Source organism: Pseudomonas sp. C6002, assembly GCF_013385805.1.
GTDB lineage: Bacteria > Pseudomonadota > Gammaproteobacteria > Pseudomonadales > Pseudomonadaceae > Aquipseudomonas.
In genome coordinates this window covers 54,141-109,594 of the sequence record NZ_JACAPH010000008.1, presented here as the reverse complement: position 1 = coordinate 109,594, position 55,454 = coordinate 54,141, and the positions used below count along the sequence as shown (strand labels likewise).

53 protein-coding genes and 2 pseudogenes (2 of these 55 cut by a window edge) are annotated in these 55,454 nt (G+C 61.1%); 33 read left to right on the top strand and 22 right to left on the bottom strand.

Features of this window, described 5'->3' with window-relative positions; translation table 11 throughout:
- Nucleotides 1-1,159: the 3' portion of an MFS transporter gene (locus HX817_RS03780; RefSeq protein ID WP_052024259.1), read on the top strand. 116 nt of this gene lie to the left of the window's left edge; only the last 1,159 of its 1,275 coding nucleotides appear in the window; its start codon lies off the left edge, out of view; its stop codon occupies nt 1,157-1,159.
- On the opposite strand, the gene HX817_RS03775 is transcribed toward HX817_RS03780, so the two are convergent.
- On the bottom strand, nt 1,156-1,740 hold the full coding sequence (locus tag HX817_RS03775) for an HD domain-containing protein (RefSeq protein WP_003212982.1): 585 nt from the start codon (nt 1,738-1,740) through the stop codon (nt 1,156-1,158). The two genes, HX817_RS03780 and HX817_RS03775, sit on opposite strands and share 4 nt — an antisense overlap.
- Nucleotides 1,741-1,773: 33 nt before the next feature.
- Nucleotides 1,774-2,085, bottom strand: a complete 312-nt coding sequence (locus HX817_RS03770; protein ID WP_003212984.1) for a DUF962 domain-containing protein — start codon at nt 2,083-2,085, stop codon at nt 1,774-1,776.
- Nucleotides 2,086-2,246: 161 nt separating this feature from the next.
- Between HX817_RS03770 and HX817_RS03765 the strand changes: the two genes are divergently transcribed.
- On the top strand, nt 2,247-3,302 hold the full coding sequence (locus HX817_RS03765) for an AraC family transcriptional regulator (protein ID WP_003212986.1): 1,056 nt from the start codon (nt 2,247-2,249) through the stop codon (nt 3,300-3,302).
- Here the strand turns inward: HX817_RS03765 and HX817_RS03760 are convergent.
- The 7 genes from HX817_RS03760 to HX817_RS03730 all read right to left on the bottom strand — a co-directional run bounded on the left by HX817_RS03760 (nt 3,259) and on the right by HX817_RS03730 (nt 10,937).
- The gene (locus tag HX817_RS03760) at nt 3,259-4,713 is read right to left on the bottom strand and encodes a TrkH family potassium uptake protein (protein ID WP_003212988.1); all 1,455 of its coding nucleotides are present in this window, start codon (nt 4,711-4,713) and stop codon (nt 3,259-3,261) included. The genes HX817_RS03765 and HX817_RS03760 overlap by 44 nt on opposite strands.
- Nucleotides 4,714-4,977: 264 nt before the next feature.
- Nucleotides 4,978-6,315 (bottom strand): imelysin family protein, encoded by a 1,338-nt coding sequence (locus tag HX817_RS03755; protein ID WP_003212990.1) that lies wholly within the window; start codon nt 6,313-6,315, stop codon nt 4,978-4,980.
- 162 nt (nt 6,316-6,477) lie between these two features.
- Entirely contained in the window at nt 6,478-8,529 is a 2,052-nt protein-coding gene (locus tag HX817_RS03750) for a bifunctional diguanylate cyclase/phosphodiesterase (RefSeq protein WP_003212994.1), read from the bottom strand.
- Between the two features lie 270 nt (nt 8,530-8,799).
- On the bottom strand, nt 8,800-8,997 hold the full coding sequence (locus HX817_RS03745) for a hypothetical protein (RefSeq protein WP_003212995.1): 198 nt from the start codon (nt 8,995-8,997) through the stop codon (nt 8,800-8,802).
- Nucleotides 8,998-9,155: 158 nt separating this feature from the next.
- Entirely contained in the window at nt 9,156-9,752 is a 597-nt protein-coding gene (locus HX817_RS03740) for a superoxide dismutase (RefSeq protein WP_003212997.1), read from the bottom strand.
- A 175-nt stretch (nt 9,753-9,927) separates the two neighbouring features.
- Nucleotides 9,928-10,530, bottom strand: coding sequence for a LysE/ArgO family amino acid transporter (locus HX817_RS03735; RefSeq protein ID WP_177039812.1), 603 nt, complete (start codon nt 10,528-10,530; stop codon nt 9,928-9,930).
- 5 nt (nt 10,531-10,535) lie between these two features.
- Nucleotides 10,536-10,937: an ACT domain-containing protein gene (locus HX817_RS03730; protein WP_003213000.1), complete on the bottom strand. Its 402-nt coding sequence runs from the start codon at nt 10,935-10,937 to the stop codon at nt 10,536-10,538.
- Between the two features lie 98 nt (nt 10,938-11,035).
- On the opposite strand from HX817_RS03730, the gene HX817_RS03725 reads away from it, so the two are divergent.
- From HX817_RS03725 to HX817_RS03680, 10 genes are all read left to right on the top strand, one after another.
- Nucleotides 11,036-11,929 carry a LysR family transcriptional regulator ArgP gene (locus tag HX817_RS03725; RefSeq protein ID WP_003213001.1) on the top strand — a complete coding sequence of 298 codons (894 nt, stop codon included), beginning with the start codon at nt 11,036-11,038 and terminating at the stop codon, nt 11,927-11,929.
- A gap of 52 nt (nt 11,930-11,981) precedes the next feature.
- Entirely contained in the window at nt 11,982-12,980 is a 999-nt protein-coding gene (locus HX817_RS03720) for an NAD(P)-dependent oxidoreductase (RefSeq protein WP_177039811.1), read from the top strand.
- 118 nt (nt 12,981-13,098) lie between these two features.
- The gene (locus tag HX817_RS03715; protein WP_003213005.1) at nt 13,099-13,926 is read left to right on the top strand and encodes a hypothetical protein; all 828 of its coding nucleotides are present in this window, start codon (nt 13,099-13,101) and stop codon (nt 13,924-13,926) included.
- Nucleotides 13,927-14,082: 156 nt separating this feature from the next.
- Entirely contained in the window at nt 14,083-15,342 is a 1,260-nt protein-coding gene (locus HX817_RS03710; RefSeq protein WP_177039810.1) for an AGE family epimerase/isomerase, read from the top strand.
- Nucleotides 15,343-15,448: 106 nt separating this feature from the next.
- The gene (locus HX817_RS03705; RefSeq protein ID WP_177039809.1) at nt 15,449-16,735 is read left to right on the top strand and encodes an ABC transporter substrate-binding protein; all 1,287 of its coding nucleotides are present in this window, start codon (nt 15,449-15,451) and stop codon (nt 16,733-16,735) included.
- Between the two features lie 88 nt (nt 16,736-16,823).
- The gene (locus HX817_RS03700; protein WP_003213011.1) at nt 16,824-17,732 is read left to right on the top strand and encodes a carbohydrate ABC transporter permease; all 909 of its coding nucleotides are present in this window, start codon (nt 16,824-16,826) and stop codon (nt 17,730-17,732) included.
- Nucleotides 17,725-18,570, top strand: a complete 846-nt coding sequence (locus HX817_RS03695; RefSeq protein ID WP_003213012.1) for a carbohydrate ABC transporter permease — start codon at nt 17,725-17,727, stop codon at nt 18,568-18,570. Before HX817_RS03700 ends, HX817_RS03695 begins: the two co-directional genes overlap by 8 nt.
- Before the next feature lie 2 nt (nt 18,571-18,572).
- Entirely contained in the window at nt 18,573-19,733 is a 1,161-nt protein-coding gene (locus HX817_RS03690) for an ABC transporter ATP-binding protein (protein WP_003213014.1), read from the top strand.
- Between the two features lie 105 nt (nt 19,734-19,838).
- Nucleotides 19,839-21,185 (top strand): carbohydrate porin, encoded by a 1,347-nt coding sequence (locus HX817_RS03685; RefSeq protein ID WP_003213016.1) that lies wholly within the window; start codon nt 19,839-19,841, stop codon nt 21,183-21,185.
- Between the two features lie 178 nt (nt 21,186-21,363).
- Nucleotides 21,364-22,209: a D-hexose-6-phosphate mutarotase gene (locus tag HX817_RS03680; protein ID WP_003213018.1), complete on the top strand. Its 846-nt coding sequence runs from the start codon at nt 21,364-21,366 to the stop codon at nt 22,207-22,209.
- Between the two features lie 142 nt (nt 22,210-22,351).
- Here the strand turns inward: HX817_RS03680 and HX817_RS03675 are convergent, their stop codons facing one another.
- On the bottom strand, nt 22,352-23,212 hold the full coding sequence (locus tag HX817_RS03675; protein ID WP_173406104.1) for a MurR/RpiR family transcriptional regulator: 861 nt from the start codon (nt 23,210-23,212) through the stop codon (nt 22,352-22,354).
- Between the two features lie 218 nt (nt 23,213-23,430).
- Here HX817_RS03675 and zwf point away from each other — a divergent pair, with 218 nt between their 5' ends.
- From zwf to HX817_RS03660, 3 genes are read left to right on the top strand one after another with little or no spacing between them, the layout of a single operon-like run.
- Nucleotides 23,431-24,897: a glucose-6-phosphate dehydrogenase gene (gene zwf, locus HX817_RS03670; protein ID WP_003213023.1), complete on the top strand. Its 1,467-nt coding sequence runs from the start codon at nt 23,431-23,433 to the stop codon at nt 24,895-24,897.
- Nucleotides 24,884-25,597: a 6-phosphogluconolactonase gene (pgl, locus tag HX817_RS03665; protein ID WP_087693179.1), complete on the top strand. Its 714-nt coding sequence runs from the start codon at nt 24,884-24,886 to the stop codon at nt 25,595-25,597. The genes zwf and pgl overlap by 14 nt, the downstream gene beginning before the upstream one ends.
- 17 nt (nt 25,598-25,614) lie before the next feature.
- Nucleotides 25,615-26,280, top strand: coding sequence for a bifunctional 4-hydroxy-2-oxoglutarate aldolase/2-dehydro-3-deoxy-phosphogluconate aldolase (locus HX817_RS03660; protein ID WP_003213027.1), 666 nt, complete (start codon nt 25,615-25,617; stop codon nt 26,278-26,280).
- Between the two features lie 99 nt (nt 26,281-26,379).
- On the opposite strand, the pseudogene HX817_RS31250 reads toward HX817_RS03660, so the two are convergent.
- The 3 genes and pseudogenes from HX817_RS31250 to HX817_RS03650 all read right to left on the bottom strand — a co-directional run.
- Nucleotides 26,380-26,487, bottom strand: a pseudogene (locus HX817_RS31250) (outer membrane lipoprotein carrier protein LolA); the annotation flags it as partial.
- On the bottom strand, nt 26,478-27,659 hold the full coding sequence (locus HX817_RS03655; protein ID WP_177039808.1) for an aminotransferase class V-fold PLP-dependent enzyme: 1,182 nt from the start codon (nt 27,657-27,659) through the stop codon (nt 26,478-26,480). The pseudogene HX817_RS31250 and the gene HX817_RS03655, both read right to left, overlap by 10 nt.
- A 12-nt stretch (nt 27,660-27,671) precedes the next feature.
- A complete protein-coding gene (locus HX817_RS03650; protein WP_003213031.1) occupies nt 27,672-27,908 on the bottom strand; it encodes a DUF3820 family protein in 237 nt (78 codons plus the stop codon).
- A gap of 206 nt (nt 27,909-28,114) precedes the next feature.
- On the opposite strand from HX817_RS03650, the gene HX817_RS03645 reads away from it, so the two are divergent.
- The gene (locus HX817_RS03645) at nt 28,115-28,582 is read left to right on the top strand and encodes a PA2169 family four-helix-bundle protein (RefSeq protein ID WP_003213033.1); all 468 of its coding nucleotides are present in this window, start codon (nt 28,115-28,117) and stop codon (nt 28,580-28,582) included.
- 55 nt (nt 28,583-28,637) lie between these two features.
- Here the strand turns inward: HX817_RS03645 and HX817_RS03640 are convergent, their stop codons facing one another.
- Nucleotides 28,638-29,108 carry a MaoC family dehydratase gene (locus tag HX817_RS03640; protein WP_003213034.1) on the bottom strand — a complete coding sequence of 157 codons (471 nt, stop codon included), beginning with the start codon at nt 29,106-29,108 and terminating at the stop codon, nt 28,638-28,640.
- A 58-nt stretch (nt 29,109-29,166) separates the two neighbouring features.
- Nucleotides 29,167-30,111, bottom strand: a complete 945-nt coding sequence (locus HX817_RS03635) for an alpha/beta hydrolase (RefSeq protein ID WP_003213037.1) — start codon at nt 30,109-30,111, stop codon at nt 29,167-29,169.
- 209 nt (nt 30,112-30,320) lie between these two features.
- Between HX817_RS03635 and fadD2 the strand changes: the two genes are divergently transcribed.
- Nucleotides 30,321-32,009, top strand: coding sequence for a long-chain-fatty-acid--CoA ligase FadD2 (fadD2, locus tag HX817_RS03630; protein WP_003213039.1), 1,689 nt, complete (start codon nt 30,321-30,323; stop codon nt 32,007-32,009).
- 394 nt (nt 32,010-32,403) lie between these two features.
- Nucleotides 32,404-34,095, top strand: coding sequence for a long-chain-fatty-acid--CoA ligase FadD1 (gene fadD1, locus HX817_RS03625; protein WP_003213041.1), 1,692 nt, complete (start codon nt 32,404-32,406; stop codon nt 34,093-34,095).
- 182 nt (nt 34,096-34,277) lie between these two features.
- Here fadD1 and HX817_RS03620 read toward each other — a convergent pair whose 3' ends face one another.
- Nucleotides 34,278-34,655, bottom strand: coding sequence for a hypothetical protein (locus HX817_RS03620; protein ID WP_003213043.1), 378 nt, complete (start codon nt 34,653-34,655; stop codon nt 34,278-34,280).
- Between the two features lie 199 nt (nt 34,656-34,854).
- Between HX817_RS03620 and HX817_RS03615 the strand changes: the two genes are divergently transcribed.
- From HX817_RS03615 to def, 3 genes are all read left to right on the top strand, one after another.
- On the top strand, nt 34,855-35,040 hold the full coding sequence (locus HX817_RS03615; RefSeq protein ID WP_003213044.1) for a CsbD family protein: 186 nt from the start codon (nt 34,855-34,857) through the stop codon (nt 35,038-35,040).
- Nucleotides 35,041-35,221: 181 nt separating this feature from the next.
- The gene (locus HX817_RS03610; RefSeq protein WP_177008473.1) at nt 35,222-36,166 is read left to right on the top strand and encodes a YihY/virulence factor BrkB family protein; all 945 of its coding nucleotides are present in this window, start codon (nt 35,222-35,224) and stop codon (nt 36,164-36,166) included.
- A 3-nt stretch (nt 36,167-36,169) separates the two neighbouring features.
- A complete protein-coding gene (gene def / locus HX817_RS03605) occupies nt 36,170-36,709 on the top strand; it encodes a peptide deformylase (RefSeq protein ID WP_003213049.1) in 540 nt (179 codons plus the stop codon).
- A gap of 136 nt (nt 36,710-36,845) precedes the next feature.
- Here the strand turns inward: def and HX817_RS03600 are convergent, their stop codons facing one another.
- Together HX817_RS03600 and HX817_RS03595 are read right to left on the bottom strand one after the other, a co-directional pair.
- The gene (locus tag HX817_RS03600; protein WP_177039807.1) at nt 36,846-37,664 is read right to left on the bottom strand and encodes a class I SAM-dependent methyltransferase; all 819 of its coding nucleotides are present in this window, start codon (nt 37,662-37,664) and stop codon (nt 36,846-36,848) included.
- 60 nt (nt 37,665-37,724) lie between these two features.
- Nucleotides 37,725-38,162 carry a GNAT family N-acetyltransferase gene (locus HX817_RS03595; RefSeq protein ID WP_087693187.1) on the bottom strand — a complete coding sequence of 146 codons (438 nt, stop codon included), beginning with the start codon at nt 38,160-38,162 and terminating at the stop codon, nt 37,725-37,727.
- A gap of 334 nt (nt 38,163-38,496) precedes the next feature.
- Here HX817_RS03595 and HX817_RS03590 point away from each other — a divergent pair, with 334 nt between their 5' ends.
- The 9 genes from HX817_RS03590 to HX817_RS03550 all read left to right on the top strand — a co-directional run bounded on the left by HX817_RS03590 (nt 38,497) and on the right by HX817_RS03550 (nt 49,432).
- On the top strand, nt 38,497-39,438 hold the full coding sequence (locus HX817_RS03590; protein ID WP_008431594.1) for a fatty acid desaturase: 942 nt from the start codon (nt 38,497-38,499) through the stop codon (nt 39,436-39,438).
- 9 nt (nt 39,439-39,447) lie between these two features.
- Complete coding sequence (locus HX817_RS03585) at nt 39,448-40,227, top strand: phosphate/phosphite/phosphonate ABC transporter substrate-binding protein (protein WP_008431597.1); 780 nt, start codon at nt 39,448-39,450, stop codon at nt 40,225-40,227.
- Between the two features lie 218 nt (nt 40,228-40,445).
- Nucleotides 40,446-40,955: a sigma-70 family RNA polymerase sigma factor gene (locus tag HX817_RS03580; RefSeq protein WP_003213062.1), complete on the top strand. Its 510-nt coding sequence runs from the start codon at nt 40,446-40,448 to the stop codon at nt 40,953-40,955.
- On the top strand, nt 40,952-41,887 hold the full coding sequence (locus tag HX817_RS03575; RefSeq protein WP_177039806.1) for a FecR domain-containing protein: 936 nt from the start codon (nt 40,952-40,954) through the stop codon (nt 41,885-41,887). Before HX817_RS03580 ends, HX817_RS03575 begins: the two co-directional genes overlap by 4 nt.
- Nucleotides 41,888-42,140: 253 nt before the next feature.
- Nucleotides 42,141-44,780, top strand: a complete 2,640-nt coding sequence (locus tag HX817_RS03570) for a TonB-dependent receptor (RefSeq protein WP_102369756.1) — start codon at nt 42,141-42,143, stop codon at nt 44,778-44,780.
- Between the two features lie 146 nt (nt 44,781-44,926).
- Nucleotides 44,927-45,940 (top strand): ABC transporter substrate-binding protein, encoded by a 1,014-nt coding sequence (locus HX817_RS03565; protein ID WP_177039805.1) that lies wholly within the window; start codon nt 44,927-44,929, stop codon nt 45,938-45,940.
- Nucleotides 45,940-46,866: an aliphatic sulfonate ABC transporter substrate-binding protein gene (locus HX817_RS03560; protein WP_008431606.1), complete on the top strand. Its 927-nt coding sequence runs from the start codon at nt 45,940-45,942 to the stop codon at nt 46,864-46,866. The genes HX817_RS03565 and HX817_RS03560 overlap by 1 nt, the downstream gene beginning before the upstream one ends.
- Nucleotides 46,867-47,036: 170 nt before the next feature.
- Nucleotides 47,037-48,041: an ornithine cyclodeaminase family protein gene (locus HX817_RS03555; protein ID WP_003213072.1), complete on the top strand. Its 1,005-nt coding sequence runs from the start codon at nt 47,037-47,039 to the stop codon at nt 48,039-48,041.
- Nucleotides 48,038-49,432, top strand: a complete 1,395-nt coding sequence (locus HX817_RS03550; RefSeq protein WP_177039804.1) for an aromatic amino acid lyase — start codon at nt 48,038-48,040, stop codon at nt 49,430-49,432. The genes HX817_RS03555 and HX817_RS03550 overlap by 4 nt, the downstream gene beginning before the upstream one ends.
- Nucleotides 49,433-49,538: 106 nt before the next feature.
- Here the strand turns inward: HX817_RS03550 and gstA are convergent, their stop codons facing one another.
- Nucleotides 49,539-50,141 (bottom strand): glutathione transferase GstA, encoded by a 603-nt coding sequence (gstA, locus tag HX817_RS03545; RefSeq protein ID WP_008431610.1) that lies wholly within the window; start codon nt 50,139-50,141, stop codon nt 49,539-49,541.
- Nucleotides 50,142-50,239: 98 nt separating this feature from the next.
- Between gstA and HX817_RS03540 the strand changes: the two genes are divergently transcribed.
- The 3 genes and pseudogenes from HX817_RS03540 to HX817_RS31550 all read left to right on the top strand — a co-directional run bounded on the left by HX817_RS03540 (nt 50,240) and on the right by HX817_RS31550 (nt 52,596).
- Nucleotides 50,240-51,109 carry a LysR family transcriptional regulator gene (locus HX817_RS03540; RefSeq protein ID WP_177039803.1) on the top strand — a complete coding sequence of 290 codons (870 nt, stop codon included), beginning with the start codon at nt 50,240-50,242 and terminating at the stop codon, nt 51,107-51,109.
- Nucleotides 51,110-51,276: 167 nt separating this feature from the next.
- Nucleotides 51,277-52,005, top strand: a pseudogene (locus HX817_RS31555) (PAS domain-containing protein); the annotation flags it as partial.
- Between the two features lie 18 nt (nt 52,006-52,023).
- The gene (locus HX817_RS31550; protein WP_371132976.1) at nt 52,024-52,596 is read left to right on the top strand and encodes a methyl-accepting chemotaxis protein; all 573 of its coding nucleotides are present in this window, start codon (nt 52,024-52,026) and stop codon (nt 52,594-52,596) included.
- Nucleotides 52,597-52,733: 137 nt separating this feature from the next.
- Here the strand turns inward: HX817_RS31550 and HX817_RS03530 are convergent, their stop codons facing one another.
- The 3 genes from HX817_RS03530 to HX817_RS03520 form a co-directional block, all read right to left on the bottom strand.
- Nucleotides 52,734-53,243 carry a hypothetical protein gene (locus HX817_RS03530; RefSeq protein ID WP_003213081.1) on the bottom strand — a complete coding sequence of 170 codons (510 nt, stop codon included), beginning with the start codon at nt 53,241-53,243 and terminating at the stop codon, nt 52,734-52,736.
- A gap of 136 nt (nt 53,244-53,379) precedes the next feature.
- Nucleotides 53,380-54,789 carry an MFS transporter gene (locus HX817_RS03525; protein ID WP_177039802.1) on the bottom strand — a complete coding sequence of 470 codons (1,410 nt, stop codon included), beginning with the start codon at nt 54,787-54,789 and terminating at the stop codon, nt 53,380-53,382.
- 11 nt (nt 54,790-54,800) lie between these two features.
- On the bottom strand, nt 54,801-55,454 hold the 3' portion of the coding sequence (locus HX817_RS03520; protein ID WP_177039801.1) for an NAD(P)-dependent oxidoreductase. It continues 84 nt past the right edge of the window; only the last 654 of its 738 coding nucleotides appear in the window; its start codon lies off the right edge, out of view; its stop codon occupies nt 54,801-54,803.

Genomic DNA, 55,454 nt, shown 5'->3' with positions numbered 1-55,454 from the left:
CATCGTTGTTGCCTGGCAGGTGTGCTACGCCTTGATGCAGCCGATCGCCGGTTATGTGATCGATGCGATCGGTACCAAGATGGGCTTTGCCATCTTCGCCATCTCCTGGTCGGTAGTCTGTGCCCTGGCGGCATTCGCCACCGGTTGGCAGAGCCTGGCAGTGGCCCGTGGCGCACTGGGGCTGACGGAGTCGGCGGGCTTCCCCGGCGGCGTCAAGGCGATTACCGAGTGGTTCCCGGCCAAGGAGCGCTCCGTCGCCATCGGCTGGTTCAACTTTGGTTCGTCGTTTGGTGCGTTGTTGGCGCCGCCACTGGTGGTCTGGGCGATTTTGCACAGCGGCTGGCAGTTGGCATTCCTGATCGTTGGCGGCATCGGCCTGGTGTGGAGCGGGCTGTGGCTGCTGCTGTACAAGCACCCGCGTGACCAGCGCCTGCTGGCCCAGGCCGAGCGTGAGTACATCGAGGCCGGCCAGGAAACCCACCTCAAGGAAGGCGTGCAGAAGAAAGCCAGCTGGAAGCGCATCCTCAAGAGCCGCAACTTTTTCGCCATCGCCTCGGCGCGCATGCTCTCGGAGCCGGCCTGGCAGACGTTCAATGCCTGGATTCCGCTGTACCTGATGACCGAGCGGCACATGAACATCAAGGAAATGGCGCTGTTTGCCTGGCTGCCGTTCCTGGCCGCCGACATTGGCTGTGTGCTGGGTGGCTACCTGAGCCCGTTGTTCCACCGCTACTTCAAGGTCTCGCTGTTCACCTCGCGCAAGCTGGTGATGCTGTTCGGTTGCCTGTGCATGATCGGCCCGGCGTGCATCGGCCTGGTGGACAGTGCCTACACCGCGATTGCCCTGCTGTGTGTCGGCGGTTTCGCCCACCAGACCTTGTCGGGTGCACTGTTTTCCATCGCCTCGGACTCATTCGGCAAGAATGACGTGGCCACCGCCACCGGTGGCGGGCAGATGTGCGGGTTTATCGGGGCTGCGGCATTTACTGCGGTGTTCGGCGTGCTGGTGACCAAGGTCGGCTACAGCCCGCTGTTTGTGGTGCTGGCGATTTTCGACATCATTGCGGCCATCGTGATCCTGATGGTGGCCCGGGAGATCGTCAAAGATCCGGAGCCAGCCACCCAAACCGGTCACGGCGGCACATTGCTGCCGGTTTAACCCTGGCGTTCCATCGCCGCCTTGTAGAGCGAGTTCTTCGGCTGGGCAAACACCCGCGCCAGCATCGGCTCGAAGAAGCTCAGCGGCAGGGTGTCGTAGGCCGGGTCGAACGCCGCCGCGTCGTACTGCGCGCAGAACTCGATGGTTTGCCGGTACTGCGGGTGGTCGCCAAATTGCTCGCGCAGGTGGCGGTCCATCCCCAGGTGGTGGAAGAAGTAGTAGCCCTGGAAGATCCCGTGCTTCTCCACCATCCACAGATTCTCGGCGCTTACGAACGGCTTGAGAATCGCGGCGGCGATGTCCGGGTGATTGTAGGAACCGAGGGTGTCGCCGATGTCGTGGAGCAGGGCGCACACCACGTACTCTTCATCCCGGCCATCGTGCCAGGCGCGGCTGGCGGTTTGCAGCGAGTGGGTCAGGCGGTCCACCGGGAAGCCGCCGAAGTCGCCCTCCAGCAGCCGTAGATGCGCCAGGATCCGGCTTGGCAATTGCCGGGCGTAAGCACTGAAATCCTTGGCGATGATCGCCCAGTCTTCCTGGGTACCATCCTGCATATGGGTGAAACGGGCCTGCTGGTTCATCAAAGCCTCTCTTATTGTTCTTCAAGCGTGGGGCTAGAACGGCACCTTGCCCAGAATCATGTCGCGGTACATCACGAAATCCCCCAACAGGCTGTACAGCGGATGCTGGAAGGTCGCCGGGCGATTCTTTTCAAAGAAGAAATGGCCGATCCAGGCAAAGCTGTAGCCGGCTACCGGCAGCGCCAGCAGCAGCCACCACGCACCTTTGCCGATCGCCAACGCGAGTATGAAGATAACGAGGCTGGTGCCGATAAAGTGCAGGCGACGGCACGTACTGTTGCCGTGTTCGCTCAGGTAATACGGGTAGAAATCGGCGAAGCTGTTGAATTGCCTGGCATTTTCCACAGTGGTCGGCCCTCTGGTTATTGTTCTGCCCGACAGATGTTCGGCGGGGAGCTTATTTGAGTCTAGAGTCATCAGTGGTAACAGCCAGTGACAATAGATGCCACTTTAGTATCCTTCGGATTCCTGGCTGTCGTTTCAGCCTTCCTTGTTAAGAAAACGCCATGAGCGAACGAACGACTTCTGCAAGCTGGGCGATGGGGATAGTCAAGGCGCTGGAAATGGACGGCCTGGATTGCCGTGCCTTGTTCAAGCAGCTTGGCCTGGATTACGCCGCGCTGAATGACCCGGATGCACGCTTCCCCCAGGACTCCATGACCCGGCTCTGGCAGCGCGCGGTCGAGCTGTCGGGCAACCCGGCGATTGGCTTGAACATGGGCAAGGTGGTGCGCCCGGCATCGTTTCATGTGGCCGGCTACGCCTTGATGTCCAGCAATACCCTGGCCGAAGGTTTTATGCGGCTGGTGCGTTACCAGCGAATCATTGCTGAAAGTGCCGACCTGAGTTTCCGCCTGTTGCCCGAAGGTTATGCGCTGATTCTGACGGTGCACGGCGACCACCTGCCGCCTACCCGGCAAAGTGCCGAAGCGTCCCTGGCCAGTGCCCTGGCGTTATGCGGCTGGCTGACCGGGCGCACGTTGCAACCGCGCAAGGTGCTGGTGCAGGGCGATCAGCCAGCGGACCTGGCGCCCTACAAACAAGCCTTCCATGCACCGCTGGTGTTCAACGCGCCCTATGACGCGCTGATCTTCGAACGGGCCGATATGGAAGCGCCGTTGCCCACGGCGAACGAGGCGATGGCGTTGTTGCACGATCGTTTTGCCGGGGAGTACCTGGCGCGGTTTTCCGAGAGCCGGGTGACCCACAAGGCGCGGCAGGTGCTATGCCGATTGCTGCCCCAGGGCGAGCCCAAGCGTGAAGTGGTTGCGCAGACGTTGCACCTGTCCCAGCGCACCTTGCAGCGCCGCTTGCAGGAGGAGGGCACGAGTTTCCAGACCTTGCTCGACGACACCCGCCGCGAACTGGCCGAGCAATACCTGGCGCAGCCGAGCATGACCCTGCTGGAAATTGCCTACCTGTTGGGGTTTGCCGACCCGAGCAACTTCTTTCGTGCGTTCCGCCGCTGGTTCGATGCCACGCCCGGCGAGTACCGGGCGCGGTTGCATGAGCTGCCTGTCAGTGACGCCAAAACGCCGGAATGCACAGCACAAACACCGTAATGATCTCCAGCCGGCCCAGCAGCATGCCGAATGACAGGATCCACTTGGCAGCGTCCGGGAGGGTGGAGAAGTTACCGGCCGGGCCGATGGTTTCCCCCAGGCCCGGGCCCACGCCGGACACGGTACTGGCGGCGCCGGTCAACGCGGTCATCCAGTCCAGGCCCAGCAACGACAGGGCCAGGGCGATGGCGCAGATGGTGATGGCGAAGAAAAACGAGAAGGTCAGGATCGACCGCACGATTTCTTCATCGAGGCGATGGCCGTTGTACTTCTGCTTGATCACCGCTCGCGGGTGAATCAACTGGTTCAAGTTGGCCTTGAGCAGGATGTAGGCGACCTGGAAACGGAAGATCTTGATCCCGCCAGCCGTGGAGCCGGAGCAACCGCCCACAAAGCCCAGGTAGAAGAACAGCATCAGCGAGAAATTGCCCCAGATGCTGTAGTCCCCGAGTGCGAAACCGGTGGTGGTCACCACAGAGGTGACGTTCACCGCCACGTGGCGCAGCGCGTCCAGCCAAGGCAGGTCGGTGGTCCACCAATACCAGGTGCCGAGCACCAGCCAGGTCACCACCAGCAACCCGAGCAAGCCTTGCACCTGCTGATCCTTGATCAGCGCCCGGCGGTTGCCACGCATCGTGGCCACATACAGGGTGAACGGCAGGCTGCCCATGATCATCACCACCACGGCCACCCAGTGCACCGCCGGCTGTTTCCAGTGGGCCAGGGATTCGTCGGAAGTGGAAAACCCGCCGGTGGAAATCGCCGACATCGCATGGTTGATCGCATCGAACAGCCCCATCCCGGCCCACCAGAACGCCAGGCTGCCGAGGATGGTGATGCCCACGTACGCCGCCACGATCAGGCGCGCCACCATGTGTGAGCGGGGCATGACCTTTTCCGAGCGGTCGGAGGATTCGGTCTGGAACAGGCGCATGCCACCGATGCGCAGCAGCGGCAGGATCGCCACCGCCATGCCGATAAAGCCGATACCGCCGAGCCAGTGCAGCAGCGAGCGCCAGATGAGGATGCCTGGGGACATGGTGTCCAGGCCGCTGAGCACCGTGGAACCGGTGGCTGTGATGCCCGACATGCTTTCGAAGAACGAGTCGGTGTAGCTGATGTGTTGGGTCAGCAGGAACGGCAGTGCGGCGAAGATGCACACCACCAGCCAGCTGGAGACGGTCAGCAGGTACATGTCCCGCGGGCGCAGGTGCACGTGTTCCGGGCGGCCGGGGATGACCAGCGCCAGGCCCGCGATAAAGGTAATCAGGCTGGCCCAGAGGAACGACGGCAGGTCGCTGGTGCGTTCAAAAAACACCAGGGTCGCCATGGGGATGACCATGGCGATCGCCAGGGTGATCAGGAAGATGCCGATAATGAAACCGATTATCCGTAAGGTCGGCAACGCCATGAGGTCCGCTCGGGGTGACAGGAAAGGCGCCATTCTACCTGCGGTGCAGGGCAAGTAAACCGGGGGGGCGTTGGAGACGTGGCAGATCAAGTGTGGGAGCGGGCTTGCTCGCGAAAGCGGTGTATCAGTCAACGGATGCATTGGCTGACCCACCGCTTTCGCGAGCAAGCCCGCTCCCACAGGAGATTTGTGCTGGTTGATGGAGCTTGGAGGGCAGGCACAAAAAAGGCGACCCGAAGGTCGCCTCATTCAACGCGGCACTGATCAGAACTCGTGATCAGCGTTATCCGGGTTCAAGTCACTGATGCCCAGCTTGCCAGCAGCCTGTTCGATCGAACCGGTCTGCTTCACCAATGCGGCGATGGCGTCACGTACGATCTGGTTGCCTTTGTCGTTACCGGCAGCAATCAACTGGTCGTAGTGTTCGCCGTTGTTGGCGTGGTCCACCATCACCTGGATCTTCGCTTCGGTGGAGGCCAGGTCAGCCTTCAACGCTTCATCGGCCGCCGGGTCGGCCTTGGCCACCAGGGAGGACAGGCTGGCGCCGGTCATCTTGGTACCGTCGGTGCGGGTGTACTCACCCAGGTAAACGTTACGAATACCCTTGGCGTCGTAGAAGTGCGAGTTGTGGGTGTTGTCGCTGAAGCAGTCCTGTTCGTCTTCCGGCGAGTTGGCTTCCAGGGAAACCTTCATGCGCTCACCGGCCAGCTCGCCCAGGGACAGGCTACCCATGCCGAACAGCATCTTGCGCAGGCCATCGGTCGCAGGTTCTGCTTCCAGCGTGGCGCGGTAGTTGTCTTCGACGTTGGGCTTCCAGTTGCCGACCATTTCTTCCAGGTCGCTGACCAGCAGCTGAGTCACGGCGCGCAGGTAGGTGCGGCGGCGCTCGTTGTGGCCGCCAGTGGCGCCATCACCGGTCATGTAGTCCGACGCTGGGCGGTTGCCGGCGCCCGGACCGGTGCCGTTCAGGTCCTGGCCCCAGAGCAGGAATTCAATTGCGTGGTAGCCGGTGGCTACGTTGGCTTCGGAACCGCCCAGCTCATTCAGGCTGGCGAGTTTTTCCGGGGTGATGTCTTTTACATCGACCTTGTCTTCGCCGACCTGGATCTCGTTGTTGGCGATGATGTTGGCGGTGGCGCCAGGGTTGCCCAGGGCGTGTTCGTAGGTCTTGTCGACGTAGTCGATCAGGCCTTCGTCCAGGGGCCAGGCGTTCACCTGGCCTTCCCAGTCGTCAATGATGGTGTTGCCGAAGCGGAACACTTCACTCTGCAGGTACGGCACGCGCGAGGCGATCCAGGCGGTACGGGCCGCTTTCAGGGTGTCGTCGTTCGGGTTGGCAAGGAAAGTGTCGATCGCGGTTTGCAGGGTTTTCGCGGTGGACTCGGCATCGCTGTACACCGCGAACACCATGTCAGCGTAATGCGCGACCACAGCCTTGGCGGCGGCCTCGTCTACCTGGCCTGCCGGGGCAGCCGCCGGGGCGGTGGTGCTGGCGGCGGCCGGGGCTTGAGGCGCGGCGGCCTTGTCTTTGCCTTCACCGCAACCGGCGAGCGAAATGGCAATGGCGAGAAGGCTGGCGGTGGCCAGGGGCATACGAATCATGGCGAACATCCTGCTTCGGTTGTTGATGGGGCACGCGGGGGGCGCGCAAAACTGCGACATAATGCGAAAGATTTGCATTTTGTGTAAAGCGTTATAAGCAGGAAATATTTAGTATCGATTTGCCGGCCATCGGTGCGCGTGGCCCCGATGGCCGGCATCGCTTCAGAGGATGGCGGCGTTATTGCGCTGGGCCTGTTTCAAGTAGGCCACCAACTCCCGTGCCGGCAAGGGTTTGCTGTAGTGGTAGCCCTGACCCTCGTGGCAACCCTCGGAGATGATGTAGGCCTCCTGTTCGGCGGTCTCCACACCCTCGGCGATCACCTGCATGCCAAGGCTTTTGCCGAGCTGGATGATCGCCCGCACGATGGTCGCATCGTCGTCGTCATCCAGCAGGTCCTGGACGAAGCTCTTGTCGATCTTGATCTTGTCCAGCGGCAGGCTTTTCAGATAGCTCAGGGACGAATAGCCGGTGCCGAAGTCATCAATCGCAATCAGTGCCCCGGAGCGGCGCAGGCTCAGCAGGTGCTGGGCGGCGGTGCTGATGTCTTCCATCAGGCCGGTCTCGGTGACTTCCAGCTCCAGGCTACGCGGCGGCAAGCGGTAGATTTGCAGCAGGTTGTTGACCACCCGTGGCAGCTCGGCGTGGTGCAACTGTACGGTCGACAGGTTGACCGCCATGCGCAGCTCGGTGAAGCCCAGGTCATGCCATTCCCGCAGTTGCCGGCAGGCCTGGTCCAGTACCCATTCGCCGATGGCAATGATGGTGCCGTTCTGTTCGGCCAGGGGGATAAACAGGTCGGGCGGCACCAGGCCGTGCTCCGGGTGCTGCCAGCGGATCAACGCTTCGACACCCACCACACGGTGGTCGAGATAGCTGATCTGCGGCTGGTACACCAGGTGAAACTGCTCGCGGCTCAAGGCGTCGCGCAGATCCTTTTCCAGCTCGCGGCGGCGGCGCATTTCGCTGTCGACGCTGGCGATATAGAACTGGTAGCGGTTGCGCGAGCGGCTCTTGGCCAGGGTCATGGTCTGTTCGGCTTTTTGCAGCAGCTTCTCGGTGCTGTCGCCGTCTTCCGGGAACAGGGTGATGCCGATGGTGGCACGCAGGCGGATCTGTTCGTGATCGAGGGCGAATTCGGCTTCCAGGTCGTCGAGGATGCTTTGTGCCAATTCGGCGGCTTCGTAGGGCTGCTCGATATCGGCCTGCACCAGGGCGAACTGGTCGCCGCCGAGGCGGGCGAGGGCGCCGAGGCGGCCGCTGTGGGCCCGCAGGCGGTCGGCCAGGGCCAGCAGCAATTGGTCGCCGGCCTGGTAGGTGAACTGCTCGTTGACGCTTTTGAAGTCATCCAGCCCCACGCACAACACCGCGACCCGGCGTTGCCGGCGGCCGGCGTCGATCAGGATCTTGTCCAGTTGCTCCTGCAGTTTCTGGCGGTTCGGCAGGCCGGTCAGGAAGTCGTACTGGGCCATGCGCAGCAGGCTGTTTTCCGCCTCATGGCGCAAGTGCGTATTGCGCTCGATGGATTCGAGCAACTGGTTGGCGGTGTTGATCCAGAGCCCCAGCTCGTTTTTCTCGTGGCCCTTGAGCTGCGGGATCTTGTGCTCGCTGGGGCGGTCGGGGTTGATCGAACTCAGGTGCTCGATGATGCGCGAGAGCGGCTTGGTCAGCAGCCAGTGATAGACCAGGTACAACACCAGCCCCATGGCCAGCGCCCGCAGCACCCCGGAGATGAAAATGATCACCGAACTGACAAGAAACCCTTTGCCATAGGTGGCGGTGTCGAGGGTGATGCTCAGGTCACCGTAGTACTCGCTGTAAGGCCCGCGCCCCACCAGCGGCGTGGTGAAGGTGCGTTCCTGGCCCAGAATCAGGTCGGTCAGCCAGCGGCTCGGGGATTGTTGCAGGTCGCGGGTTTTTTCCGCGAGCATGGTTTCGTTGGGGTGGCCGATGGAGGCCATGCGCACGGCATCATCCTGGAACAGGCCTTCGATGACCTGCATGCCCATCTCCCGGTCCAGGCTGTAGACGGCCTGGGTGGACGGGTCGCGAAACATGTCGAGGATGCGCTGGGCATCACCGGCCACGGCCTGGCGCGTCTTGTACGCATCAAAGACGATCTGCGCCGCGCTCAGTACCACGCCCACGGCCAATGCCGAAAGCAGTACCACCCGTAGCAACTTCACCGACAAGCTGTTTTTGAGTTCCAGCTTCAAAGGGTTATTCCTTGTTCCATGCGGGTAGCCTCAATATGCCATGAGTATTGGCAATCCCGTGAGGGCAGTCAAAGGGACATTGCGGCCAGGGCAGGTTTTGCAGTTTAGATGAGCGCGTCCGGGGGTAAGACGTTGGGAGGGGGAATGGAAAGGCAGGCCTGGCATGGAGTGAAGTCGGCGGATCGTACGTGCCGACTTCTTGTACCGTCTTTTCAGGACGAGCGCGGGTTTTTCAGTCCAGCGAAACAAACCGTCGAGCGTCAGCGCCCATCAGGTAAACGAAATTTTCGGCGGTTGTGGCTGGTCTTGCGCCTGAGGGTCGATTTGCCCCAAGGCCTGTCGAGCTATGTCCACGGTCTTATCAAGGATGCCCAAGCTTTTGTCCAGGACGTCCAGGCCCTTATCTGTCACGTTATCGAACACGTTAAGTGCTTGAGGGGCCATGCCGATCAAAGATGCTAGATCCATATCAAGTTCTCCTGCAGTCAATCAGAGGGACATTCCTCTTACATGCTGCGTGGCGAAATCCTTTTGATGAGTTCCAGCGTTTTCCTGGCATTTTTCCATTTGTAATCGCCCACAAAAAAGCCCGGCAATCGCCGGGCTCTTTCTACTGCAAGCGGTACTTAAGCGGTGAAGGTCTTGCCTTCGAACTGCTCAGCCACGAACTTCCAGTTGACCAGGTTCCAGAACGCTTCCACATACTTTGGACGCACGTTGCGGTAGTCGATGTAGTAAGCGTGTTCCCAGACGTCGCAGGTCAGCAGCGGGGTGTCGCCGCTGGTCAGCGGGTTGCCGGCGCCGATGGTGCTGGCCAGGGCCAGGGAACCGTCAGCCTTTTTCACCAGCCAGCCCCAACCGGAACCGAAGGTGCCGACGGAAGTCTTGGTGAACTCTTCCTTGAACTTGTCGAACGAACCGAAGGCAGCGTTGATCGCCTCAGCCAGTGCGCCGGTAGGTTGGCCGCCAGCGTTTGGCGCCAGGCAGTTCCAGTAGAAAGTGTGGTTCCAGACCTGAGCGGCGTTGTTGAAGATGCCGCCCGAAGAAGACTTGACGATTTCTTCCAGGGTCTTGCCTTCGAACTCGGTGCCAGGCACCAGGTTGTTCAGGTTCACGACATAGGTGTTGTGGTGCTTGTCGTGGTGGTATTCCAAGGTTTCCTTGGAAATGTGCGGCTGCAGGGCATCGTGTGCGTAGGGCAGCGGCGGCAATTCGAAAGCCATGATGATTCTCCTAATCAGGTCAGTTGCGGTGAGCGCAAGGCCGATCACGGGCGGCCAAACAAGCGCCGGGGAGTTTGTACTCTTTGCGGCGCAGGGGCTGGATCATAGCACCGGGGGTGCGGCAAAACCACGCAACAACTGTGTGGGATAGAGGTTCCAGAGCGTTTTGGAATATCTACGCTGCGCTGATTAATTGATAGGCCACGCTGAACATCATGGCGGCTACCAGCAGGTCCAGAATCCGCCAGGTGGCGGGACGCGCCAGCCACGGTGCCAGCCATGCGGCGCCCAGGGCCAGGGTCATGAACCACAGGAACGAAGCGCTGGCGGCGCCGGCCACGTAGGCGCCCGGTTCGGTTTGCTGGGCGCCGAGGGAGCCGATCAACAAGACGGTGTCCAGGTACACGTGGGGGTTGAGCAACGTCACTGCCAGGGCGCTGAGCATCACCGCCTTCAACGAGCGTACCTTGAGGTTCTCGCCCTCGCCCAGGCTCTGCTTCGAGCAGGCCCGGCGCAGGGCGAGGGTACCGTACCAGAGCAGGAACGCTGCGCCACCCCAGCGGGCAATCGCCAGCGATACCGGGTTATGCGCCAGCACGGTGGCCAGGCCGAACACGCCGGCGGCCACCAGGATCGCGTCGCACACCACGCACAGTGCCGCCACCGGCAGGTGATGTTCGCGCCGCAGGCTCTGCGCCAGCACAAACGCGTTCTGGGTGCCGATCGCCATGATCAAACCAAAGGCCACCAACAGGCCGTTCATATAGCTTTGCCACATAGGATTTACTCCGCGCCCGCCGCCAATTGCCGCAACACCGTCATGGCGCGCTCGGCATCGGCGCGCCCGACAAACAGGTGATCGTGGTAGTAGCCGGCAATCACGTTGCAACTGATCCCGGCCTGGCCCAGGGCCGTGGCGAACGCGGCGGTCAGGCCGACCGCTTCCAGGGCCGAATGCACGTTGAGGGTGATCCACGCAGCCACATAGTCGAAGGCCAGTCCGGCCCGCTCGGCCTGCTGGCGCTCGACGATCAACGTCAGGCCTTCCTGCTCGCGGAAGCTGCCGATCACCTCGCAACCTTCGGGGATTCGGCTGTCGGCCAGGGTGCAGAACACGTAGTCGCCGTCATTGAGCTGTGGGCTCATGCTGCGCAGCAGGGTTGCCAGGGCGGTTTCGCCAGCCATGTGGAGGTCCTTGAATAAGAAGAAGCGATGCTGGCTATTCTCCCGTCCAAGGCTGTATAAGAAAAACCAATATTGCTGATCGCTCATTAGGAAAACTGATGTTCGACTATAAATTGCTTTCCGCCCTGGCGGCGGTGGTGGAACAGGCCGGCTTCGAGCGGGGCGCGCAGGTACTGGGAATTTCCCAATCGGCGATTTCCCAGCGCATCAAGCTGTTGGAGGCGCGAATCGGCCAGCCGGTGCTGGTACGTGCCACGCCGCCGACGCCCACCGAGATCGGCCGCCGCCTGCTCAACCACGTGCAACAGGTACGATTGCTGGAGCGCGACCTGCAAAGCCAGGTGCCCGCGCTGGATGAAGAGGGCATGCCCGAGCGCCTGCGCATCGCCTTGAATGCCGACAGCCTCGCCACGTGGTGGGCCGAGGCGGTGAGCGACTTCTGCGCCGAGCAGCATTTGCTGTTGGACCTGGTGGTAGAAGACCAGACCGTCGGCCTCAAGCGCATGCGCGCCGGCGAAGTGGCAGCCTGTATTTGCGCCAGCGAACGCCCGGTGGCCGGTGCCCGCAGCCTGTTGCTCGGCGCGATGCGGTATCGGGCGCTGGCCAGCCCGGCGTTTGTCGCCCGGCACTTTCCCGAGGGCGTGCGGGCCGATCAACTGGCCCGCACGCCGGCGCTGGTGTTCGGCCCGGATGATTTCCTGCAGCATCGCTACCTGGCGTCCCTGGGCGTCGACGGTGGTTTCGAACACCATCTATGCCCCTCGTCCGAAGGTTTTATTCGCCTGACGGAAGCCGGATTGGGCTGGGGCCTGGTGCCCGAACTGCAGGTGCGCGACCAGCTGGAAAAGGGCGTGTTGGTGGAGTTATTGCCAGATAAGCCGATCGATGTGCCGCTGTACTGGCATCATTGGCGCAGTGGTGGACAATTGCTGGGCCTGCTGACGGATCATCTGGCACACACAACGGGGCAATGGTTGGTGCCGTTGGCGTGATGGCCAGCGTCAAGGCAACAGCGATGAAAAACGAAAGAATGCGGAGTAAGTCATGAAAATTCTGGTCACCGGCGCAAGCGGCTTCATTGGCGGGCGCTTTGCGCGTTTCGCCCTGGAGCAGGGCCTGGACGTGCGGGTCAACGGGCGGCGGGCCGAAGGTGTGGAGCACCTGGTACGGCGCGGCGCCGAGTTTATCCAGGGTGATTTGAATGATCCGGACCTGGTGCGCGAGCTGTGCCGCGACGTCGAGGCCGTGGTGCATTGCGCCGGGGCCGTGGGGCTGTGGGGGCGTTATCAGGACTTCCACCAGGGCAATGTGCTGGTTACCGAAAACGTGGTGGAGGCCTGCCTCAAGCAGCGGGTCGGGCGCCTGGTGCACCTGTCTTCGCCGTCGATCTACTTCGACGGCCGTGACCACCTGGGCTTGACCGAAGAACAAGTGCCCAAGCGTTTCAAGCATCCGTATGCAGCCACCAAATACCTGGCGGAGCAAAAGGTGTTTGGCGCCCAGGAGTTTGGCCTCGAAGTGCTGGCCCTGCGCCCGCGCTTTGTCACGGGGGCCGGCGACATGAGCATCTTCCCGCGCCTGTTGAAGATGCAGCGCAAGAACCGCCTGGCGATTGTCGGCGATGGCCTGAACAAGGTCGATTTCACCAGCGTGCACAACCTCAATGAAGCCCTGCTCAGCAGTTTGCTGGCGACGGGCTCGGCGTTGGGCAAGGTCTACAACATCAGCAACGGCGCCCCGGTGCCGGTGTGGGATGTGGTGAACTACGTGATGCGACAGATGGACATGCCTCAGGTCACCCGTTATCGGTCCTACGGCTTGTCTTACAGCGTTGCGGCGCTCAATGAAGCCTTCTGTGCCATGTGGCCAGGGCGCCCGGAACCGTCTTTGTCACGGCTGGGCATGCAGGTGATGAACAAAGATTTCACCCTCGACATCACCCGCGCACGGCATTATCTCGACTACCAGCCCAAGGTCAGCCTGTGGGCGGCCCTCGACGAGTTCTGCAGCTGGTGGAAGTCCCAGGACGTGGGACTTAAATAACCGGCAACACACCGGGAACCGAATTTGCGAACCCGGGTCGATCAGTGCGGCAGGTCGGGGGTTTATACTCCGACGCCTGGCTATCCATATGCCACCTCAAAGGATTTAAGGTTGATTCATGCGTAACGATGCTAACGACGACTTCGACAACGTTCCCAGCCTGCGGGCCGACACCTCGGACGACGATGATTTCGAGCCCACGCCGGCTACCTCCGTGCGCTCCCGGCCTGCGCCGGTCGTCAAGGTCAAGAGCGCCAGTACCGGGCCGCTGTGGGCATTGGTCGGTGCGCTGCTGTTCGCCTTCGCCGGCCTTGCCTGGTGGAGCTTCCAGCAGATTTCCCTGATGGGCCAGCAACTGGTGGCGACCCAGGAAAGCTTCGCGCGCATCAGCGAGGAAGCGGCGGGGCGCCTGCAGGATATTTCCGGCAAGGTGGTGGCCAGCGAAGCCAATGTGAATAATGGCAGCGAGGCCCTGAAACTGCAGATCAAGCAGCTGGAGACCCAGTTGCTGGAGCAGGGCAAGCAGCAGATGGGCGTGGCCGGCCAGGCAACGGACCTGGACAAGCGCCTGGAGCAGATGACCGCCAGCACGACCCAACTGTCCAGTGCCAACGCGCAATTGCAGGGCCAGGTCCAGGCGCTGACGGAGGCGGTGGCTACCCTCAAGTCCCGGGACGCCGAGTTCAAGGACCTCTCCGCCGACGTCGCAGCCCTGAAAAAACAGGGCAACCCCACGGCCGCCATCGCCCGCCTGGAGCAGGACCTTGTGGTCCTCAAGAGCGAACTGGACAACCGCGCCGCGGCTTCCGACGGTCCGTCCACCAAGGAGTTCGACGTGTTCCGCATCCAGACCACGCGTAACGTCACTGCCTTGCAAAGCCAGGTGCAGAACCTGCAGCAGCAGATCAACCAGCCGGCCCGGATCACCCCTCTCGGGCAGCAGTGATGTGAGGTGCTGCAGGCGTCACTACACATGACGCCTGCAGGCCCTGGCACAATCAATGTCACCAATCGGTGACATTTCCCGTCTCCTTCGTTACTTGCCCTCGCGCCGCCCTTGTTTAGACTCCCGTCATCCCGCACATAATAAAAAGGGCTAATCATGACCACGCAACCACTGCCTGCCAGTAGTTGGCTGAACGCACCTGCCCATCACGCCTGGCTTGCCACTGAAGGCCAGCGCCTGCTGTCATTCGCCAAGGCTTCCAGGCTGCCTGACGGCTTCGGCAACCTCGACGATCACGGTGTTTTGCCGCCCGATGCCGTCGCTGAAACCATGAACACCGCCCGTATGACCCACAGCTTTGCCATGGCTCATGGCCTGGGCCTGCCAGGTTATGCCGACCTGGTGGAACACGGCGTCGTGGCCCTCAGCGGCCCGCTGCGCGATGCCCGGCACGGCGGTTGGTTCGCCACGCCCGACGCCCGCGACGGCAACACCGGCAAGGCCGCCTACCTGCACGCTTTTGTCGCCCTGGCCGCCAGCTCCGCAGTAGTGGCCGGCGCGCCCGGCGCGCAAACCTTGCTCAACGACGCGATCCACATCATCGACCAGTACTTCTGGAACGAAGAGGAGGGCGCGATGCTCGAGTCCTTCGCCCAGGACTGGAGCGGGGTAGAAGCCTATCGCGGCGCCAACAGCAACATGCACGCCACCGAAGCCTTCCTGGCCCTGGCCGATGTCACCGGTGAAACCCGCTGGCTGGACCGGGCACTGCGCATCGTCGAGCGGATTATTCATACCCATGCGGCAGAAAACCGGGACATGGTGATCGAGCATTTCGACAGCCATTGGCAACCCCTGCGTGGTTACAACGAAGACAACCCGGCCGATGGTTTTCGTCCCTACGGCATCACCCCCGGCCACGGCTTCGAATGGGCGCGACTGGTGTTGCACCTTGAGGCTGCGCGCCTGGATGCCGGGCTCGTCACCCCTGAGTGGCTATTGACCGACGCCAAGGGCCTGTTCGCCAGCGCCTGTGAATACGCCTGGGCCGTCGACGGCGCCCCCGGCATTGTCTACACCCTCGACTGGAGCCAGCGCCCCGTGGTGCGCGAGCGCCTGCACTGGACCCATTGCGAAGCCAGTGCCGCTGCCCAGGCGCTGCTCAAACGCACGGGGGAGCTGCATTACGAAACCTGGTACCGGCGCTTCTGGGATTTCTGTGAAACCCGTTTCATTGACCGCACCCACGGCAGCTGGCACCACGAACTGAGCCCGAAAAACCAGCCCAGCGCGAAAATCTGGGGTGGCAAACCGGACCTCTACCACGCCTGGCAGTCTGTCTTGCTGCCGGGGCTACCCTTGTCACCGAGCATGGCCAGTGCCGTGGCCACCGGGCGCTATGTCACCAAGTGGTGACATTTTGGCGTCCCTTTGTTACCTGCACCTGAAAAATCCCTGTTTAAACTCGTTTGCAGCGCAAGCACCGACTTGCATGCATAACAACAAGAAAAAAGGTACTCAGATGAAAGCGATCAGTCGCCTCGCCGTAGCTATTTCCGTTGCCTCGTTGTTTCCCCTCAGTGCTTTTGCCGCCGACTCGAAAGGGACGGTTGAAGTTGTGCATTGGTGGACCTCGGGTGGCGAGAAAGCGGCAGTAGATGTCCTGAAGGCCCAAGTTGAAAAAGACGGTTTCACCTGGAAAGACGGTGCCGTCGCCGGCGGTGGCGGTTCCACTGCCATGACCGTACTGAAAAGCCGCGCCGTTGCTGGCAACCCGCCAGGCATGGCCCAGATCAAAGGCCCCGACATCCAGGAATGGGCGTCCACCGGGCTGCTCGACACCGACGTCCTGAAGGAACCCGCCAAAGAAGAGAAGTGGGACAGCCTGCTGGACAAGAAAGTCTCCGATACCGTGAAGTACGAAGGTAACTACGTGGCCGTGCCGGTGAACATTCACCGCGTGAACTGGCTGTGGATCAACCCGGAAGTGTTCAAGAAAGCCGGTATCGAAAAACCGCCTACCACCCTCGAAGAATTCTACGCCGCTGGCGACAAGCTGAAAAAAGCCGGCTTCATTCCGCTCGCCCACGGTGGCCAGCCTTGGCAGGACAGCACCGTCTTCGAAGCGGTCGTGCTCTCGGTCATGGGGGCTGACGGTTACAAGAAAGCCCTGGTGGACCTCGACGAAAAAGCCCTGACCGGCCCTGAAATGATCAAGTCCCTGACCGAGCTGAAGAAAGTCGCGACCTACATGGACGCCGACGGCAAAGGCCAGGACTGGAACCTGGAAGCCGCCAAGGTCATCAACGGCAAGGCCGGCATGCAGATCATGGGTGACTGGGCCAAGAGTGAATGGACCGCCGCCAAGAAAGTCGCCGGCAAAGACTACGAGTGCGTAGCCTTCCCGGGCACCGACAAGGCCTTCACCTACAACATCGACTCCCTCGCAGCCTTCAAGCAGAAAGACAAAGGCACTGCTGCCGGTCAGCAGGACATCGCCAAGGTCGTGCTGAGCGAAAACTTCCAGAAAGTCTTCAGCATCAACAAAGGCTCGATCCCGGTTCGTATCGACATGTTGCAAGACATGGGCAAATACGGCTTTGACTCCTGCGCCCAGACTGCTGCCAAGGACTTCCTGGCGGATGCCAAGACTGGCGGCCTGCAACCAAGCATGGCCCACAACATGGCAACCACGCTGGCGGTACAAGGCGCGTTCTTTGATGTCGTGACCAACTACATCAACGACCCGAAAGCTGACCCTGCCGATACCGCGAAGAAACTCGCGGCAGCGATCAAGTCGGCCAAGTAACGGTTAGTACCGAATGGCCTTGTGGGGGGACCCCTAACCCCCACAAGGCCTGTTCCTGTAGTCCTTTTTCCCTGTACTGGATTTTCCCATGAGTTCTGTTGCTGTGTTCAGCAAAGCCTCGCCGTTCGATGCACTGCAGCGCTGGCTACCCAAACTGGTGCTGGCGCCGAGCATGTTCATCGTTCTGGTGGGCTTCTATGGCTACATCCTGTGGACGTTCGTGCTGTCGTTCACTAACTCGACTTTCCTGCCGACCTACAAGTTCGTAGGCCTGGCGCAATACGTGCGCTTGTTCGACAACGACCGCTGGTGGGTCGCGAGCAAGAACCTCGCGGTGTTCGGGGGCATGTTCATCGGCATCACCCTGGTGATCGGCGTGACCCTGGCGATTTTCCTCGACCAGAAAATCCGTCGCGAAGGTTTTATCCGCACCATTTACCTGTACCCGATGGCGCTCTCGATGATCGTCACCGGTACCGCCTGGAAATGGCTGCTCAACCCAGGCATGGGCCTGGACAAACTGCTGCGTGACTGGGGCTGGGAAGGCTTTCGCCTGGACTGGCTGATCGACCCGGACCGTGTGGTGTATTGCCTGGTGATCGCTGCTGTGTGGCAAGCCTCGGGCTTCATCATGGCGATGTTCCTCGCCGGCCTGCGCGGTGTTGATCAATCGATCATCCGTGCGGCGCAGATCGACGGCGCGAGCATGCCGCGCATCTACTGGAAAGTGGTGCTGCCAAGCCTGCGCCCGGTGTTCTTCAGTGCGGTAATGATCCTGGCGCATATCGCGATCAAGAGCTTCGACCTGGTGGCGGCCATGACGGCGGGTGGTCCGGGTTACTCCTCCGACCTGCCGGCGATGTTCATGTACTCCTTCACCTTCAGCCGCGGCCAGATGGGCATGGGTTCGGCCAGTGCGATTCTGATGCTCGGTGCGATTCTCGCGATCATCGTGCCTTACCTGTACTCCGAGCTGAGGACCAAGCGCAATGACTAGTCTTGCTGGCAAACCTGCCATCAGCCTGAGCCGCGTCGCGATCTACGCGGTGCTGATTCTCGCTGTCCTGCTGTACCTGGTGCCGTTGGTGGTCATGTTGCTCACCAGCTTCAAGACCCCGGAAGACATCAGCACCGGCAACCTGCTGAGCTGGCCCACCGTGATCACCGGCATCGGCTGGGTGAAAGCCTGGGCCACGGTTGACGGCTACTTCTGGAACTCGATCAAGATCACCGTTCCGGCGGTACTGATCTCCACCGCCATCGGTGCGTTGAACGGCTACGTGCTGTCGATGTGGCGCTTCCGTGGTTCGCAGTTGTTCTTCGGCCTGTTGCTGTTCGGCTGCTTCCTGCCGTTCCAGACCGTGCTGCTGCCAGCCTCGTTCACCCTCGGCAAGATGGGCCTGGCCAGTACCACCACGGGCCTGGTGTTCGTGCACATCGTCTACGGACTGGCGTTTACTACACTGTTCTTCCGTAACTACTACGTCAGCATTCCCGATGCACTGGTGAAGGCGGCTCGCCTGGATGGCGCGGGGTTCTTCACGATCTTCCGCCTGATCATCCTGCCGATGTCGACACCCATCATCATGGTGTGCCTGATCTGGCAGTTCACGCAGATCTGGAACGACTTCCTGTTCGGCGTGGTGTTCTCCAGCGGTGATTCGCAGCCCATCACGGTGGCGCTGAACAACCTGGTCAACACCAGTACCGGGGTCAAGGAATATAACGTTGATATGGCGGCGGCGATGATCGCCGGGCTGCCGACCCTGCTGGTCTATGTGGTCGCAGGCAAGTATTTCGTGCGCGGCCTGACGGCCGGCGCGGTCAAGGGGTAATCATGGCAACGCTCGAACTTCGTAACGTAAACAAGACCTACGGTACCGGTCTGCCGGACACCCTGAAGAACATCGAACTGTCGATCAAGGAAGGTGAGTTCCTGATCCTGGTCGGCCCTTCGGGTTGCGGCAAATCGACCTTGATGAATTGCATTGCCGGCCTGGAAAACATCACCGGTGGCGCGATCATGATCGGCGACCAGGACGTCAGCGGCATGAGCCCCAAGGATCGTGACATCGCCATGGTGTTCCAGTCCTACGCGCTGTACCCGACCATGAGCGTGCGCGAGAACATCGAATTCGGCCTGAAGATTCGCAAGATGCCCCAGGCGGCGATCGATGAAGAAGTGGCGCGAGTGGCCAAGTTGCTGCAGATCGAGCACCTGCTCAATCGCAAGCCGGGCCAGCTCTCCGGTGGCCAGCAACAACGCGTGGCCATGGGCCGTGCACTGGCGCGTCGCCCGAAGATCTACCTGTTCGACGAACCGCTGTCCAACCTCGACGCCAAGCTGCGGGTCGAGATGCGTACCGAAATGAAACTGATGCACCAGCGTCTGAAAACCACCACCGTCTACGTCACCCACGATCAGATCGAAGCGATGACCCTGGGCGACAAAGTGGCGGTCATGAAGGACGGCATCATCCAGCAGTTCGGCACGCCGAAAGAGATCTACAACGACCCGGCCAATCTGTTCGTGGCGAGCTTCATCGGTTCGCCGCCGATGAACTTCATTCCACTGCGCCTGCAACGCAAGGACGGCCGCCTGGTGGCGCTGCTGGACAGCGGCCAGGCCCGCTGTGAATTGCCGTTGAACATGAACGATGCCGGTCTTGAAGACCGCGAAGTGATCCTGGGCCTGCGCCCGGAGCAGATCGTGCTGGCCGCCGCCGAAGCCACCGGCGCGCCGACCATTCGGGCCGAGGTGCAAGTCACCGAGCCGACCGGTCCGGACACCCTGGTGTTCGTGCAAATCAATGACACCAAGGTCTGCTGCCGCCTGGCGCCCGATGTGGCGCCGCAAGTGGGCGAGACCCTGACCTTGCAGTTCGACCCGGCCAAAGTGTTGCTGTTCGACGCCAAGACCGGCGAGCGCCTGGGCACTGCCACCTCGTTGCCGGCACAGGATCGTGCGGACAACGTTGCTCAATTCAAGGGACGCTGAAGTTTCAAATGATGTGTAGGGGCTTTTGTGAGAGTCCTGCTCTCACAAAGAAGTAAACCGCGTTAGATAAAAACAGTTAATAACAATAAAGACGAGGATGTAGGGATGAAAAAGCACCACAACAACACCCGGCTGATCTGCCAACTGTCAGCAGCAGCCGCCCTGGTACTGTCCGCCAATGCGATGGCGGACGACGCGTTCAGCGCCGATTCCAAGTGGATGACCGGCGATTGGGGCGGCGAGCGTACCAAGCTGATCGAGCAAGGTATCGACATCAAGGCGGATTACGTCGGTGAAGTCGGTGGCAACCTCAGCGGTGGCTACAACAACGACAAGACTGCCCGTTACGCTGACCAGTTCGGTCTGGGCGTGGCACTGGACCTGCAAAAGCTGTGGGGCTGGGACAACACCCAGGCCAAGATCCAGTTGACCAATCGTAATGGCGCAAACATTTCCAACGACCGTATTGGTGACCCGCGTGCCGGCACCTTGAGCTCGTCTCAGGAAGTCGACGGCCGAGGCCACATGGTGCGTCTGACCCAGTTCTGGATTCAGCACCAGATGTTCGACAACAAGCTGGACGTGAAACTCGGTTACTTCGGTGAAGGCGAAGACTTCAACACCTTCCCGTGCGACTTCCAGAACCTGTCGTTCTGTGGCTCGCAGGTCGGTAACTATGTAAACACCTGGTACAACTGGCCCGTCAGCCAGGCGGCTATCCGCGTGAAGTACAACATCACGCCTGAGCTGTATGCGCAAATCGGTGCGTACAACCAGAACCCGTCGCAACTGGAGCACGGCAACGGCTTCAAGCTCAGCGGCAGCGGCACCAAGGGCACCGTATTGCCGGTTGAATTGGTCTGGTCGCCGAAGGTCAATGGCCTGCCGGGCGAATACCGTGTGGGTTACTACAAGAGCACCGCCGACGCTACCGACGTACGTGAAGACGTCAACGGTAACGATGCTGGTACCACGGGCGCAGCCTTCCGCGTTCGCAGCAGCAAAAGCGGTTACTGGGGCGTTCTGCAACAGCAACTCACCACCCACAATGGCGATGCTTCCCGCGGCTTGAACATTGCGGCCAACGTCACCTTCCACGACAAAGACACCAACCTGGTCGACAACTACCAGTCGCTGATGCTTGTGTATAAAGGTCCATTCGACGCACGTACAAAAGATGACGTGGGTATCGGTGTATCCCGTATCCATGCCAACAGTGACGTGAAGAAAAATGCGGAGTTGCTCAACGCGGCCGGCGGTTTCACGGATTACGACCAATCGGGTTACGCACCGCTGCGTAACACGGAGTACAACGTCGAACTCAACTACGGCATCCACGTCACCAACTGGCTGACCGTGCGTCCCAACCTGCAATACATCGCCAACCCAGGTGGTGTTAAGCAAGTCGACAACGCGGTGGTAGCGGGCCTGAAAATTCAGTCTACGTTCTAACGTTGTTGCGATAAGCTCCTTCTCTCTGTGCGCATTTTGCGGGTAGCCATGGCTATCCGCTTTTTTTTGTGTGGGAGCTGGCTTGCCTGCGATGCGAGCCCCGCGGTGTATCTGCCACACCGAGGCGATGCCATCGCAGGCAAGCCAGCGCCTGCAAAGATATTCAGGACCGTGGCACATGCATGAGCATCCGCTGCAACGCTTTTTCAAATCCCTGCGCGAGCGGCCGGTATTCGCCTGGGAACGCTTCCAGATGCGCGATGTGCTGGTGATTGATCACCCGCTCTGCCAAGCGGTGTTCAGTCGTCAGGGCGCGCAATTGCTGCACTTTCAGCCCACGGGCCAGAAGCCCTGGCTGTGGTGCGCGGCCAAGTGGCCGCAGGTCGGCGCCATCCGTGGCGGCGTGCCGGTGTGTTGGCCGTGGTATGGCCGCCATCCCAGCGAAAACGCCTGGCCGTCCCATGGCTGGGCACGGCTGATCGACTGGAAGTTGCTGGACAGCAGCACCGACGACGACGGTGTGCGTTTGCACTGGCAATTGCAGCTATGCGACTGGCAGGTGGACCTGCATGCACACCTGGGGGAAACCCTGGAGCTGCGCCTGGCCACCGAGCACCAGGACGAGCTGCCGTGCCAATTGAGCCATGCTTTGCACGCCTATTGGCGGATTGGCAACGTTGGTGAGATAGCGCTGTCTGGGCTCGATGGCGCGCAGGGCTACGACCAGCTGAATCGCCAGGCGTGCCAGCAGGAAGGTGAGTTGCGTGTCGATGGTGGGTGTCAGCGGGTGTTCCAGCACGACGGTGAACTGCACCTCAAGGACCATGCCTGGCAGCGCGAATTGTGCATCGACACCGGCGAGAGTGCCGACACGGTGGTGTGGCACCCGGGGAGTCGACCATTGCTGGGGGTGAGCTTCAACGAGGCTGCGGGGTTTGTGTGTGTGGAGTCGGCGATGGCTGCTGCGAGCCTGGCGCCGGGGGAGCGGGCGCATTTGAGTTTGCAGGCGAGGGCGGGGGCTTGATCCGGATGTTCCGGTGTTGCTGATGCCGCTTTCGCGAGCAAGCCCGCTCCCACATTAGACCGAGTTCCACTTTTGGAATGCAGTCGAATGTGGGAGCGGGCTTGCTCGCGAAGAGGCCGGCACATTCACAGTAGATTCGGGCCTAGTTGAATTCATCCCCAACCGGATACCGGCTGTCGTTCAAGCTCTCTTTGATCTTGCGCAAGTGCGGCTGGAAATCCACTCCGCGACGCAAGGTCATGCCCGTCGCCAGTACATCCAGCACCGTCAACTGAATGATCCGCGAGGTCATCGGCATGTAGATGTCGGTGTCTTCCGGCAACGGAATGTTCAGGCTCACCGTACTGGCCTTGGCCAGCGGCGAATTTTCGGCGGTCACCCCCAGCACCGAGGCGCCGTTTTCCCGCGCAATACGTGCTACTTCCACCAGTTCACGGGTACGCCCGGTGTAGGAAATGATCACGAACAACTCCCCGGTGTGGGCCACCGAGGCGATCATCCGCTGCATCAGCACATCGGCGTGGGCCGTGACCGACAGGTTGAAACGGAAAAACTTGTGCAGCGCGTCCATGGCCACCGGCGCCGAAGCACCCAGGCCGAAGAAGTGGATCTGCCGAGCCTGGATCAGCAGGTCGACGGCCTTGCTGATCAGGTTCGGGTCCAGGGCCTGGCAGGCGCTGTCGAGGGACGCGATGGCACTGCCGAAGATCTTCTGGGTGTAGGCCTCCGGGTTATCATCGGCCTCCACCGCGCGGCTGACATACGCCGCGCCGCTGGCCAGGCTTTGCGCCAGCTGCAATTTAAGTTCAGGGTAACCACTCACGCCGAACGAGCGGCAGAAGCGGTTCACTGTAGGTTCGCTGACCGAAGCGGCCTGGGCGAGGGCGGCGATAGAGAAGCGGGTCGCCTGCTGCGGGTTGAGCAGGATGACCTCGGCGACTTTACGTTCAGCCTTGTTCAGTTCTTCGAGGCGTTTCTGGATCTGTTCCAGTAGATTTCGCACGCGGTCCATTCATGTTTCCTTAGGGCGACGATGCAAATAAGGGTCGTCAACCAATCGACGAGCGGCCCTTTGCGGTGGCCTATCCTACTGAGGGTAGTTGAACACCACCACTCGGAATACGTTTTTCGGGAAAATGTTGTGGTTATTACTACATTTTTCCTTGAGTGATGCCTTAAAAAAAGGTATTTGTAGCTTAACTTGATAAAAGAACAAACATCATGCCTTCGATAACCGTAGAACCCTGCACCTTTGCCCTGTTTGGCGCCTTGGGTGATCTGGCGCTGCGCAAGTTATTTCCTGCCCTCTATCAACTCGATGGTGCGGGCCTGCTGCACGAAGACACGCGCATCCTGGCCCTGGCCCGTGAGGCCGGTTCCGAGCAACAGCACCTGGCCCACATTGAAAAAGAATTGCGTGGTTACGTTGGCAAGGAACTGGACGAAACCGTCGCCCAGCGTTTCCTGGCCCGCCTGACGTACCTGCATGTCGACTTCCTGAAGGCCGATGACTACGTCGCCCTGGCAGAGAACGCCGGCACCGAACAACGCCTGATCGCCTACTTCGCTACCCCGGCGGCGGTCTATGGCGCGATCTGCGAGAACCTGTCCAAGGTCGGCCTGGCGGAAAATACCCGCGTGGTCCTGGAAAAACCCATCGGCTCGGACCTGGATTCCTCGCGCAAGGTCAACGACGCCGTGGCGCAGTTCTTCCCGGAAAACCGCACCTACCGCATCGACCACTACCTGGGCAAAGAGACCGTCCAGAACCTGATCGCCCTGCGTTTTGCCAACAGCCTGTTTGAAACCCAGTGGAACCAGAACTACATCTCCCACGTGGAAATCACCGTGGCCGAGCAAGTAGGCATCGAAGGTCGCTGGGGCTATTTCGACAAGGCCGGGCAGCTGCGGGACATGATCCAGAATCACCTGCTGCAGCTGCTGTGCCTGATCGCCATGGACCCGCCGGCCGACCTGTCTGCCGACAGTATTCGGGACGAGAAGGTCAAGGTGCTCAAGGCCCTGGCGCCCATCAGCCCGGACGGCCTGACCACCCAGGTGGTGCGTGGCCAATACATCGCCGGCTACAGCGCCGGCAAGCCGGTACCGGGTTACCTGGAAGAAGAGAACTCCAACACCCAGAGCGACACCGAGACCTTCGTCGCCCTGCGTGCCGATATCCGTAACTGGCGTTGGGCCGGGGTGCCGTTCTACCTGCGTACCGGCAAGCGCATGCCGCAAAAACTGTCGCAGATCGTCATCCACTTCAAGGAACCGTCCCACTACATCTTCGCCCCCGAGCAGCGCTTGCAGATCAGCAACAAACTGATCATCCGCCTGCAACCGGACGAAGGGATTTCCTTGCGCGTGATGACCAAGGAGCAGGGCCTGGACAAGGGCATGCAACTGCGCAGCGGCCCGCTGCAACTGAATTTTTCCGACACCTATCGCAGCGCACGGATTCCCGATGCCTACGAGCGGCTGTTGCTGGAAGTAATGCGTGGCAACCAGAACCTGTTTGTGCGCAAAGATGAAATCGAAGCTGCGTGGAAGTGGTGTGACCAGTTGATCGCCGGATGGAAAAAATCCGGTGATGCGCCCAAGCCGTACGCGGCGGGCTCCTGGGGGCCAATGAGCTCGATTGCACTGATCACGCGGGACGGGAGGTCTTGGTATGGCGATATCTGATTTGAAACTGCCTCAGGGCGTGACTGCCCATGAGTACCGCAACCCGGTGCTGCTGGCGGATGGCTTGGCCAATGACGTGGCCGAACAACTGCGCGCGGCCATCAGTGCCCGTGGCGAGGCGACCCTGGTGGTGTCCGGCGGCCGCAGCCCGGTGGCGTTCTTCCAGAACCTCGCCAAGCAAGGCCTGGACTGGTCCAAGGTGACCATCACCCTGGCCGACGAGCGCTGGGTGCCGGTGGAACATGCCGACAGCAATGCCGGCCTGTTGAAGAAGTATTTGCTGCAAGGCCCGGCGGCCAAGGCCAAGTTCCTGAGCCTGTACAGCGTCGCCGCCACCCTTGACGACGCTGCCGAGCAGGCCGATCGCCTGCTGGCCGAGTTGCCGACGATTGATGTGCTGGTACTGGGCATGGGCGACGACGGCCACACCGCGTCGCTGTTCCCCAACAGCCCGAACCTGGCTGAAGCGTTGAAGCCGGACGGCAGCCGTCGTTGCTGGCCGATGCTGGCGCCGACTGTGCCGCACCAGCGCCTGACCATGAGTCGCGCGCTGCTGGCCACCGCCCACTACACCGTGCTGTCGATTTCAGGCAGCTCGAAATTGACCACCTTGAGCGCCGCGCTGGCCAGTGACGACGTTGCTGCCATGCCGATACGCGCGTTTTTGCAACCTACTCTAGAGATTTACTGGTGCCCATGAGCCAAGGATCAGCCGCGATGAACAGCCCTCAACCTACCGTTTCCATGGCGGACAAAGTTGCCTTGATCGACAGCCTCTGCGCCAAGGCGCGGATCCTGCCGGTGATCACCATTGCCCGTGAACAGGACATCCTGCCGCTGGCCGATGCCCTGGCAGCCGGTGGTTTGACCGCACTGGAAGTGACCCTGCGTTCGCAGTTCGGCCTCAAGGCCATCCAGGTACTGCGTGAGCAGCGTCCGGAGCTGTGCACCGGTGCCGGTACCGTGCTGGATCGTCATATGCTGGAAGCGGCCGAAGTGGCCGGTTCGCAATTTATCGTCACTCCCGGGATTACCCGTGACCTGCTGGAAGCCTCGGTACACAGCTCGATTCCGCTGTTGCCGGGCATCAGCAATGCCTCCGGGATCATGGAAGGTTATGGCCTGGGTTATCGCCGTTTCAAGCTGTTCCCGGCTGAAGTCAGCGGTGGCGTGGCGGCGATCAAGGCCCTGGGCGGCCCGTTTGGCGAAGTGAAATTCTGCCCGACTGGCGGTGTTGGCCCGGCCAACATCAAGAGCTACATGGCGTTGAAAAATGTGATGTGCGTGGGCGGTAGCTGGATGCTTGATCCGGAATGGGTCAAGAACGGCGACTGGGCACGCATCCAGGAAACCACCGCCGAGGCGCTGGCCCTGCTGGACTGATTGGATTTACCGAATCGTTGTTGCTGTGTTCTACGGCATTTTTGCGGTGCACTTGGTCGGTGTGCCGCTTTTTTTTGCCTGCGGAAAATGGCCCACTCCCACTGTAGGAGCGAGCTTGCTCGCGAATAAACCGAGAGCACCGCTGGGTGTCAGGTTTCCCGTGTCATCGTTAACGACCTTCGCGAGCAAGCTCGCTCCTACAGTGATATCGCGCTCAGTTCGGTGATGGCTTTGATCAGCGCATGAATGTCCGCCGCTGACGTCAAAAAGCCTGGTGTCACCCGAATACAACTGCCGAACGAGGCCCCGCTGCGGGTTGTGGTGAAGAGGTTGTATTCCTTGAGCAGTCGGTCCGCCATCACCTGCTGATCCGGCTTGTCAGTGAACTTGAACGACGTGATCGCGCAATACAGCCGTGGGTCGTCCGGCGTCAGCACTTCAATTCCCGGCAACTGCCGCACCTCACTCACCCACAAATCCCGCAGGTAATTAAGGCGGGCGCCCTTGGCCCTGGATCCACCCAGCAAACGATGCTCTTCGAACACCAGCGGCAAGGTCATCAACGCCGGGAAATTCGGCGTGCTGTACGGCGTGCGGGCACGTACATCGGTCACCGGATAGTGAAACTCACCCATGTCCGGATCAATGTCCGCCAACCGTTGCGGGTCGATATAAATAAAGCCCAGGGTCAACGGCGCACCGATCCACTTGTGCAGGTTGAAACCGGCAAACGCGATACCCAACTGCGCCAGGTTGAACTCGATCTGCCCCAGCGCATGGGCGCCATCGAGGATCACATCAATTCCATGTTCCCTGGCAGCGCCGGCAATCGCCTCCACCGGCATCACCAGCCCGGTGCGGTGAGTCACGTAGGTCAGTGCCAGCAGTTTCAGGCGGGGATAGCGCAGGAACGCATCGCGATACGTCTGCACCAGGCTGTCGAAACTGGCCGGGTGTTCGTGGGCAATTTCGATCACTTCTACGCCGCGATTCTGCGCCAGCCAGCGCATGGCGCCCTTGACGGTGTCGTACTCCAGGTCGCTGATCAGCACCTGGTCGCCGGGCTGCAAGCGGTTGTAGTTGCGGATCAGCGACTGCAACGCATCCGAGGCGCAGCGGGTGAGGGCGATGGCTTCAGGATCGGCGTCCATCAACTGCGCCAACTGGTTACGGATCTCGACGTTTTCGCCCTGCTCGAAACGCTGGCGCACATGGATCGAGTTGCTGCGGTTGATGAAGGCGACGTTGTCCTGATACTGCTCAAGTACCGCGCGGCTCATGCGCCCGAAGTAACCGTTTTCGAGGTTGATCGGGCCGGGCTCCAGGTCGTAGCGCTGGGCGATGGCGTGCCAGTGTTGTTCGTCGCGGGTACTGTCCATGTGCGTGCTCTATTAATGACGAGGGGCGGGCTTGCCGTGCTTGGCGCGTAGGGGTTCCAGCAGTTCGGATAAACCGTTGTGGTCGATTTCCTGCATCAGGGCCAGCAACCCGCCCAGTTCGCCGTGGGGGAAACCTTCACGGGCGAACCAGTTCAGGTAGGGGCCGGGCAAGTCGGCAATGATCCGGCCCTTGTACTTGCCGAAGGGCATTTCGCGGGTGATCAGCAGTTCAAGTTTTTCAGGGTTCATTGCGGCTTCAGGTGTTTGAGTCGATGCCTTGGAAAATACAGGCATTCTGCATGGAGGCCAAATGACAGATCATGCAAATAAAGCGGATACAGATTTTTGTTTATTAGCTAACTTATTGAAATTTAAGTAATAAATTGTTTTTCAAAAGCTGGCACGGGCGCTGCAATTACTAATACACGTTTCTTAACCCGCGAAGGAATTGAAAAATGACTGATATCAACAAAGAATCGATCTCCGTACTCAACGACCTGATCGAGACCAGCAAAGACGGCCAGGAAGGCTTCAAGACCTGCGCAGAAGACATCAAGCACCCAGAACTCAAAGCCCTGTTTGCCAAACGTTCCGTTGATTGCGGTACCGCCGCTGCCGAACTGCAGACCGCAGTAAGAGCGCTGGGTGGCGATCCGGAAGATTCCGGCAGCGTCGCCGGTGCCTTGCACCGTGGTTGGGTCGACGTGAAGTCGATGGTGACCGGTAAAGACGAAGAAGCCGTGCTGAACGAAGCCGAGCGCGGTGAAGACCACGCACTGAAGGCTTACAAAGAAGCGATCGAGAAGATCAACAAGCACAACCTGCTGGGCATTCGTGACCTGGTAGAGCGTCAGTTCCACGGCGCGCAACGCAACCACGACCAGGTGAAAGCCCTGCGTAACCAGGCTCGCGCTCAGTCTTGAGCCCCGCCTGAATAAAAAAGCCCCGCAGATGCGGGGCTTTTTCATGGGCGTTCGTTCAACCGATGCTGATGGCCGGCAGTTCGGTCAGGGTCACGGTCTGCTGCTTGCGTGGCGCGAGGATCTCGGCTTCGCCATCCACCACCAGTTCATCGCGCTGGTTGAATACGCGGGTGGCGATACGCACGCGGAATTTCGGCAGCTTCTCGAGGATTTCCAGACGCACGGTCAGGGTGTCGCCGATTTTGACCGGCTTCTGGAAGGTCATTTGCTGGCCGATGTATATCGTGCCGGGCCCAGGCAACTCGCACGCAACCGCCGCGCTGATCAGGGCGCCGCTGAACATGCCGTGGGCAATGCGCTCCTTGAACATGGTCGCCTTGGCGAATTCGGCGTCCAGATGCACCGGGTTGTGGTCGCCGGACATTGCCGCGAACAACTGGATATCGCGCTCTTCGACGGTCTTGCTGTAGCTGGCGGTCTGGCCGACTTCGAGGGCTTCGTAAGGCGTGTTGGTAACCTGGGTCATCAGTTGGTGCATCCTGTGGCTAATCAGAAATCTTAATATATTGATTTTAAACGAAAAATCATTCGCAGCGAGTAGGGCGGCGCAGCACTGCTGCCTGGGCCAGCCACGTCAGCACGTCGGCTGTGACCGCATCACGGTTGGTTTCGTTGAATAATTCGTGGCGCGCCTGTGGGTAAATGCTCAGCTCCAGGTGCTGGCAGCCGGCTTCACGCAACGCATTGGCCAGACTTTTGAGACGCTTGCCTTCACTGACCGGATCACATTCACCGCCCATTATCAGGATGGGCAGCCCCGGGTCTATCTGAGCGAGATTGGACGCTTTGCTGATTTGCTGCAAGCCGCCCAGCAGGTCGATCCACAGCTGGTTGGTGCAACGGAAGCCGCAAAGCGGGTCGCTGACGTACTTGTCGACCTCGGCCGGGTCACGGCTGAGCCAGTCGAAAGCGGTGCGATTGGGTTTGAACGCCTTGTTGAACGATCCAAATGACAGGAAATCAATCAGCGCACTGCGCCCGCGCAACCCCTGGCGCAGGCGTTCGACATGGGCAATCACCTTGGCCGCGCCGTACAGCGCCACCGGCTGGAAATTCGAGCCGCTGAGAATCGCCCCGTTAAGGCTCGCGCTGTGGTGCAGCAGGTACGCCTGGGCAATGTAGCTGCCCATGCTGTGGCCCAGCAGGATGATCGGCACCCCCGGCGCTTGCTGGCCGATATGCTGGTTGAGGCTCGCCAGGTCGCCCACCACCTTGTTCCAGCCGTCTTTCTCGGCGAACAGCCCCAGGGTGCCCTCGTCGGCGGTACGCCCGTGGCCGCGCTGGTCGGGGGCGTACAGGCCGTAGCCGGCATCGCACAACGCCTGGGCCAGGCGGGCATAGCGGCCACTGTGCTCGGCCATGCCGTGGGCCAGCATGATCAGCGCCTTGGGCGGCCCGTCCGGCAGCCACTGGTTGACGTACACCCGACTGCGGTCATTCGCGGTCAGCCAGAAAGTGGTGTGGTTCATGGCGCTTCCTTTGCTCAGGGTCGTTGCAGTGTATAGCTCATTCACCGCAGGCCGCTGGATCAGCGCTGGCCTTGGCGGGGAGATTCACACAATCAATGACGCATCTTGTTGTATTTGCCTGATTGACCATAGCTGCTAACGTCCCCAAAGCTCCGCTTTCATCGCAACATCAAAAGCGGCCGGACCACTCAGGTAAGAGGACAAGAATAATGCAACCTGATTTCTGGAATGACAAACGCGCAGCCGGGGTTCCCAACGAGATCGACCTCACAGCCTATAAATCGGTGATCGAAGTCTTCGAGCGTTCCTGCAAGACCTTTGCCGATCGTCCGGCGTTCAGCAACATGGGGATCACCCTGACCTACGCCGAGCTGGATCGGCGCAGCGCCGCGTTCGCCGGTTACCTGCAGTGGCACACCGACCTCAAGCCGGGTGACCGCATTGCCGTGCAGATGCCCAACGTCCTGCATTATCCGATTGCCGTTTTCGGCGCCCTGCGCGCCGGGCTGATCGTGGTCAACACCAACCCGTTGTACACCCCGCGGGAAATGCGTCACCAATTCAAGGATGCCGGCATTCGTGCGCTGGTGTACCTGAACCTGTTTGGCTCGCGTGTTGAAGAAGTCAGCAAAGACACCGAGATCGAATACCTGATCGAAGCGAAGATGGGCGACTTCATGCCCGCTGCCAAGGGCTGGCTGATCAACACCGTGGTCGACAAGGTGAAGAAGATGGTCCCGGCCTATAACCTGCCGCAAGCCATCTCCTTCAAGCGCGCCCTGCGCATGGGCGCCGGCCAGGCACTCAACCGCCATCCGGTGACCCTCGACGACATCGCGGTGCTGCAATACACCGGCGGCACCACCGGCCTGGCCAAGGGCGCAATGCTTACCCACGGCAACCTGGTGGCCAACATGCAGCAAGTGCGGGCGTGCATGTCGCAACTGGGGGACGACGGCCATCCGCTGATCAAGGAAGGCCAGGAGGTGATGGTGGCGCCGCTGCCGCTGTACCACATCTATGCCTTCACCGCGAATTGCATGTGCATGATGGTATCGGGCAACCACAACGTACTGATCACCAATCCCCGGGACATTGGCGGCTTTATCAAGGAGCTGAAAAAGTGGCGCTTCACCGGGCTGCTGGGGCTCAACACGCTGTTCGTGGCCTTGATGGACCACCCGGACTTCAAGAGCCTGGATTTCTCCCACCTCAAGCTCACCAACTCCGGCGGCACCGCACTGGTCAAGGCCACGGCCGAGCGCTGGCAGCAACTGACCGGCTGCGCGATTGGTGAAGGCTACGGCTTGACCGAAACCTCACCGGTGGCCAGCACCAACCCCTATGGCGGCAAATCGAAGCTGGGCACCGTGGGCATTCCGGTGCCGGGCACGGCGATGAAGATCATCGACGACAACGGCGCGGAGCTGCCGCTGGGCGAGCGGGGCGAGCTGTGCATCAAGGGCCCGCAAGTGATGAAGGGCTACTGGCAGCAACCGGTGGCGACCGCCGAGACCCTGGACGCCGAAGGCTGGCTCAAGACCGGCGATATCGCGGTGATCGACCCGGACGGCTTTGTGCGCATCGTTGATCGCAAGAAGGATCTGATCATCGTCTCGGGGTTCAACGTGTACCCCAACGAGATCGAAGACGTGGTGATGGCGCATCCGGCGGTGGCCAGCTGCGCGGTGATCGGCGTACCGGACGAGCGTACCGGCGAGGCGGTGAAGCTGTTTGTGGTGGCCCGTGCCCAAGGCGTGAGCCTTGAAGAGCTGAAGACCTACTGCAAGGCCAACTTCACCGGCTACAAGGTGCCCAAGCATATTGTGTTGCGTGAGTCGTTGCCGATGACGCCGGTGGGCAAGATCCTGCGGCGCGAATTGCGCGACATAGCCTGATTTGAAATAAGGTCAAAAAATGTGGGAGCGGGCTTGCTCGCGAAAGCGGTATACCAGTCGACATATCCTGTGACTGACACTGCGCTTTCGCGAGCAAGCCCGCTCCCACATTTGGTTTTTATTCATTCAGTTTAAATGCGTAGAAGCCCATTCCAGAGCCCTTTCTTGGCTTATAGAATCTTTGCTCTAAAAATGACCATTAGATATTCTTGAGTCATGTTTATGACCGTAGGGGCCTCTTTTGGCTCTAGGCGGCCCTTGGCAAAGCTGCTACTCTCGGCGCGCTTTGTGACCTCTTGGCCTGCTTTTAACCGCCAGACTCACCCAAAAACAAACAAATAATAATCGCATCAAATGCGATGAATGAATTCGCGTCGCTGAGGAGTGGGCTTCCATGATCGAAGACTTTTGGAAGGATAAGTACCCCGCCGGGATTGCTGCAGAAATCAATCCAGACGAGTATCCGAATATTCAGGCGGTACTGAAGCAGTCCTGCCAACGCTTCGCCAACAAACCGGCTTTCAGCAACCTGGGCAAGACAATCACCTACGGTGAACTGTACGAACTGTCCGGCGCCTTCGCCGCTTACCTGCAACAGCATACCGACTTGCAGCCCGGTGATCGAATCGCCGTGCAACTGCCCAACGTCCTGCAATACCCGGTCGCCGTATTCGGTGCCATCCGTGCCGGCTTGATCGTGGTCAACACCAACCCGCTGTACACCGCGCGGGAAATGGAACACCAATTCAACGACTCCGGTGCCAAGGCCCTGGTCTGCCTGGCCAACATGGCGCACCTGGCTGAAAAAGTCGTGCCCAAGACTTCCGTCCGGCACGTGATCGTCACCGAAGTCGCTGACCTGTTGCCGCCGCTCAAGCGCCTGCTGATCAACAGCGTCATCAAGTACGTGAAGAAGATGGTCCCGGCCTATCACTTGCCCAAGGCGATCAAGTTCAACGATGTATTGGCCAAGGGCCACGGCCAGCCGGTGAACGAAGTCAGCCCCGCCAGCGACGAAGTCGCCGTGCTGCAATACACCGGCGGCACCACGGGCGTGGCCAAGGGCGCGATGCTGACCCACCGCAACCTCGTCGCCAACATGCTGCAGTGCAAGGCGCTGATGGGCTCCAACCTGAATGAAGGTTGCGAGATCCTGATTACCCCGCTGCCGCTGTACCACATCTATGCCTTCACCTTTCATTGCATGGCGATGATGCTGATCGGCAACCACAACATCCTGATCAGCAACCCGCGCGACCTGTCGGCGATGGTCAAGGAACTGTCGAAGTGGAAGTTCAGCGGCTTTGTCGGCCTGAACACCCTGTTTGTTGCCCTGTGCAACAACGACGCCTTCCGCAAGCTGGATTTCTCGGCGCTGAAGGTCACCCTGTCAGGCGGCATGGCCCTGCAACTGGCGGCGGCCGAGCGCTGGAAAGCGGTCACCGGCTGCTCCATCTGCGAAGGTTACGGCATGACCGAAACCAGCCCGGTGGCCACCGTGAACCCGATCCAGAACATCCAGATCGGCACCATCGGCATTCCGGTGCCGTCGACCCTGTGCAAGGTCATCACCGATGACGGCGTCGAGCTGGCGCTGGGTGAAGTGGGCGAGTTGTGCGTCAAGGGCCCGCAAGTGATGAAGGGCTACTGGCAGCGCGAAGACGCCACCGCCGAGATCCTCGACAGCGAAGGCTGGCTGAAGACCGGTGACATCGCGATCATCCAGCCGGATGGCTACATGCGCATTGTCGACCGCAAGAAGGACATGATTCTGGTCTCCGGTTTCAACGTCTACCCCAACGAGCTGGAAGACGTGCTGGCGACCCTGCCGGGCGTGCTGCAATGCGCGGCCATTGGTGTGCCGGACGAGAAGTCCGGGGAACACATCAAGATCTTCATCGTGGTCAAGCCGGGTGCCAGCCTGACCAAAGACCAGGTGATGGAGCACATGCGCGCCAACGTCACCGGCTACAAGGTGCCCAAGGCCGTGGAATTCCGCGATGCGCTGCCGACCACCAACGTTGGCAAGATTTTGCGCCGTGAACTGCGGGATGAAGAACTGAAGAAGCTGGGTTTGAAGAAGTAACTCGGCCCCCAACAAAAAGCCCCGCAGATGCGGGGCTTTTTATTGAACGCTGATTCCGTAACTTGGAATGCAATCCAAATGTGGGAGCGGGCTTGCTCGCGAAAGCGGTGTGCCAGTGATATACCGGTTACTGACACACCGCATTCGCGAGCAAGCCCGCTCCCACAGGTTTTACCGTATTCCTACAGTGCGAACTGCGCGAAGCTCACACCGGCACCGGCCGGGCGTACGTCCTTGAGGAACGAGTCCTTGTCGGCACTCAGCTCCAGGGTAATCTCCGGCTTGCGCTTGCCGGCATTGCGCACCACCAGGCCTTCCAGCTTCTCGCGCAGAAACACCGTTGGCACCTTCAGGTGCAGCAACTGGTCGCTCTCGGCGTTGTGCATCAACAAGTGGATCCACTCGTACTGGCCCACGGCAATCCGGCCCACCGGCAGGTCGAACCACCAGATGTTGCGTTTGCGGTCCAGGTCGGTGAAGTGGCAGTTGTTGACACCGAGTACGGCACCGCCCAGTTCCTGGTTTCTGCGGGCAATGGCCTGTGCTTTATTGAGTTTCATAACCTTCCTACGGGATCTGTTACCCAGCGCTTGCGCCTGGATGTGCCCGGCATTCTCGTGGGTTGGCCGCAAAACATAAAGCCAAACCTGTACGGCGCGATGAAATGCCGCTGAAAAAATAATTGAAACTCTCTGGAAAGGCCAAGGGTCAACGATTACGTAGTGACCAAAATCCTTGATTGTTCCCAGGAGAAATACCATGAGTAGCACATCGGATAAGGCAAAAGGTTTGGCGAACGAAGCCGTAGGCAACATCAAGCAAGGTGTTGGCAAAGTCACCGGCAACGACAAGTTGCGGGCTGAAGGCGTGGTTCAGGAAAAGAAAGGTGAAGTGCAAAAAGCAGTCGGCGACACCAAGGACGCAGTAAAGAAAGCGGTCAAATAGTCCCGACCTGGCTGCCTGCACTCCAGCAGCCCGACGGCCATCCACGGATGGCCGTTTTTGTGTCACCTGCAGTGATTAAAGTTTGGAAATTGTTTCAAGGTCGCCAAATAAGCTACCTTGATGTAGAAAACGGCCCCTGAGTCGCCCACGAACTCAACTTTTTGCGGCGAAAGGAGACGCTATGATTTTTCCGGTATTACAAGGCTTGCCCCTGCACAAAGTGCTGGTGCGCACTGTCACAGAGTTCCTCGATGACGAGATGCCTACGTACGCCTCGGCGCTGGCCTACCAGATGCTGTTCTCGCTGTTTCCCTTCCTGCTGTTCCTGATTGCCCTGATCGGTTTCCTGCACCTGCCGGACTTCTTCACCTGGCTGCGCATGCAATCGGAACTGGTATTGCCGCCCCAGGCCCTGGAGCAGGTCAACCCGGTGATCGACCAGTTGCAGCAATCCAAGGGTGGCCTGTTGTCGGTGGGTATCGTGATCGCGCTGTACACCGCCTCGGCGGGTGTGCGCCTGATGATGAGTGCGATGAATGCCGCCTATGACGTGGTGGAAGGCCGACCGATCTGGAAGCGCTTCCCGCTGTCGATTTTCTACACCGTAGGCTTCGCCGGCATGCTGTTGGCCGCCGCCGCCCTGATGGTGCTCGGGCCCCAGGTGATGGAATGGCTGGCGGGGCAGATCGGCATGCAGGAATTCGTGGTCACGCTGTGGACCATCCTGCGTTGGCCGCTGATCGTCATCCTGTTGATGTTCTCCGTGGCGTTGATGTACTACGTGATGCCTGACGTGAAGCAGAAGTTTCGCTTTATCACCCCGGGATCGGTGCTGGCGGTGGTGGTCTGGATCGTCGCTTCCCTGGGTTTTGGCTACTACGTCAAAACCTTTGCCGACTACAACGCCATGTATGGCAGTATCGGCGCGATCATTGTGCTGCTGTTGTACTTCTACATCTCGGCTGCCGTGCTGTTGCTGGGGGCGGAGATGAATGCGGTGATCGAACACATGTCGGCCGAAGGCAAGGATCCTGGTGAAAAGGACTTTGGCGAGCACGACGACAAACAACATGTCTCAGGCCTTGGCCGGGACCACTCACTCAAGCCCACTACCGATGAAGTCTGATCGATGATCCGTGAAATCCTGAAAATGGGCGATGAGCGCCTGCTGCGTATTGCCCCGCCGGTTCCGCCGGAAATGTTCGACAGCCCCGAGCTGTGGCAGTTGATTGATGACATGTTCCAGACCATGGAACACGTCGGCGGCGTCGGCCTGGCCGCACCGCAGATTGGAGTGGACCTGCAACTGGTGATCTTCGGTTTCGAGAGCAGCGAACGCTACCCGGACGCGCCCGCCGTGCCCCAGACCATCCTGATCAACCCGCTGATCACGCCCCTTAGCCCGGTGCTGGAAGAAGGTTATGAAGGGTGCCTGTCGGTGCCTGGTTTGCGTGGGGCAGTGGACCGTTACCAGCAGATTCGCTACGAAGGGTTTGACCCCAAGGGCGAGCCGATTGTGCGGATTGCCGAAGGCTTTCACGCGCGGGTGGTACAGCACGAGTGCGATCACCTGATCGGCCGGCTGTACCCATCGCGGATTACCGATTTCAGCAAGTTCGGGTTTATCGAAGTGATGTTCCCGGATATGGATCCGACGGCAGACGAATAACCCTCAGGCAAAACACACCTCAAACGGTGGGAGCGGGCTTGCTCGCGAAAGCGGAGTGCCAGTCACCGAAGATATAGACTGATCCACCGCATTCGCGAGCAAGCCCGCTCCCACATTTGTTCTGCGTGCATTCAGCTTATTTTGCGGGCTTCACAAACCGCAACGTCATCCGGTCCGACTCACCAATCGCCACATACTTGGCCTTGTCCTTTTCCCCCAACGTCAACGCCGGCGGCAAGGTCCAGACCCCATCCGGGTAGTCCTTGGTATCTTTCGGGTTGGCATTCACCTCGCTCTGCCCCTCAAGCTTGAACCCCGCATCCGTCGCCAGTTTCACCACATACGCGGTGGTCAGGTAACCGCTGTGCTTGATGTCTTCCAGCGACGCCCCGTCCTTGGCCCGGTGATCCACCACCCCCAGCACGCCGCCCGGTTTCAACACCTTGAAGAACGCCTCGAACATCGCCGGCGCCGTATCCGCCATCACCCAGTTATGCACGTTGCGAAAGGTCAGCACGGTGTCGGCCGAGCCAGGCTTGCCCAGCACCGGAGCCTTGGGGTCGAACTCGGCGAAGCCGGCCTTGGAATAATGCACCGGGTCTGCGGCGAATTTCTTTTTCAGGTTTTCTTCTGATGTACGCGCGTAGGCACTGCTGTTCGGCGCCTGCACGGCGGCGATGTAGTGGCCGTTATCCTTGAGCAGCGGCGCCAGCAGCTCGCTGTACCAGCCACCACCGGGGGTGATTTCGATCAGGGTCTGGTCGGCCCGCAGGCCAAAGAACTCCAGGGTCTGCTGCGGGTGACGATACCCATCACGCGCGCTGTTGGCCGACACGCGCCAACTGCCGGCGAGCACGGTTGCATACTGCTCGGCGGAAACCGGCGCTTCGGCTGCCTGGCTCAACGCCGGGGCGAGGAGAGCTGCAAGGGATAAGGCTGCAAGGGTCGCTTTCATGATCATCCTGTAATGGGCCGCTGGTGCCGCCGAGGCTAGCATGGGGCCCACAACGGCTGATCACACTTTATTGAAGGTCGACCTCACCAACGGTTCTAAGCCCATGGCGATCATCGGCTTGTTGCGTTTGTAGCGCACCAGGCGCTCCGACAAGGACTGCGGCAGCAACGTGTCCTGGGTAAAACCCTGGCGTTGATAAAAGCCTTCCAGGTCCGGATGGCACAGCAGCCACACCGTGCCTTCAACGCTTGCGACCGAGGCGCGGATCAATTGCGCCGCCAGCCCCTGGCCACGCAGCGCCGGGTCGACAAACAGCCCGGTCAACCACTGCCCACCCACCACCGGCGTCAGGCACAGGCCCGCGACAATCTCGCTGCCCCTGGCCACCCACAACTGGCCACCCTTGAGGGCCTTCATCGGTGAGTTATGGCTGCGATAGAACTTGTTCAGCAGCGGCCACAACGGCTCTGCCAGTCGGTCAATGTGCAACTCGGGCATGGTTTTCAAACACGCGAATCCAGGGGGTGCAGATTATAAGTCGGGCAAAGCGCCTTCTGTTGGGCAATCGGTGTTATACCCAGTGTTACATCCCCTGTAAGTGGAGCACGCATCATGGCCAAAGGTCTGAATTCCAAGAAAGCTGACAAGAAGAAACCGGCAAAGACCGCCGATGAAAAACGCGCCGAGAAAAAGGCCAAGAAAACCGACAGCAACCTGTTCGGTCATTAAGTTCTAAGCTAAGTACCAAACGATCTGCAAGATTTTCCCGCCCCATTGCACAGAGCAGGATGAAGCCGACTTTTTCGTCGGCCACGCCTGCCCTGAGCTGCCGATGTCCAACTACCTTGATGAAACCCAGCGCCGGGAAATCGAAGCCCTGGCCCAGACCTTTACCGCCCGCACCGAGTGGCCGACCTGGCTGCTGTTGATCGGCGTCTATGCCGGCTGGTTTGCCGTGATCCTCGCCAGCCACTGGCTTGGCCTGTGGCTGAGTACCGCACTGTTGATCCCGCTCGTGACGCTGTGGATGTCCCTGCAACACGAACTGCTGCACGGCCATCCCACGCGCTTCACTGCTTTGAACAAACTCCTCGGCTACGCACCGTTTGCCGTCTGGTACCCCTACACCCTGTACCGCAACTGCCACCTGGTGCACCACAACGACGAAGACCTGACGGTGCCCGGTGTCGACCCGGAAAGCCGCTACCTGAATCAGCGGCAGTGGGACGACAGTTCGCTGTTCGAGCGCACCTTGCATTGGCTGACCAAGACCGTCCTGGGGCGCTTCCTGTTGGGTTCGCCGCTGGCGCTGTGGAAGCTGGCGCGCAACGAGGTCAGACGCCTGCGCAAAGGCCAGCGCCAGGCGTGGCTGATGTGGCTGAGCCATGGCACCGTGACCGTGCTGATGTTGACCTTCATCGCCCACTACAGCGTGCTGCCGGTGTGGCACTACGTGGCGCTGGTCAGCGTGCCGGCCTTGTCGGTGGCGGCGATCCGTTCCTACTATGAGCATCGCCCGCACCCACAACCGGAACAGCGCACGGTGCTTAACGAAGCCGCCTGGCCGTGGACCTGGCTGTTCCTCAACAACAACCTGCACCTGGTGCATCACGACTTGCCGAAGCTGCCGTGGTATTTGCTGCCCACCGTGTACCGCGCGCGCCGCGAACAATGGGTGGCGCGCAGCGGCGGGTTCCTGGTGCAGGGTTACGGCCAGTTGATCGGCCGTCACGGGCTCAAGGCCATCGACAGCCCACGGCACCCCTTTGCTTGAGAGACGACCATGAGTGACCGCTACGCCGAACTGCTGATGTACGTGGCGCCGCAGCAGGTGCAACAGGCCAATGAGCGCTGGCTTTCGCGCATCCTTGAGCGCCTGGGCGCGACCCGCCGCAAGGCTGATCATCTCGACCTGCGCAGCCTGTGGCGTGCCCCGCAATTGCTGCTGACGCAAACCTGCGGCTACCCGCTGATGACCGAGCTGCGCGGGCAAGTCCAGGTGATTGGCCGCCCGCGCTACGAACTGCCCCACAGCAGCGGCGGCCAGCATTGCAGCCTGCTGCTGACCCGCGACGACAATCCCCGCGTTGCCTTGGCCGACTTCCAAGACAGCCGCGGCGTGATCAACGGCCATGACTCCAACAGCGGCATGAACCTGCTGCGCGAACGCCTGGCGCCGCTGCAGCAGGGCGGTCGGTTCTTTGCCGAAGTCGGCATCAGCGGCGCCCATCGCGAAAGCCTGCGCTGGCTGCGGGAAAACCGCGCCGACCTTGCCGCCATCGACAGCGTGACCTACGACTACCTCGCCCGTTTTGCGCCAGAGGAAGTGGCCGGGCTGAGGATCGTCACCCGCAGCGCGCCCAGCCCGACGCTGCCTTACATCAGCGCGCCGGGCTCAAGTGAACACCTGCGGGAGGTCATGAACCTGGCCTTGCAGGATCTGCCCGAAGTGGTGCAAACCCTCGGCGTACACGAAGTGCTGCCCGCCACCGAAGCGGATTACCAGGTGCTGTTGGATTACCGGCAGCAGGCTGAAGCCTTGGGTTATCCACGCCTCCAATGATCGTTCCCACGCTCCGCGTGGGAACGCATCCTGTGACGCTCTGCGTCACCATTTCAAAGCAGACGCAGAGCGTCCAAGGCGGCATTCCCACGCAGAGCGTGTGACCGATCGGTTATATAAAAATACCTTTTAAATATTATTAAAGAATAAGCAGCCTTGCTAGGATCGCTCCACCGGAACACCGGACATAACGCGCAACCTACTCAGATGGAGCCACTATGTCCGGCGCCGACACTTCTCACAGCGATTACGTGGGCGGATTGTTCCGCAGTCATTACGACTGGCTGTGCGGCCGTCTGCACCGCCATCTCGATTCCCGTGCCCACGCCGAAGACATCGCCGCCGACACCTTCGTCCAACTGTTGAGTTCCCCGGGCGTGGCGCCGATCCGCCAGCCACGCGCCTTGCTCACCACCATTGCCCAACGCCTGATGTACCAGCTGTGGCGTCGCCGTGACCTGGAGCGCGCCTACCTCGACGCCCTCGACCAGGACGAAACCTCGCCCGCGCCATCCCCTGAGGATTTGGCGCAGATGCTCGAAGCCCTGCAGGCCATCGACCAGTTGCTCGACGGCTTGCCGGCCAAGGTCAAGGCGACCTTTCTGCTGTCGCAACTCAATGGCCTGACCTACCCGGAAATCGCGGCCGAGCTGGGCATTTCCCAACGCTCGGTCAGCGACTACATGACCCGTGCCGTCAACCGCTGCCTGCGGCTGTGCCTGGAATGAGCGACGAACTGATCGACAGCGCCACTCGCTGGGTGGTGTTGCTGCGCTCCGGCGAGGCGAGTGCCGCCGACTGGCAGCGTTACCATCAGTGGCGCGCCGCAGACCCGCGTCACGAAGCCTTGTGCCAACAACTGGAAACCCGCCTCGGTGTGTTTCAAATTCCGCAGGCCCAAGGCGTCAGCGGCAAGGTATTGCAGCAGGCACTGGACGCGCCATCCAGCCGCCGCACCGTATTGCGCGGCGCCCTGGTGGGCGCTGGCCTGATGCTGGGCGCCGGTTGGCTGGCCCGGCCGGTGGTGGAGGATTTGACCGCCGATATCCGCACCGGCACCGGCGAACGGCGCACTGTAGCGCTGGCGGATGGCAGCGAGTTACTGCTCAACGCCCGCAGTGCCGCCGACATCCAGTTCGACCCACAACACCGCGTGGTGCGCCTGCGCGATGGCGAGTTGCTGGTGAAGATTGCCAGGGACAGCAACCGACCGTTTTTCATCCAGACCGATCAAGCTCGACTGCATGCCTTGGGCAATCGCCTGTTGCTGCGCGAGCGCGAAGGGCAGGGCCATGTGGTGGCGCTCAACGGCGCCCTGGAGATCGACGGCCAGAACGGCGAACGCCTGCAACTGGAGGCCGGGCACGAGGTGACTTACGACCGCTTCGGCTTCGGCCCGGTGCTGGCCAGTTCCTCGGGGGCGACGGCGTGGATCGACGGTTTCCTGCAAGTGCGCGACCGCCCGCTGGTGGAAGTGATCGACGCACTGCGCCCGTATCACAACGGTGTGCTGCGCCTCGATCCGGCGGTGGCAGGGTTGCGGGTCAGCGGCCTGTACCGCCTCGACAATCCCGACCAGATCCTCGACACCCTGGCACGCACCCTGCCGATCCACATCACCCGCCGGACCGGGTTGTGGGTGACCGTCAGTGCCGCCTGAAAACGGTTCACCTCGGTCAATGTGGGAGCTGGCTTGCCTGCGATGCGAGCACCTCGGCCTCTCAGATGTACCGCAGCGATACCATCGCAGCCTCGCTAAAGCTCGACAGCTCCCACAGTTGACCGCGTCGTTTCCGAATGTCGGTTCTATCGACATAACCAAACGATCTGCAAGTTTTCCCCCGGCCATCCCACATCACTCCCGTAAGCGCTGCGGGGAGCAGCGCTCAGGAGTTTCCTTGGGGGGAGCCAACGTGAGCCCATTCAACCGTACACCGCTTCGAACCTTTGCCCTGGTGCCGTTGGCCAGTCTGTTCCTGTCTTTCGCTGCCAGCGCCGAAGAGGCGCGCCAGGTCTATCACATCGCGCCCGGCCCGCTGGACGAAGTGCTGCTGAACATCAGCCGCCAGAGCGGCCAGGTGATTTCCTTCACGCCGCAACTGGGCAATTATTCCTCGGCGCGGGTCGACGGTTCGCTGTCGGCGCAACAGGCGGTAGACGCCGCGCTCAAGGGCACCGGCCTGCAAGTCCAGGTCAGCCCGGACGGTGCATTCATCATCAAGGAAGGCGCCAAAGTCGCGCCTGCCAGCAACAGCATCAAGGCGCAAACCGCCGAAGCCCAGGCGCCGACCCTCGACCGTGTGGTCGCCATCGGTACCCGTCGCAGTGACGCCACGGCCCTCACCAGCAGCGCCCCGGTGGATGTGATCAACGCCGAAGAACTCAAGCAAACCGGCGCCACCAGCCTCAACCAGGCGCTGTTCCAACTGCTGCCCTCGTTCAACTTTCCGCAGAACAACAGCGCCACCCGCGGCCAGGACCCGAAAGGCGCCTCCCTGCGCGGCTTGTCCCCGGACCAGACCCTGGTGCTGATCAACGGCAAGCGCCGGCACACCTCGGCGGTGGTGAACATTTCCGGTGGCGTGCCGTTCATTGGCGCGCAGCCGGTGGACCTCGACATGATCCCCATCAGCGCCATCGACCACGTCGAAGTGCTGCGCGACGGTGCCTCGGCGCAATACGGTTCGGACGCGGTGGCGGGGGTGGTCAACATCGTGCTCAAGGAGCGCGACAGCGGTGGCGGCATCAACACCCAACTGGGCAAATACGCCCAGGGCGACGGCTTCAGCAAAACCACCGATGGCTGGTACGGCATCGGCTTGCCGGGGGATGGTTTCCTGACCCTGAGCTTCAACACCCTGAACAACAAACCCGATGACATCGGCGACAAATACGTCGCCGATGGCCAGGTACAAGACCCGCGCTGGGGCGGTGCCGGGCGCGACAAATACAACCTGGCGGCCAACGCCGAAATCGGCTTGAACGACCAATGGCGCCTCTACAGTTTCGCCACCTTCGGCCAGGACACCTCGGTGAACAACACGCCGCCGCTGCTGGCCAGCAGCCCGAACAACGTGGCCGGGATCTACCCCAACGGCACCATCCCGAAATACCGCTATCGCTATGAAGACGGCGCCGTCACCGTCGGCACCCGCTATGAAGACGAGAGCATCGGCCGCTTCGATTTGAGCGCCACCTATGGCCGCGACGAGCACGACGAACTGGCTTTCAACACCGTCAACCCGAGCTACGGGATCAACAGCCCGACCAAGTTCAACGTCGCCACCCTGGTCAACGACCAGACCAACATCACCCTGGATTACGCCAAGGATCTGAACGTCGACTGGTCGAGCCATCCACTCACCGTGTCGGCGGGCGTCGCCTACCGGCATGAGCAATACCGGCTGGAGGCCGGCGACTACGATTCCTATTCCTACGGTGGCATCGACGGCGTGCAGGTTGGCGCGGTGCAGGCTTCGGGCCTGACCCCGGACGACGCCGGCACCTTCAAGCGTGATGTGGGCGGCGTGTATTTCGGCCTGGAAAACCAGGTCACCGACAAGCTCCAGGTGGGCATTGCCGGGCGTACCGAGCACTACTCGGACTTCGGTTCAGCCACCACCGGCAAACTCTCGGCGCGCTATGACTTCACCCCGAAAGTCGGCCTGCGGGCCACGGTCAACAATGCCTACCACGCGCCCAGCCTGGGCCAGATCGGTACCTCCTGGACCACCACCACCAACCTCGACGCCAACGGCAACCCGGTGCTGACCCGCATGCTGCCGGCCGACAACCCGGCCGCCCGTGCCCTCGGTGCGCAGCCGCTGAAGCCCGAGAAGTCCACCAACTTCTCCCTGGGCCTGGTGCTGCGCCCAACCGACCAGGCCTCGCTGACCATCGACGCCTACCAGATCTCGATTCGTGACCGCCTGCTGTTCAGCGGTGGTATTTCCGGGCCGCTGGCCGAGCAGATCCTCAAGGACGCCGGCTACGGCCAGTACTCCTGGGCGCAGTTCATGACCAACGCCGCCGACACCCGCACCCGCGGCGTCGACATCGTGGGCAAGTACAACCTGGACCTTGAGCAGTTCGGCAACCTGAACCTGTCGGCGGGCTACACCAAGGCCCGCACCACTATCGAAAAGGTCCACGAAAACCCCAACGGCTTCGAAGTGCTGACCCGTGAATCCCGTGGCTTCCTGGAGCACGGTTACCCGGAAGACAAGCTGGTGTTTGGCGCGGTCCACAAGCTCAACCAATGGACCATTGCCCTCAACGAAACCCGTTACGGCAAGTACCGCAAATATGCCTCCAGCGAAGCCAACGCCCAGTACGACCAGACCTTCAGTGCGCAATGGACCACCGACCTGGACGTGAACTACGCCTTCACCAAACAACTGCGGGTGTCGGTGGGCGTCAACAACCTGTTCGACAGCAAGCCTGACGACTACAACACCCGTTTGCGCCAGACCCCGGGCCAGCAATACAGCTACCTGTCGCCGACGGCGCCGGAAGGGGCGTTTTACTACACGCGGCTCAGTTATGACTTTTAAACCCTGATGCAAAACCTGTGGCGAGGGAGCTTGCTCCCGCTGGGGCGCGTAGCGGCCCCAAGCACTTTGGGCCTGCTGCGCAGTCCAGCGGGAGCAAGCTCCCTCGCCACAAGAGCACTCTTCATGGAATCACCACGAGGTAACACATGAAAACAATCAAGAACCTGCTCGGTGGCTCGCTATTGGCACTCACCGTCCTGGCACAATCAGCCACGGCCGCCGAACCTGCCAAACCGATCCACTTCGGTGACATCACCTGGGAAAGCGGCAGCCTGATCACCGAAGTGCTGCGCCTGATCGTCGAGAAAGGCTATAGCCTGCCCACCGACACCTTGCCCGGCAGCACCGTGAGCCTGGAGGCCGCCCTGGCCAAGGACGATATCCAGGTGATCGGCGAAGAGTGGGCCGGGCGCAGTCCGGCGTGGGTCAAGGCCGAAAGCGAAGGCAAGGTGTTCGGCCTGGGCGACACCGTCAAAGGCGCTACCGAAGGCTGGTGGGTGCCGGAATACGTGATCAAGGGCGACGCCGAACGGGGCATCAAACCCCTGGCCCCGGAGCTTAAATCCGTCGCCGACCTGGCCCGCTACAAAGACGTGTTCCGCGACCCCGAAGACCCGACCCGTGGGCGCTTCCTCAACAGCCCCACCGGCTGGACCTCGGAGATCGTCAACAGCCAGAAACTCAAGGCCTATGGCCTGACCGACAGCTACGTCAACTTCCGCACCGGCTCCGGCGCGGCGCTGGATGCCGAGGTTGCATCCTCGATCCGTCGCGGCAAGCCGGTGCTGTTCTACTACTGGTCGCCGACGCCACTGCTGGGGCGCTTCAAGTTGATCAAACTGGAAGAACCACCGTTCAACGCCGAAGCCTGGAAGACCCTGGCCGACGCCAACAACCCGCACCCCATCGGTACTCGTTCGATGCCAGCGCACCTGGCGATTGGCGTGTCGGCGCCGTTCAAGGCGCAGTACCCGCAACTGGTGACGTTCTTTGAAAAAGTCGACCTGCCGATTGACCTGCTCAACGGCATCCTCGCGCAAATGGCCGAGAAACGTACCGCGCCGCGCCAGGTGGCCGAAGCGTTCCTGAAAGAACAGCCGCAGGTCTGGCAGCAGTGGGTGCCGGCGGACGTCGCGGCCAAGGTCAAGGAGAGTCTCTGATGCGCAAGCTCATCGCAGCCACACTGCTGGCACTGTGCGCCGGGCCGCTGCTGGCGGCAGAACCGGCCACCCTGCGCGTTGGCTACCAGAAAAGCTCGGTGAGCATGGTGCTCGCCCGTGAGCACCACCTGTTCGAGCAAGGGTTGCCGGGCACCAAGGTCGAGTGGATCGAATTCCTCGGCGGCCCGCCGCTGATCGAAGCCCTAAATGGCGGCAGCATCGACATCGGCAATATCGGCGACATCCCGCCGATCTTCGCCCAGGCTGCCGGCATCGACATTCGCTACATCGGCGTCGAGCCCAATGACGGGCGCACCGAAGCCATCCTGCTGCCCAAGGACAGCACCGTGCAAAGCGTGGCCGAACTCAAGGGCAAGCGCGTGGCGTTGCTCAAGGGTTCCAGCGCCCACAACCTGTTCCTCAAAAGTTTGTTGCGTGCCGGCTTGCAGTGGAAGGACGTGAACGTGGTGTACCTGTCGCCCTCCGACGGCCGTGCCGCGTTTGAACAAGGCAAGGTCGACGCCTGGGTGGTGTGGGACCCGTACTACTCGGCGGCCGTGGTGGACGGTTCGGCGAAGGTGCTGGGGGATGGCCAGGGGCTGAACCCGGCGGGCAGTTTCTTCATCGCCAGCGGGCCGTTTGCCAAGCAGCACCCGCAGGCGATTGCGGCGATTCTCAAGGTGTTTGCCCAGGCGCAGCGGTTGTCGCTGGACCAGCATGACGAAAGCGTCGCGCTGATGGCCAAGACATTGGGCTTGCAGCCGGCGGTGGTGGAGAGTTACTTCCAGCACCGCTCGCCGACGCCGAGCCGGCCATTGGAAGCGGTGGATATCGCCAACCAGCAACGTACGGCCGACGCGTTTTTTGCCAACGGCCTGATCCCGAAAAAGGTCGATGTGCAGCAGGTTGTGTTCAAGGCTCCATAACTTGATCCCTGTGGAGAGGGAGCTTGCTGTAGGGAGGGAGCTTGCTGTGGCGAGGGAGCTCCTCACCACGACAGGCTCCTCACCACAGCAAGCTCCTCACCACAGCAATCTCCCTCACCCCATAAAAGCATCTTCAGCATCGACCTTCGCAACCCATCAGTGAGCAGACCATGCAACCGATCTACATCGACTTCCTCAACGGCCTGGACATCGACGAACTGGCCCTGACCAACGACGAAATCCTCAACGCCATCGAATCCAGCCTGGCGATCCAGGGCCGCAGCGAGGCGGTGATCGAGCCGCGCATGCACCTGATTCCCGGCGGTGAAATCAACGGCCACTTCAACGTGCTGCGCGGTGTATTGGGCGGCGCAATCGGCTACGCCGGGGTCAAGGTGGTGGGCGACTTTGTCGATAACTACCGCAAGGGCCTGCCCTCGGAACTGGCGATTCTCAACCTGCTGGACCCGGCCACCGGCATCCCCAAGGCCATCCTCGACGCCTCGGCGATTACCGACATGCGCACCGGCGCCGTCACCGCCATCGGTGCCAAATACCTGGCCCGGCCCGACAGCAAAATCCTCGCGCACATCGGTGCCCGTGGCACGGCGTATTGGAACGTGCGGCTGCTGGACCACCTGTTCGACTTCGACGAAATCCGCGTGCACTCGCGCCGCAGTGAAAGCCGCGAAGCCTTCGCCGAACGCCTGCGCCGCGACCTCGGCAAGCCGGTGATTGTCACCGACGACTGGGAGTCCACGGTGCGCGGCGCCGACATCGTGGTGGAAGCTTCACGCCTGGATCAGCCGCAACCGTTGCTGCACACCGAGTGGATCAAGCCCGGTGCCTTCGTCGTGCCCTACGGCACCATGAGCGCGGTGGAACTGTCGTTGACCGACATCATGCACAAGCTGGTGGTGGACGACTGGGGCCAGTGCAAGGGCGGGATGTTCGGCGCATTGCGCGCCCACGTCGACGCCGGAAAACTCAGCGCCGAGACCTTGCATGCCGAGTTGGGGCAGATCGTCGCCGGCTTGAAGACCGGCCGGGAAACCCCCGAGGAAACCATCCTGTTCTGGCACCGTGGCTTGAGCCTCAGCGATATCGCCCTGGGCCACGCACTGCTGGAAAAATCCAGACGCCTGGGGATCGGCCAGCGGTTGCGCTGGGCATGATTCACTTCGATCCCGCCGGTTTGACGATTGAGGATTTGCTGTCGATTGCCCGCCAAGACGCACCGGCTGACTTCAGCGATGCGGCGCGCCAACGTATCGACGAAGGGCATCGACTGTTGCTGCGCCTGGTGGCTGAAGGCACGCCGATTTACGGGGTGACCACCGGCCTCGGTGCGGCGGTGGATACGCAGGTCGCGCCGGAACAGGCAAACATTCCTTTGGGGCGTGCGGTGGGCGTTGGCCGCCTGGCCACGCGTGAGGAATTACGCGCGATCACCGCAGCCCGCTTGGCGGGGTTGGCCCAGGGGCGTTCGGGTGTTTCGCCGGGTGCAGCGCAGGCGCTGTTGGCGTTACTCAACTGCGGCATGGAGCCCGCGGTGCCGTTGCTCGGCTCGCTGGGTGAGAGCGACCTGGCGCCGTTGGCGCATTTGAGTCTGGCGCTGAACGTGCCATTGACGGGCAAGGATGGCCTGGCGCTGGTGTCGGCCAACTCCGCGAGCATCGGCCTTGGCGCGTTGCTGGTGGCCGAGGCCGAACAGGCATTGCAGGCGATGTTGGCGGGGCTGGCGTTGTCGTGTGAAGGCTATCGGGCCAACCTCAGTCCTTTCCAGCCGTGGGCTTCGCAGTTGCGCCCGGCGCCGGGGCAAAGCGGGCAATCAGCGGCGTTGCTGGAATTGCTGGCGGGCGGCGAATTGGCCGACAACCCGCGTCGGCTACAGGACCCGCTGAGCTTTCGCTGTGCCACGGTGGTTCAAGGCGCGGCGCAACAGGCAATGCAGGCGTTACGCGAGTTGATCGAACTGGAACTGACCAGCGGTGCGGACAATCCGGCGTTGATCAGCGAAGACGCGTTGGTGCTGGCCACGGCCAATTTCGACAGCACCCATCTCGCGCTGGCGGCCGAAGGCTTGGGCCTGGCGTTGAGTCGCGTGGCGGTGTGCAGCGCCGAGCGGATTGCCAAGTTGCTGTCGCCGGCCTCCAGTGAACTGCCGCGCTTTCTGATCAACCAGCCCGGGCACGTGGGCATGGCCGCCTTGCAGCGCACCGGTTCGGCGTTGGTGGCGGAGATCGGGCACTTGGCCAATCCGATCCCGGCGGTGAGCGTGCCGGTGGCGGATCGCGTGGAAGATTATGCGGGGCAGGCGCTGGCGGTGGTCGAGAAAACCCGGCAACTGGTGCAGCGCGTGGTGTGGCTGGGCAGCATTGAGTTGATCGTGGCGGCGCAGGCGGTAGACCTGCGCGGCACGGTTCAACTGGGGCAGGGCACCCGGCGTATTCATCAGGCGGTGCGCCGCCAGGTGGCGCACCTGGATCAGGACCGTTCGGGGTCGGTGGATGTGTTGGCGTTAAGTGCATTCATCGAAAACGATGGCTTGAAACCCATTCTCTAAACCAATGAAGACCCAATGTGGGAGCTGGCTTGCCTGCGATAGCGGTGTTGGATTCACCATCGCTATCGCAGGCAAGCCAGCTCCTACAGATTGATCGCATTTCAGGTCATGGATTTTCAGCGGCCAGGGCGGCAATCACCGCCGGCCGCTCGCCGACCCGCTGCTGAAACTTCGCCAACGCCGGCCACTGCTGCAAGTCGATATCAAACAACCCCGCCCAGCGCAGCACCACAAACAGGTACGCATCCGCCACCGAGTACTGCGCGCCCAGCAGGTAATCCTGGCGCTCCAGGGTCTGCACCAGAATCGCAAAGCGCTTGAACAGCGTGGCCTTGAACAGCGCCTTCACCTCATCGGGAATCGCGTCCTTGAACAACACTCCCAGCCCGCCATGAATCTCGCTGGAGACAAAGTTCAGCCACTCCTGCAAACGCACCCGCTCCCAGCTGCCATTGGCCGGCGCCAGGCCCGCTGCGGGTACCCGGTCGGCCAGGTATTGCAGGATGGCCGCGCCTTCGGTCAGTACCTCGCCGTTGTCCAGTTGCAGTGCGGCTACATAGCCCTTGGGATTGATCTGCAGGAAATCATCACCGTCAGCCGTGAGCTTTTTCTGGTTGTCGACGCGAATCAATTCAAACGGCAGGGCCAATTCCCGCAGCGCGATATGGGAGGCGAGGGAACAGGCATTCGGGGAAAAATACAGCTTCATCGGGGCAACTCCGCAGGACAGTTGCCTTCAGTCTCGTGGGCATGGCACCTTGGGTAAAATTAATCTTTCAGAATCCTGCCATAAGGACAGCTACTGCCATGATGAACCTGATGCACTGGCGCCTGCTGGTGGCCGTGGCGGACAACGGCAGCATCACTGCCGCCTCCGAACGAGTGGGCATGACTCAGTCCGCCGCCAGCCAGGCGATGGCGGCCATGGAGGCCAACCTCGGTGCGCAGTTGTTTGTGCGTGAGGCGCGTCAGACCGTGCCTACCGCCCTGGGCCTGCAAGTGATCGAGCAGGCGCGGGTGATGTTGGAAGCGTTGCAGGCGATTCGCACCACCGTGGACGAAGCGCGGCCGATGCTGCGTGGGACGATTCGCATCGCGAGTTTCCCCATGGTGCTGGCGGTGTTCCTGCCGCCGCTGCTGCGTCGGTTCAACCAGCTTTACCCCGGCATCGAGGTCACGGCCCTGGAAGTGACCGACGATGAAGTGAACACCTTGCTCGACGCGAATCTGATCGACCTGGGCGTGGTGCTCAACCCGCCGTCCGAGCGCAGTGCCGCCGTGCTGGGGCGCGATAACTGGGTGGCGGTGCTGCCGATGGCCCACGGGTTTTCCCGGCGCCCGGCGCAGGCAACGGTCACGCTGGAAGAGTTGGTGGAGCAACCGTTCGTGCTTGCCACCGGCGGCTGCACCGTCAACGCCCGCAGCCTGGCGCAGGAAGCCGGCCTGGTGCTGCGCGAGGTGCGGGTGGAAGTGCGCGAGTGGAACAGCGCTTTCAGCCTGGTGCGTGAAGGCGTGGGAGTGACGCTGGTGCCCGAGATGACCCTGCCGGCCCAGCGCCACGGCTTGCGCATCATGCCCCTGGCGGAGCCGGTGCATCGCGAGTTTGCGTTGGTGACATCACGCCACCAACCGCCTTCCGCAGTGGTTAATGCTTTGTTGCAAATGCTGGCTGACTAGTGGCCTTGCATAGCGCCAACGCCTGTCTATGCTCACCCAGAACCGTTGATGACGCTCGGCATATAAAGCGTTTCGGATAGGTTTCCCCATAAAGGTCTTCGATCAAGATTCAAACCGTGAATGGAATGCGCCCGCGTGGGCGTCGGGAAAATAAAGGGTGATCTGACATGTTCAACCGCCAACACAAATCCGACCTGCTGGAAATCGAACGTTTCTCCTGCGCCCTTACCGAAGCCAAAGCCAAATTGGCCGCCATCAGCCGTTCCATGGCAATGATCGAGTTTGATCGCGACGGCATCGTGCTGGATGCCAATGAAAATTTCTGCAAGACCATGGGCTACCGCGCCGAAGAAATTCGCGGCAAGCATCACCGGATTTTCTGCGAAGAGGCCTACACCCACACCGACGCCTACGCCAAGCTCTGGCGCGACCTGGCGCGGGGCGAGCCCCTCAGTGGCACCTTCATGCGGTTGAACAAGCATGGTCAGGAAGTGTGGCTGGAGGCCAGTTACATGCCGGTAATCGGTGCCGACAACCAGGTGCAAAGCGTGATCAAGGTGGCCTCGGACATCTCGGCGCGGATTCACCGCGAGCATGAAAACCAGAGCCTGATCGACGCCATCGGCCGCTCCATGGCGGTCATTGAATTCACCCCGCAAGGCCAGATCCTGAATGCCAACGACAACTTCCTGAAGACGGTGAAGTATTCCCTCAGTGAAATCGTCGGCCAGCACCACAGTCTGTTTTGTCATCGCGGTGAGACCGATTCGCCGGCCTACAAGGCATTCTGGGCCTCGCTCAATCGCGGCGAATATCACTCCCACCGGTTTGAGCGCAAAGACAAATTCGGCCAAACGCTGTTCCTGGAAGCCTCCTACAACCCGATCTTCGATGCCAACGGGCGCCTGTACAAAGTGGTGAAGTTCGCCAGCGACATCACCGACCAGGTCACCACCTTGCGCACGGCTGCCGACTCGGCTCACGCCACCTCGGTGCAAAACGACGCCTGCGCCCGCAAGGGCTCGGAAGTGGTGCAGCAGACCGTGCAGATCATCGAAGAAATTTCCCGTGACCTTAACGAAGCGGCCGTGAGCATCGACGCAGTGAGCAAGCAGTCGGACATCATCGGCACCATCGTCCAGACCATCCGCGGCATCGCCGACCAGACCAACCTGCTGGCGCTGAATGCGGCGATCGAAGCGGCCCGGGCGGGCGAGCATGGGCGCGGGTTTGCGGTGGTGGCGGATGAGGTGCGCAGCCTTGCGGCGCGAACCAGCCAGGCGACGATCGAGATTGTGGATGTGGTGCGCAAGAACCACGACCTGTCGATCAGCGCGGTGTCGAGCATGCAGTCGAGCCTGAGCCGCACGGGGCTTGGGGTGGAGCTGGCGAATGAGGCGGGGCAGGTGATCCTGGAGATTCAGGAAGGGTCACGGCATGTGGTGGATGCGATCAGTCAGTTCAACTCGACACTGCAATTGCAGTAACACCGCAGATCAAATGTGGAATGAGCTTGTGTGGGAGCGGGCTTGCTCGCGAATGCGGTGTGTCAGTCAGCACATGGATTGACTGACACACCGCATTCGCGAGCAAGCCCGCTCCCACATTTGGTTTGTGGTGTGGCTTAGATCGCAGCCAGGGTTTCTTTCACCGTCTGCGCCTGCGGGTCAGCCGTCTTCGCCGCTACCTGCTGCGCCTGCTGCTCCTTCAGGCGTTCTGCAACTTCCTTGGAAATAGCATCCTGCTTGTCCTGAGGCATGTTCTTCACATCATCCTCGGTCAAACCCTGTTCCTTGAGCAGTTGCTCGCGGATGCGCTCGGCCGGGCTTTTTTTCATGTAGTCGGTGAAGTCACTGCGGGCCGACGTGGTGGAGTCAGTCTTGGCCGTATCGGTGGTCGAGGCGGTTGCGGTGGTGGCTTGCAACTGCACACGGGTCTTGGCGAAGGCGGCATTGATGTTGTCGGCAGTGGCGTCGGCCGCTGCCTGTGTGGTCGATACAGTGGTAGTGCCCTGTTGCACGTTTTGCGCAGCACCGCTGTACAGCGCGCTGGCCGCGGCGTTGGCCGGGTCCATGTCTGCGCGCTTGATGCGTTGGATCGTCGACTGAGCCTGGGGGTTGTTGTTGATCAGCATGATCAGGACACCTGTGGATGTGGGCGGTGCCACAGGTGGAGCAATTAGCGTGCCCAGTGGTATGGCCCCGTGTTTACGGGGGCTTTGGGCCGCTACCGTCGGCAAGCGTTGGCGTGCCGACGGCCATTGTTTGCCGCTAGTGGGCAATGTTCTCCAGCGCCAGGTTGCGGGTGCGCGGGCCGAACCAACTGATGGTGATCATCACGATCAACATGCTGCTGGCGATAAACGCCAACACGCCGGGCGTGCCGAGGTGTTCGAGGATCACACCGATCAACAGGCTGCTGAACACCGTCGACAACCGGCTGAACGAATAGCAGAAACCCACCGCCCGGGCGCGGATGTTGGTGGGGAACAGTTCGCTCTGGTAGGAGTGATAACTGAAACTCAGCCAGGCGTTGCAGAAGGTGATCATCACCCCGCAGATCACCAGGCCCACGGCGGTGGTTTGCAGCGCGAACAAACTGCCGAAGATCACCGCGCCGAGCGCCGAGCCGACAATCTGCCATTTGTTCTCAAACCGGTTCGCCACCTTCACAAACAGCAGCGGCCCCAACGGGTAGGCGAGGGTGATGATGAAGGCATAGCCCAGGCTGTGAGTGACGCTCACGCCCTGGCCCGAGAGCAGCGCCGGCAGCCAGTTGCCGAAGCCGAAAAAGCCGATGGCCTGGAACACATGAAACACAATCAGCATCAACGCCCGGCGCCGGTACGGCGGTTGCCAGATATCGGCGAAGCGCCCTTGGCCCTGCACGCTGACGGCTTGCGGTTCCGGCTCATCGAGTGGCTTGCCGTGGTCTTTCCGGCAGCGCGCTTCGAGGCTGTCCATGATCTGCCCGGCTTCGCCGAAACGGCCTTTTTGTGCGAGCCAGCGCGGCGATTCCGGCAGGCGCTTGCGCAGTTGCCAGATAAACAGCGCAAATACCGCACTGCTTACCACTACCCAGCGCCAGCCGGAAATCCCGAACGGTGCCTGGGGTACCAGCCACCACGACATCAACGCCACCGCCGGCACCGACAGGAACTGGATGAAAAACGCAAAGGCAAACGCCGAGCTGCGCATGCGCTTGGGCACCAGTTCCGAGAGGTAGGCGTCGATGGTCACCAGTTCGATGCCCAGGCCGATGCCCACCAGGAAACGCATGCAGATGATGCCCAGGGCGGAGGTCTGGATACCCATCAACACGGTGGCGACGGTGTACCAGATCAACGCAAAGGTGAAGATCGCCCGGCGCCCGTAGCGGTCGGCAATCGGGCTGAGCAGGCTGGCGCCGAGGAACAGGCCGAGAAAGGTCGCCGAGGCAAAGGCCGCCTGGTCGGAGAAGCCGAATACGCCCTGGCTGCCGGTGTGGAAAATTCCGTCACTGATCAGACCGGGGCTGATATAGGCAGTCTGGAACAAGTCATACAGCTCGAAAAAGCCGCCAATCGACAGCAGCGCCACCAGGCGCCAGACAGTGGCGACGGCGGGCAACCGATCAATGCGCGCGCTGATGTGCGCGGCGCGGATCGGGTCGATACCGTCTGCAAGAGAGGGTGGAGACATGGGCAGAAGACTCAGTAAGTGATCGGGATCTCGAATTCCTGGAACGCATCATCCACCGGTTGGTAACCCAGCACACGGGTTGTTTCGCTGAGGTCCAGGCGTTTGAAACGGTTATTGGAAATGCCATGGGCGATCAGGTGTTTCACCCCGATGGTTTCCACCGAGCGTTGCAGCAGTTGCACGGCGTCGCGGGGGCTGAGCCAGGCGCTGAGGTCGCGGGCGTTGTTCAGGTCGTGGGTTTCGGGGAATTCAAACGCACCGATGCGCAGGGCGATGGTGGAGAGCGGGGTTTTGGCCGCGTAAAAACCGCACAGGGCTTCGCCGTAGCATTTGCTCACGCCGTACAGGTTGGCGGGCAATACAGGCATGCCCGGCGTGATCTGCCGGTCTACCGGGTAGCCTTCGATGGTCTGGGCGCTGCTGGCGAACACCAGGCGCTTCACACCTGCGGCCACGGCGGCTTCGAACAGGTAGGTGGTGGCCAGGATATTGTTGGGCAACAACTCGTCGAAGGTCGCGCTGGCGTGGGGGATGCCCGACAGGTGCACGATCACGTCAATCCGGTCGAGCAGGGCGGCGAGGGCGGTTTTGTCGCTCAGGTCGGCGTGGATGAAACGGTGCTCGCCGAGGGCGAAATCCGGCTCGATGCGGTCGGTGAGGGTGAA

What these genes read in the sequence shown, in the direction of transcription:
- HX817_RS03775 (WP_003212982.1), bottom strand. Translation starts at nt 1,740, where the DNA reads ATGAACCAGCAGGCCCGTTTCACCCATATGCAGGATGGTACCCAGGAA.
- HX817_RS03765 (WP_003212986.1), top strand. Translation starts at nt 2,247, where the DNA reads ATGAGCGAACGAACGACTTCTGCAAGCTGGGCGATGGGGATAGTCAAG.
- HX817_RS03760 (WP_003212988.1), bottom strand. Translation starts at nt 4,713, where the DNA reads ATGGCGTTGCCGACCTTACGGATAATCGGTTTCATTATCGGCATCTTC.
- HX817_RS03755 (WP_003212990.1), bottom strand. Translation starts at nt 6,315, where the DNA reads ATGATTCGTATGCCCCTGGCCACCGCCAGCCTTCTCGCCATTGCCATT.
- HX817_RS03745 (WP_003212995.1), bottom strand. Translation starts at nt 8,997, where the DNA reads ATGGATCTAGCATCTTTGATCGGCATGGCCCCTCAAGCACTTAACGTG.
- HX817_RS03740 (WP_003212997.1), bottom strand. Translation starts at nt 9,752, where the DNA reads ATGGCTTTCGAATTGCCGCCGCTGCCCTACGCACACGATGCCCTGCAG.
- HX817_RS03735 (WP_177039812.1), bottom strand. Translation starts at nt 10,530, where the DNA reads ATGTGGCAAAGCTATATGAACGGCCTGTTGGTGGCCTTTGGTTTGATC.
- HX817_RS03730 (WP_003213000.1), bottom strand. Translation starts at nt 10,937, where the DNA reads ATGGCTGGCGAAACCGCCCTGGCAACCCTGCTGCGCAGCATGAGCCCA.
- HX817_RS03725 (WP_003213001.1), top strand. Translation starts at nt 11,036, where the DNA reads ATGTTCGACTATAAATTGCTTTCCGCCCTGGCGGCGGTGGTGGAACAG.
- HX817_RS03720 (WP_177039811.1), top strand. Translation starts at nt 11,982, where the DNA reads ATGAAAATTCTGGTCACCGGCGCAAGCGGCTTCATTGGCGGGCGCTTT.
- HX817_RS03715 (WP_003213005.1), top strand. Translation starts at nt 13,099, where the DNA reads ATGCGTAACGATGCTAACGACGACTTCGACAACGTTCCCAGCCTGCGG.
- HX817_RS03710 (WP_177039810.1), top strand. Translation starts at nt 14,083, where the DNA reads ATGACCACGCAACCACTGCCTGCCAGTAGTTGGCTGAACGCACCTGCC.
- HX817_RS03705 (WP_177039809.1), top strand. Translation starts at nt 15,449, where the DNA reads ATGAAAGCGATCAGTCGCCTCGCCGTAGCTATTTCCGTTGCCTCGTTG.
- HX817_RS03700 (WP_003213011.1), top strand. Translation starts at nt 16,824, where the DNA reads ATGAGTTCTGTTGCTGTGTTCAGCAAAGCCTCGCCGTTCGATGCACTG.
- HX817_RS03695 (WP_003213012.1), top strand. Translation starts at nt 17,725, where the DNA reads ATGACTAGTCTTGCTGGCAAACCTGCCATCAGCCTGAGCCGCGTCGCG.
- HX817_RS03690 (WP_003213014.1), top strand. Translation starts at nt 18,573, where the DNA reads ATGGCAACGCTCGAACTTCGTAACGTAAACAAGACCTACGGTACCGGT.
- HX817_RS03685 (WP_003213016.1), top strand. Translation starts at nt 19,839, where the DNA reads ATGAAAAAGCACCACAACAACACCCGGCTGATCTGCCAACTGTCAGCA.
- HX817_RS03680 (WP_003213018.1), top strand. Translation starts at nt 21,364, where the DNA reads ATGCATGAGCATCCGCTGCAACGCTTTTTCAAATCCCTGCGCGAGCGG.
- zwf (WP_003213023.1), top strand. Translation starts at nt 23,431, where the DNA reads ATGCCTTCGATAACCGTAGAACCCTGCACCTTTGCCCTGTTTGGCGCC.
- pgl (WP_087693179.1), top strand. Translation starts at nt 24,884, where the DNA reads ATGGCGATATCTGATTTGAAACTGCCTCAGGGCGTGACTGCCCATGAG.
- HX817_RS03660 (WP_003213027.1), top strand. Translation starts at nt 25,615, where the DNA reads ATGAACAGCCCTCAACCTACCGTTTCCATGGCGGACAAAGTTGCCTTG.
- HX817_RS03655 (WP_177039808.1), bottom strand. Translation starts at nt 27,659, where the DNA reads ATGGACAGTACCCGCGACGAACAACACTGGCACGCCATCGCCCAGCGC.
- HX817_RS03650 (WP_003213031.1), bottom strand. Translation starts at nt 27,908, where the DNA reads ATGAACCCTGAAAAACTTGAACTGCTGATCACCCGCGAAATGCCCTTC.
- HX817_RS03645 (WP_003213033.1), top strand. Translation starts at nt 28,115, where the DNA reads ATGACTGATATCAACAAAGAATCGATCTCCGTACTCAACGACCTGATC.
- HX817_RS03640 (WP_003213034.1), bottom strand. Translation starts at nt 29,108, where the DNA reads ATGACCCAGGTTACCAACACGCCTTACGAAGCCCTCGAAGTCGGCCAG.
- HX817_RS03635 (WP_003213037.1), bottom strand. Translation starts at nt 30,111, where the DNA reads ATGAACCACACCACTTTCTGGCTGACCGCGAATGACCGCAGTCGGGTG.
- fadD2 (WP_003213039.1), top strand. Translation starts at nt 30,321, where the DNA reads ATGCAACCTGATTTCTGGAATGACAAACGCGCAGCCGGGGTTCCCAAC.
- fadD1 (WP_003213041.1), top strand. Translation starts at nt 32,404, where the DNA reads ATGATCGAAGACTTTTGGAAGGATAAGTACCCCGCCGGGATTGCTGCA.
- HX817_RS03620 (WP_003213043.1), bottom strand. Translation starts at nt 34,655, where the DNA reads ATGAAACTCAATAAAGCACAGGCCATTGCCCGCAGAAACCAGGAACTG.
- HX817_RS03615 (WP_003213044.1), top strand. Translation starts at nt 34,855, where the DNA reads ATGAGTAGCACATCGGATAAGGCAAAAGGTTTGGCGAACGAAGCCGTA.
- HX817_RS03610 (WP_177008473.1), top strand. Translation starts at nt 35,222, where the DNA reads ATGATTTTTCCGGTATTACAAGGCTTGCCCCTGCACAAAGTGCTGGTG.
- def (WP_003213049.1), top strand. Translation starts at nt 36,170, where the DNA reads ATGATCCGTGAAATCCTGAAAATGGGCGATGAGCGCCTGCTGCGTATT.
- HX817_RS03600 (WP_177039807.1), bottom strand. Translation starts at nt 37,664, where the DNA reads ATGAAAGCGACCCTTGCAGCCTTATCCCTTGCAGCTCTCCTCGCCCCG.
- HX817_RS03595 (WP_087693187.1), bottom strand. Translation starts at nt 38,162, where the DNA reads ATGCCCGAGTTGCACATTGACCGACTGGCAGAGCCGTTGTGGCCGCTG.
- HX817_RS03590 (WP_008431594.1), top strand. Translation starts at nt 38,497, where the DNA reads ATGTCCAACTACCTTGATGAAACCCAGCGCCGGGAAATCGAAGCCCTG.
- HX817_RS03585 (WP_008431597.1), top strand. Translation starts at nt 39,448, where the DNA reads ATGAGTGACCGCTACGCCGAACTGCTGATGTACGTGGCGCCGCAGCAG.
- HX817_RS03580 (WP_003213062.1), top strand. Translation starts at nt 40,446, where the DNA reads ATGTCCGGCGCCGACACTTCTCACAGCGATTACGTGGGCGGATTGTTC.
- HX817_RS03575 (WP_177039806.1), top strand. Translation starts at nt 40,952, where the DNA reads ATGAGCGACGAACTGATCGACAGCGCCACTCGCTGGGTGGTGTTGCTG.
- HX817_RS03565 (WP_177039805.1), top strand. Translation starts at nt 44,927, where the DNA reads ATGAAAACAATCAAGAACCTGCTCGGTGGCTCGCTATTGGCACTCACC.
- HX817_RS03560 (WP_008431606.1), top strand. Translation starts at nt 45,940, where the DNA reads ATGCGCAAGCTCATCGCAGCCACACTGCTGGCACTGTGCGCCGGGCCG.
- HX817_RS03555 (WP_003213072.1), top strand. Translation starts at nt 47,037, where the DNA reads ATGCAACCGATCTACATCGACTTCCTCAACGGCCTGGACATCGACGAA.
- HX817_RS03550 (WP_177039804.1), top strand. Translation starts at nt 48,038, where the DNA reads ATGATTCACTTCGATCCCGCCGGTTTGACGATTGAGGATTTGCTGTCG.
- gstA (WP_008431610.1), bottom strand. Translation starts at nt 50,141, where the DNA reads ATGAAGCTGTATTTTTCCCCGAATGCCTGTTCCCTCGCCTCCCATATC.
- HX817_RS03540 (WP_177039803.1), top strand. Translation starts at nt 50,240, where the DNA reads ATGATGAACCTGATGCACTGGCGCCTGCTGGTGGCCGTGGCGGACAAC.
- HX817_RS03530 (WP_003213081.1), bottom strand. Translation starts at nt 53,243, where the DNA reads ATGCTGATCAACAACAACCCCCAGGCTCAGTCGACGATCCAACGCATC.
- HX817_RS03525 (WP_177039802.1), bottom strand. Translation starts at nt 54,789, where the DNA reads ATGTCTCCACCCTCTCTTGCAGACGGTATCGACCCGATCCGCGCCGCG.